Origin of the sequence: Halomonas sp. ISL-56 (assembly GCF_018612805.1) — a bacterium.
GTDB lineage: Bacteria > Pseudomonadota > Gammaproteobacteria > Pseudomonadales > Halomonadaceae > Vreelandella.
In genome coordinates this window covers 1-57671 of record NZ_JAGGRO010000002.1, presented here as the reverse complement: position 1 = coordinate 57671, position 57671 = coordinate 1, and the positions used below count along the sequence as shown (strand labels likewise).

Annotated in this window: 47 protein-coding genes, 2 tRNA genes and 1 pseudogene; 39 read left to right on the top strand and 11 right to left on the bottom strand. The window is 54.2% G+C overall.

Features of this window, described 5'->3' with window-relative positions; translation table 11 throughout:
* Window positions 1-91 precede the first annotated feature (91 nt).
* Both J7J49_RS00930 and J7J49_RS00925 read left to right on the top strand, forming a co-directional pair.
* Window positions 92-1213: a hypothetical protein gene (locus J7J49_RS00930; RefSeq protein WP_215089470.1), complete on the top strand. Its 1122-nt coding sequence runs from the start codon at window positions 92-94 to the stop codon at window positions 1211-1213.
* Between the two features lie 60 nt (window positions 1214-1273).
* On the top strand, window positions 1274-1750 hold the full coding sequence (locus tag J7J49_RS00925) for a hypothetical protein (RefSeq protein WP_215089468.1): 477 nt from the start codon (window positions 1274-1276) through the stop codon (window positions 1748-1750).
* Here J7J49_RS00925 and J7J49_RS00920 read toward each other — a convergent pair.
* The 4 genes from J7J49_RS00920 to J7J49_RS00905 all read right to left on the bottom strand — a co-directional run bounded on the left by J7J49_RS00920 (window position 1716) and on the right by J7J49_RS00905 (window position 3857).
* Window positions 1716-2084: a DUF4113 domain-containing protein gene (locus J7J49_RS00920; RefSeq protein ID WP_215089466.1), complete on the bottom strand. Its 369-nt coding sequence runs from the start codon at window positions 2082-2084 to the stop codon at window positions 1716-1718. The two genes, J7J49_RS00925 and J7J49_RS00920, sit on opposite strands and share 35 nt — an antisense overlap.
* 216 nt (window positions 2085-2300) lie before the next feature.
* Entirely contained in the window at window positions 2301-2468 is a 168-nt protein-coding gene (locus J7J49_RS00915; RefSeq protein ID WP_215089464.1) for a hypothetical protein, read from the bottom strand.
* Between the two features lie 107 nt (window positions 2469-2575).
* Entirely contained in the window at window positions 2576-2944 is a 369-nt protein-coding gene (locus tag J7J49_RS00910; RefSeq protein ID WP_215089462.1) for a hypothetical protein, read from the bottom strand.
* A 106-nt stretch (window positions 2945-3050) separates the two neighbouring features.
* A complete protein-coding gene (locus J7J49_RS00905) occupies window positions 3051-3857 on the bottom strand; it encodes a sulfite exporter TauE/SafE family protein (RefSeq protein WP_215089460.1) in 807 nt (268 codons plus the stop codon).
* Between the two features lie 145 nt (window positions 3858-4002).
* Between J7J49_RS00905 and J7J49_RS00900 the strand changes: the two genes are divergently transcribed.
* Window positions 4003-4599 carry a hypothetical protein gene (locus J7J49_RS00900; RefSeq protein WP_215089458.1) on the top strand — a complete coding sequence of 199 codons (597 nt, stop codon included), beginning with the start codon at window positions 4003-4005 and terminating at the stop codon, window positions 4597-4599.
* Between the two features lie 5 nt (window positions 4600-4604).
* On the opposite strand, the gene J7J49_RS00895 is transcribed toward J7J49_RS00900, so the two are convergent.
* Entirely contained in the window at window positions 4605-5129 is a 525-nt protein-coding gene (locus J7J49_RS00895) for a helix-turn-helix domain-containing protein (RefSeq protein ID WP_205634158.1), read from the bottom strand.
* 303 nt (window positions 5130-5432) lie between these two features.
* On the opposite strand from J7J49_RS00895, the gene gltX reads away from it, so the two are divergent.
* The 3 genes from gltX (at window position 5433) to J7J49_RS00880 (ending at window position 7292) form a co-directional block, all read left to right on the top strand.
* The gene (gene gltX / locus J7J49_RS00890; RefSeq protein ID WP_215089456.1) at window positions 5433-6917 is read left to right on the top strand and encodes a glutamate--tRNA ligase; all 1485 of its coding nucleotides are present in this window, start codon (window positions 5433-5435) and stop codon (window positions 6915-6917) included.
* 160 nt (window positions 6918-7077) lie between these two features.
* Window positions 7078-7153, top strand: a tRNA-Ala gene (locus J7J49_RS00885).
* Window positions 7154-7216: 63 nt separating this feature from the next.
* Window positions 7217-7292: transfer RNA gene (locus J7J49_RS00880), tRNA-Glu, on the top strand.
* A gap of 727 nt (window positions 7293-8019) precedes the next feature.
* Here J7J49_RS00880 and gltA read toward each other — a convergent pair.
* On the bottom strand, window positions 8020-9306 hold the full coding sequence (gene gltA / locus J7J49_RS00875; protein ID WP_215089454.1) for a citrate synthase: 1287 nt from the start codon (window positions 9304-9306) through the stop codon (window positions 8020-8022).
* 503 nt (window positions 9307-9809) lie between these two features.
* On the opposite strand from gltA, the gene sdhC reads away from it, so the two are divergent.
* From sdhC to sucD, 9 genes are all read left to right on the top strand, one after another.
* On the top strand, window positions 9810-10187 hold the full coding sequence (sdhC, locus tag J7J49_RS00870; RefSeq protein ID WP_205634159.1) for a succinate dehydrogenase, cytochrome b556 subunit: 378 nt from the start codon (window positions 9810-9812) through the stop codon (window positions 10185-10187).
* Complete coding sequence (sdhD, locus tag J7J49_RS00865) at window positions 10181-10528, top strand: succinate dehydrogenase, hydrophobic membrane anchor protein (RefSeq protein WP_064233842.1); 348 nt, start codon at window positions 10181-10183, stop codon at window positions 10526-10528. The genes sdhC and sdhD overlap by 7 nt, the downstream gene beginning before the upstream one ends.
* A 4-nt stretch (window positions 10529-10532) precedes the next feature.
* Window positions 10533-12305 (top strand): succinate dehydrogenase flavoprotein subunit, encoded by a 1773-nt coding sequence (sdhA, locus tag J7J49_RS00860; protein WP_064233844.1) that lies wholly within the window; start codon window positions 10533-10535, stop codon window positions 12303-12305.
* Between the two features lie 27 nt (window positions 12306-12332).
* Window positions 12333-13043 carry a succinate dehydrogenase iron-sulfur subunit gene (locus J7J49_RS00855; protein ID WP_009287296.1) on the top strand — a complete coding sequence of 237 codons (711 nt, stop codon included), beginning with the start codon at window positions 12333-12335 and terminating at the stop codon, window positions 13041-13043.
* A 408-nt stretch (window positions 13044-13451) separates the two neighbouring features.
* Window positions 13452-16286: a 2-oxoglutarate dehydrogenase E1 component gene (locus J7J49_RS00850; protein ID WP_064233959.1), complete on the top strand. Its 2835-nt coding sequence runs from the start codon at window positions 13452-13454 to the stop codon at window positions 16284-16286.
* Window positions 16287-16324: 38 nt separating this feature from the next.
* Window positions 16325-17878: a 2-oxoglutarate dehydrogenase complex dihydrolipoyllysine-residue succinyltransferase gene (gene odhB, locus J7J49_RS00845; protein WP_064233846.1), complete on the top strand. Its 1554-nt coding sequence runs from the start codon at window positions 16325-16327 to the stop codon at window positions 17876-17878.
* Window positions 17879-18014: 136 nt separating this feature from the next.
* Window positions 18015-19454 carry a dihydrolipoyl dehydrogenase gene (gene lpdA / locus J7J49_RS00840; RefSeq protein WP_064233848.1) on the top strand — a complete coding sequence of 480 codons (1440 nt, stop codon included), beginning with the start codon at window positions 18015-18017 and terminating at the stop codon, window positions 19452-19454.
* Between the two features lie 179 nt (window positions 19455-19633).
* Window positions 19634-20800, top strand: a complete 1167-nt coding sequence (gene sucC / locus J7J49_RS00835) for an ADP-forming succinate--CoA ligase subunit beta (protein WP_035577585.1) — start codon at window positions 19634-19636, stop codon at window positions 20798-20800.
* On the top strand, window positions 20800-21672 hold the full coding sequence (gene sucD, locus J7J49_RS00830) for a succinate--CoA ligase subunit alpha (RefSeq protein WP_064233850.1): 873 nt from the start codon (window positions 20800-20802) through the stop codon (window positions 21670-21672). The genes sucC and sucD overlap by 1 nt, the downstream gene beginning before the upstream one ends.
* 103 nt (window positions 21673-21775) lie before the next feature.
* Here sucD and gpgF read toward each other — a convergent pair whose 3' ends face one another.
* Together gpgF and gpgS are read right to left on the bottom strand one after the other, a co-directional pair.
* Window positions 21776-22801 (bottom strand): glucosaminyl phosphatidylglycerol flippase, encoded by a 1026-nt coding sequence (gene gpgF / locus J7J49_RS00825; RefSeq protein WP_215089452.1) that lies wholly within the window; start codon window positions 22799-22801, stop codon window positions 21776-21778.
* Complete coding sequence (gene gpgS, locus J7J49_RS00820; RefSeq protein WP_215089450.1) at window positions 22779-23897, bottom strand: N-acetylglucosaminyl phosphatidylglycerol synthase; 1119 nt, start codon at window positions 23895-23897, stop codon at window positions 22779-22781. The genes gpgF and gpgS overlap by 23 nt, the downstream gene beginning before the upstream one ends.
* Before the next feature lie 201 nt (window positions 23898-24098).
* Between gpgS and J7J49_RS00815 the strand changes: the two genes are divergently transcribed.
* The 7 genes from J7J49_RS00815 to rfbC all read left to right on the top strand — a co-directional run bounded on the left by J7J49_RS00815 (window position 24099) and on the right by rfbC (window position 31911).
* Window positions 24099-24515 (top strand): ribbon-helix-helix domain-containing protein, encoded by a 417-nt coding sequence (locus J7J49_RS00815; protein WP_215089449.1) that lies wholly within the window; start codon window positions 24099-24101, stop codon window positions 24513-24515.
* Between the two features lie 93 nt (window positions 24516-24608).
* On the top strand, window positions 24609-25763 hold the full coding sequence (locus J7J49_RS00810) for an extracellular catalytic domain type 1 short-chain-length polyhydroxyalkanoate depolymerase (RefSeq protein ID WP_215089447.1): 1155 nt from the start codon (window positions 24609-24611) through the stop codon (window positions 25761-25763).
* Between the two features lie 183 nt (window positions 25764-25946).
* On the top strand, window positions 25947-27569 hold the full coding sequence (locus J7J49_RS00805; RefSeq protein WP_215089445.1) for a methyl-accepting chemotaxis protein: 1623 nt from the start codon (window positions 25947-25949) through the stop codon (window positions 27567-27569).
* A gap of 556 nt (window positions 27570-28125) precedes the next feature.
* Window positions 28126-29226, top strand: coding sequence for an NAD-dependent epimerase/dehydratase family protein (locus tag J7J49_RS00800; protein WP_251048078.1), 1101 nt, complete (start codon window positions 28126-28128; stop codon window positions 29224-29226).
* 2 nt (window positions 29227-29228) lie between these two features.
* On the top strand, window positions 29229-30005 hold the full coding sequence (gene rfbF, locus J7J49_RS00795; RefSeq protein ID WP_215089443.1) for a glucose-1-phosphate cytidylyltransferase: 777 nt from the start codon (window positions 29229-29231) through the stop codon (window positions 30003-30005).
* A gap of 7 nt (window positions 30006-30012) precedes the next feature.
* Window positions 30013-31359 carry an NAD(P)H-dependent oxidoreductase gene (locus tag J7J49_RS00790; protein WP_215089441.1) on the top strand — a complete coding sequence of 449 codons (1347 nt, stop codon included), beginning with the start codon at window positions 30013-30015 and terminating at the stop codon, window positions 31357-31359.
* 3 nt (window positions 31360-31362) lie between these two features.
* Window positions 31363-31911 (top strand): dTDP-4-dehydrorhamnose 3,5-epimerase, encoded by a 549-nt coding sequence (rfbC, locus tag J7J49_RS00785; RefSeq protein WP_215089439.1) that lies wholly within the window; start codon window positions 31363-31365, stop codon window positions 31909-31911.
* A 91-nt stretch (window positions 31912-32002) separates the two neighbouring features.
* On the opposite strand, the gene J7J49_RS00780 is transcribed toward rfbC, so the two are convergent.
* Window positions 32003-33943: an exoribonuclease II gene (locus J7J49_RS00780; protein WP_215089437.1), complete on the bottom strand. Its 1941-nt coding sequence runs from the start codon at window positions 33941-33943 to the stop codon at window positions 32003-32005.
* Window positions 33944-34196: 253 nt separating this feature from the next.
* Between J7J49_RS00780 and J7J49_RS00775 the strand changes: the two genes are divergently transcribed.
* The 7 genes from J7J49_RS00775 to J7J49_RS00745 all read left to right on the top strand — a co-directional run bounded on the left by J7J49_RS00775 (window position 34197) and on the right by J7J49_RS00745 (window position 42652).
* Entirely contained in the window at window positions 34197-34931 is a 735-nt protein-coding gene (locus tag J7J49_RS00775) for a GntR family transcriptional regulator (protein WP_215089435.1), read from the top strand.
* 8 nt (window positions 34932-34939) lie between these two features.
* The gene (gene nagA, locus J7J49_RS00770; protein WP_215089433.1) at window positions 34940-36055 is read left to right on the top strand and encodes an N-acetylglucosamine-6-phosphate deacetylase; all 1116 of its coding nucleotides are present in this window, start codon (window positions 34940-34942) and stop codon (window positions 36053-36055) included.
* On the top strand, window positions 36055-37074 hold the full coding sequence (locus J7J49_RS00765) for an SIS domain-containing protein (RefSeq protein ID WP_215089431.1): 1020 nt from the start codon (window positions 36055-36057) through the stop codon (window positions 37072-37074). The genes nagA and J7J49_RS00765 overlap by 1 nt, the downstream gene beginning before the upstream one ends.
* 29 nt (window positions 37075-37103) lie before the next feature.
* Window positions 37104-39683, top strand: a complete 2580-nt coding sequence (gene ptsP / locus J7J49_RS00760) for a phosphoenolpyruvate--protein phosphotransferase (protein WP_215089429.1) — start codon at window positions 37104-37106, stop codon at window positions 39681-39683.
* 1 nt (window position 39684) lies between these two features.
* Window positions 39685-41394 (top strand): N-acetylglucosamine-specific PTS transporter subunit IIBC, encoded by a 1710-nt coding sequence (gene nagE, locus J7J49_RS00755; RefSeq protein ID WP_215089427.1) that lies wholly within the window; start codon window positions 39685-39687, stop codon window positions 41392-41394.
* A 131-nt stretch (window positions 41395-41525) separates the two neighbouring features.
* Window positions 41526-42323, top strand: coding sequence for an HAD family hydrolase (locus J7J49_RS00750; RefSeq protein ID WP_215089425.1), 798 nt, complete (start codon window positions 41526-41528; stop codon window positions 42321-42323).
* A gap of 98 nt (window positions 42324-42421) precedes the next feature.
* Window positions 42422-42652 (top strand): DUF4351 domain-containing protein, encoded by a 231-nt coding sequence (locus J7J49_RS00745; protein WP_215089423.1) that lies wholly within the window; start codon window positions 42422-42424, stop codon window positions 42650-42652.
* Window positions 42653-42661: 9 nt separating this feature from the next.
* Here the strand turns inward: J7J49_RS00745 and J7J49_RS00740 are convergent, their stop codons facing one another.
* Window positions 42662-43591, bottom strand: a complete 930-nt coding sequence (locus tag J7J49_RS00740; RefSeq protein WP_215089421.1) for a hypothetical protein — start codon at window positions 43589-43591, stop codon at window positions 42662-42664.
* 93 nt (window positions 43592-43684) lie between these two features.
* The gene (locus J7J49_RS00735; RefSeq protein ID WP_215089419.1) at window positions 43685-44467 is read right to left on the bottom strand and encodes a hypothetical protein; all 783 of its coding nucleotides are present in this window, start codon (window positions 44465-44467) and stop codon (window positions 43685-43687) included.
* A 270-nt stretch (window positions 44468-44737) separates the two neighbouring features.
* On the opposite strand from J7J49_RS00735, the gene J7J49_RS00730 reads away from it, so the two are divergent.
* The 10 genes and pseudogenes from J7J49_RS00730 to J7J49_RS00685 all read left to right on the top strand — a co-directional run.
* The gene (locus tag J7J49_RS00730) at window positions 44738-45463 is read left to right on the top strand and encodes a response regulator (protein ID WP_064233884.1); all 726 of its coding nucleotides are present in this window, start codon (window positions 44738-44740) and stop codon (window positions 45461-45463) included.
* A gap of 95 nt (window positions 45464-45558) precedes the next feature.
* Window positions 45559-46971 carry an ATP-binding protein gene (locus J7J49_RS00725; protein ID WP_251048079.1) on the top strand — a complete coding sequence of 471 codons (1413 nt, stop codon included), beginning with the start codon at window positions 45559-45561 and terminating at the stop codon, window positions 46969-46971.
* Window positions 46972-47082: 111 nt separating this feature from the next.
* On the top strand, window positions 47083-48342 hold the full coding sequence (locus J7J49_RS00720; RefSeq protein ID WP_215089415.1) for an ABC transporter substrate-binding protein: 1260 nt from the start codon (window positions 47083-47085) through the stop codon (window positions 48340-48342).
* Between the two features lie 115 nt (window positions 48343-48457).
* Window positions 48458-49384 (top strand): carbohydrate ABC transporter permease, encoded by a 927-nt coding sequence (locus J7J49_RS00715; RefSeq protein WP_215089413.1) that lies wholly within the window; start codon window positions 48458-48460, stop codon window positions 49382-49384.
* Window positions 49377-50255 (top strand): carbohydrate ABC transporter permease, encoded by an 879-nt coding sequence (locus J7J49_RS00710; RefSeq protein ID WP_215089411.1) that lies wholly within the window; start codon window positions 49377-49379, stop codon window positions 50253-50255. The genes J7J49_RS00715 and J7J49_RS00710 overlap by 8 nt, the downstream gene beginning before the upstream one ends.
* A 185-nt stretch (window positions 50256-50440) precedes the next feature.
* Window positions 50441-51562, top strand: a complete 1122-nt coding sequence (locus J7J49_RS00705; protein ID WP_215089409.1) for an ABC transporter ATP-binding protein — start codon at window positions 50441-50443, stop codon at window positions 51560-51562.
* 354 nt (window positions 51563-51916) lie between these two features.
* The gene (locus J7J49_RS00700) at window positions 51917-53881 is read left to right on the top strand and encodes a type VI secretion system Vgr family protein (RefSeq protein WP_215089407.1); all 1965 of its coding nucleotides are present in this window, start codon (window positions 51917-51919) and stop codon (window positions 53879-53881) included.
* Window positions 53882-53884: 3 nt separating this feature from the next.
* Window positions 53885-55243: a DUF4123 domain-containing protein gene (locus J7J49_RS00695; protein ID WP_215089405.1), complete on the top strand. Its 1359-nt coding sequence runs from the start codon at window positions 53885-53887 to the stop codon at window positions 55241-55243.
* Window positions 55240-57210 carry a hypothetical protein gene (locus J7J49_RS00690; protein WP_215089403.1) on the top strand — a complete coding sequence of 657 codons (1971 nt, stop codon included), beginning with the start codon at window positions 55240-55242 and terminating at the stop codon, window positions 57208-57210. The genes J7J49_RS00695 and J7J49_RS00690 overlap by 4 nt, the downstream gene beginning before the upstream one ends.
* 66 nt (window positions 57211-57276) lie before the next feature.
* Window positions 57277-57671: pseudogene (locus J7J49_RS00685) on the top strand (hypothetical protein); the annotation flags it as partial.

Genomic DNA, 57671 nt, shown 5'->3' with positions numbered 1-57671 from the left:
TGATATGCAGTTATGCACTAGCTCATATGTTTTACTGGGATTATAGCAGTCTTGCAGTTAATGGCGATATATAAATAAAAAGCGGGGAAATATGAAGGCTGACTCTAGAAGTAAGGCCATTCATTATAAACGCGTTCAGCTTACACATTGTAAACTTACACTGCAGGAGCTGCTCGAAGATGTATTTAAAACGGGCGGAACTGTGGCTAAAGCAAAATCCAGGCTTGAGTCTATAAGCCAAGATGATGAGGTTTTTAGGCTAGTCAATCACTATACGAAAAAAAATAAAATGTTTTTTGGACAGCTTGTTGTTTTTGAAAAGGGTAGAAGCCAAGCTTTTCTCACTATAGATGATAACTCGGAGTATTTCTCGATAGATGCCTCTAATCTAGGTGATAAAGATACGTCAAGTGATAGCTCTGGTGGGAAGTCAGAAGGATCAAGCAGTCTTGAAAGTAAGATTAATAGACGTAAAGAATTTATTGATTCGATGTTGTACTTTGGCGTAAAGAATAACCATCTTGTTCTGATACAGTCTGCAGCTTTGAAAGCAAGAGATCTTGAGGCTCATTTGAAATGGATTTTTGATGGTCACTCGGACAGCTTTAGTTCTAGTACAGCTCTTATTTTTCAGGATAAACCCTCTCCTGATGTTGTAAAAAGATTAGAAAGCAGCCCAGCTAAATCTATTTTTATTGGCGCTCCTATTGAAACTGGCGAAGGTAAACTTGTTGATGAAGCGAGTCATATACCTGCCGGTGAAAAAGGAATTGTTGTAAGCACTACCAATAAAGTTAGGTACGTACCTAAAGGTCTTGGTGCTGACTTGGTTAAATCTCTGATAGATCAATACTGGTTTAATAATCAAGACTTAAGCGAAGCTTTAGATGAGGCTAATTTAAAAGTTAGTTTAGAGATTACGTATTTAAGAAAAACGACAAAGCAAGGGCATAAACTACTTGATAATATGGCTACAGCGTTGCGACATCAGCACGAGGATGATGTTAAAATCTTGCTGGATGGTGGTGGCGAAATTACTGGAAAAGATCTAAAGTTATCCGGGAAGCTATCGGTAAAATTTTTTAATGGAATTATAGATGAAACTGATCTTTTTGAAAAAATGACGGTGTGGCTTAAAGAAAAAATTTCGTTAGAGGAAGTTGACAGTGACTTTATAGCAAAGCCGAAAGACAGCGGCGATGCTGAGGCTTGATTTATGAGAGCTCCAAACAATTTACAGCACGGGTGGACAGCAACAGGAGCACTAGTCCTTATGCTCTCTGCAGGTTTAGGAGCTTTTGCTTTTGGATGCATATTGTCACTATATCCTGAAGGAATGAAATATTCGCCCCCTTGGCTAATGATCTCAGTCTTTTTCTTTCCTATAGCTTTTTGTATTCAAGTTATTTTAAAGCTTAGAGGTGTAGAAGTCACGGAAGGTTTAACTATGATGGAAGAAAGGCGTTTGCTCCGCATAGTTAAGGAAAAAAGAAGACAAGTTTGGATTGGTGTAGGTTTTTATTTTTTTTCAGCAATGTTTACGGTTGCGGTGTTCATTTTGCCGGTAAGTCACGCCCTCTTTTTCGCGGGATATAATGTAATTGGTGGGTTGCTGGGTATTGGTATTTCTGTTTTGACTTATATTTGGAAAGAATTTGAGGCAACAAATGATTTTGTGAACGAAAGGAAGCGTAAAGCTAATAAGAAAAAAGCTATTAATAAAAGCTTAGATGAATTTCAGGAAGATTAATTGTTGAAAAACCTCGTTTTTTAGATTGGGTGAATTTACTTGATGCAGCTTTAGCTGCCCCCTCATCAGTATACACCTTCATCAACTCATCCCAATTCGTCGTATAGCGTGGGCTTCGGTTCGCGCAGCGTAGGTGCCAGGGGGCGTTCTTTTCCGGAAGGCCCAGGCGTACCGTTCCCTTTCCCATCTTCTCATTCAGCGCGTCCATGGTGGCCATTAGCTTTTGGCTGCGCTGGCGTTCTTCTTCTGTTTGCGGTGTGTCTATCTGATTGGGCTTCCGTTGTCGCCAATTGTTGGCCGAGGTAGTTAGGGCTGTTTTGCGACCGTGCAGCATTTTAAGGGGTCAGTCAGGCAGGCGAGGTGTTGGATGGTGCAGGTGAACGTTACATTGCGTAACGGGAAATAACTTGTTGGCAACTTAGCCAAACTTTGCCATATTGAAGGTGTCGCCTAAGAGCACGCGTTGCGGAAACGTTTCGCCAGAATAATGCGGCAATAAAGACCTCCGACCATGTGGAGTGGCCGGGGGTTTTTGTTTTGAAGCTAACAATTAGGACAGACGAAAAGCGGACTTCTGGGCGCGTTTCTGTGCTTCTTCAGCGCTCAGGCTGACTTTCACATTGCCTTGCCGTTTTGCAGCAAGATAGCGCTTACGTGCGGCCTCAATGGTTGCCGCCTTGCGCTGCTGTGTGATGTGTTCATTCGCGTATAAATGCATAGCATGTTCCTCTCTGGGAGGTATAGGGCGTTAGACCGCTAGCTAGGAAATAAGCTCTATAGCGTCTGTAAAGCCTTCTGTAATAGTGGCACAGCTGAGTATTGTCATCAACGGCACAGCCATAATAGCCCGAGCCATGCATATCTTGATCTAATGGACTCTAGCAAGCCCGAGCCGAGTAGATTCAACTCCGTGAAGGAGTAAGGGGCTAAACCTAGCTGATATCGAGTACGGTAGCCATTGGCTGGGTTGTCATCCAATAGGCTATCAAGCGTATCAAATTTGATCTCGTAGGCATCTTCTGGGATCTCAATGCCTAGTTCCTGTGACACTTTCAGAGCGGTGTTATCGTCCCATGCGGGACGGGGAATAAATAACGCGCCGTAGTTAGTACCCGCCAGCGAAAAATGCTGAACCTGTGCCCCTGGGAGAGTGGTTTCGTCAATAAATTCCCGATTACCAAAAATAATGCCCATGCCGCCTCCTAAAAACGGGCAGAACATTATGGCATGGAAATGCGCTGCTTTCCTTTTACCTGGCAACGCCTTACCGCGTCTCTATTCTAATATTGCAGGGGTAGCCTCACGCCGTAAACACCGCATACACCATCTGCAGTGCCAACCCCATCAGCATAAAAGCGAATACCCGTTTGAGGAGTTTGACGGGTAGCCTATGAGCTAACTTGGCCCCAATAGGGGCGGTAAGAATACTGAAGGGTGCCATTAGCAGTAGCGCAGGCAGGTAAACGTAGCCGAGCGCCGCACTGGGCAGCCCTTGGGTAGACCAGCCGTTGATGATGTAGCCGAGTGTTCCGGCAACGGCAATCGGTAGCCCCACGGCTGCAGAGGTACCAATCGCGCGGGGGAGTTTGACGTTGCACCAGGTTAGGAAAGGCACTGTGAGTGAGCCACCGCCAATGGCGACGAGCGCTGAGATACCGCCGATGCCCAGGCCGACACCGCTTATGCCGATAGGGCCGGGTAGGCCGCGGCTGGGTTTGGGCTTGATGTTTGCCAGCATCTGGAGTGACATTAACACCATAAAGCAGGCGAAAAAGATGGCTAGGCCAAGGGTGGGAATCAGCGCAGCGATAAAGGTCGCCAAAAAAGTGCCGATTAATATGCCAGGGGTAATAAAGCGCACGATGTCCCAGCGAACGGCTCCGTGCCGGTGGTGGGAGAACAAGCTAGCGGTAGAGGCTGGAATGATGGCCGCCATGGCGGTGCCTAAGGCCAAGTGGGCCAGGTGTTCGTGGGGCACGCCTTGGAGTACAAAAAGGGAGGTGAGAATCGGCACCATAATGCCGCCACCGCCAATTCCCAATAACCCCGCCATTAAGCCTACAAAACCGCCCAGTGCTACATAGGCCAACCACCAAATGATGTCCAAAGCCGCTGCTCCTAAAAAGTCTTGTTAGCATGATAAGCATATTGTACCGGAAGCGGTGCCAGTAGCGGTGCCAAAAACGAGTATTCCACTGTGGCGGCGGCAATGCAGTGGTAAGCTGCAGAACAAGTAATATTTCGGAGTTCGTATGCGCAATGTAATAAGCAGTGTTGGCGTGTTGATGGTATCCGCTGCGCTACTGACAGGCTGTGGTGAAACAGACGCACCGAATGAGACGGCGGTAACCGCAGAGCAAACCTCAGCCCCTGAACCGTCAGCCGCCGAGATAGAAGTGGCTGAAACGGAAGAAGTGACACCACTTGTCGTCGAGATAGTGGCGCATGTGTCCCTGCGTAGCGACCGGCGTTTAATGGTGGAAGGCGAAAGCAACTTGCCAGATGGCACACTGGTACAGGTTATTGTCGAGCGTGAGATTAGCAGCGTACGTTGGCGAGAGCGAACCCGTGTAGACGATGGCGTGTATGCTGCGGGGCCATTTGGCCCTGGCAGTGGCTTGCCCGATGGCGGCTATCTAGTGAGGGTTGAGGTTTCCGAAGGCAGCGTGCAGCCGGAAGCCGTTCAGGCGCGTATTGGCCACGAGGGCCAGCACCTGGCGGGAGAGCTGGTAAGCCAATCCCGCCATGGGCTGGGCCAAGTGGCCACCTACTCACGTCGCTTCTTGGTGGGGAGTGAGCCAAGACAAACGCGTGACCAGGTGGAGGTGCTAGAGAGTCCGGGGAGGTAGACGCTTTAGGCAGGATGCCAATGGGCTAACAGTACTGCATGAATCGATGTGTCGCTCGGGGCTTTGGCGAAGTGCTCAATGACGAAACGATCGTCGCGTTGCACTACATAGTGGCCCGCTTTGTGAAACACATGGGTCGGCCCAAGTAGCAGAAGGTCACCAGCGTTAACGGGTGCAAAATCTGTTCCTTGGGCAGGTGTTGCCATTACGCACGGTGCTTTCCAGTCGATGTTCAGCGGGAGGTGACTGGGCACCTTAATGGTAGTTGCCTGCACCTGTTCCCAGGGGAGGGGACCAGTGTGGGTCAACGTTAATAGCTCGGGTGCGCTGTCACCTTCCAATAGTGTTGCCAGGGAGCAGTCGAGTGCATCAGCGAGCGCGACAAGGCGTTCGTGACCGATCTGCTTGATCGCCCCAGATTCCCAATAAGAAATGGTGACATCTGACACGCCAACTTTGCGTGCGAGGGCAGCTTTGTTGAGCTTGGCCCTAAGCCGCAGTTGCTTGATACGTGAGCCTAGCGATTCCATTTCGTCTTCCTGATGATGAGCTAAAAAGCTCGTTGAATGTCTTCCACTATAATAATCTTTGCTAATATAGATAGTGGCTCTATAAACATACATTATTGGTCTGTCTTAAGCTTGGGGTATGCGCCCAAGATGTTGCAGCAGAACCATACTAAGCGATTGTGCTTTAGCGCGCATTAGTGGACAAATAACGTTGAGTTAATTTCTCTGACGCTTTCCTGCGCTAGTCGTTCCCTAGGCAACGCTGTTGGTTGCGCCTAAGGTGCGTATAATATCGCCATGCATTTTTGCCAATAGGACGTTTTCATGACCGTACGTACTCGCATCGCACCTTCTCCCACTGGCGACCCCCACGTTGGCACGGCCTACATTGCGCTTTTTAACCTCTGTTTTGCGCGTCAGCATGGTGGTCAATTTATTCTACGTATTGAAGACACTGATCGTGTGCGTTCTACGTCTGAGTCGGAGCAGATGATTCTCGATTCGCTGCGTTGGCTGGGGCTTGAGTGGGATGAAGGCCCAGACATTGGTGGCCCCCACGGCCCTTATCGGCAAAGCGAACGTGGCGATATTTACGCCCAATATGCCCAGCAGCTGCTGGATGCCGGGCATGCGTTTAAATGCTACCGCACTAGTGAAGAGCTGGATGAGCTGCGTGAAACCCGTAAAGCAGCGGGATTGCACTTGGCATTGAAGCCCGCTGATTTAGTGTTGGAAAGCCAAGAGCAAGCACGCCGTGAACGGGAAGGCTGGCCTTACGTGGTACGTATGAATGTCCCTGCTGAAGGCGTTTGCGTCGTCGATGACATGCTGCGCGGCACTATTGAAGTGGAGTGGGCGCAAGTGGATGCGCAAATTCTGCTTAAATCAGACGGCATGCCTACTTATCACCTAGCAAACGTTGTTGATGACCACCTCATGCAAATTACCCATGTGTTGCGTGGGGAAGAGTGGATTAACTCCGCACCAAAGCACCAATTGCTGTACGAGTATTTTGGTTGGAAAATGCCGCAACTTTGTCACATGCCACTGCTACGTAACCCGGATAAATCCAAACTCTCGAAGCGTAAGAACCCGACGTCCATCAATTACTACCGTCGGATGGGCTTTTTACCCCAGGCCGTTACCAACTATTTGGGGCGGATGGGGTGGTCCATGCCCGATGAACGCGAGAAATTCAGCTTGCAAGAGATGATGGATGAGTTCGACGTCCAGCGTGTCTCGTTAGGTGGCCCAGTGTTTGACCTGGAGAAGCTAACCTGGCTGAACGGTGTGTATATCCGCGAAGACCTGGACGACGATGCCTTGCTGAGCGCGCTGCGCGAGTGGGCCTTCAATGAAGCCTATGTTAAGCAGATACTGCCGCAGGTACGGCCACGGGTAGAGACGCTCTCCCAGGTAATGCCACTGGCAGGGCACTTCTTCTCAGGCCTTCCGCCGTTAACAAAGGAGTCGTTTGATAGCGTTAAGCTTGAGGAAGACGAGCTGGTCAAACTGCTCCAGTTCCTTGTCTGGCGATTCGAGGGCGTTTCAGCTTGGCACAAAGAGGCGCTGCTGAGCGAAGTGAAAATACTGGCCGAGCATTTTGATTTAAAAATGAAGGCCTTCCTGGCGCCAGTGTTTATTGCCATTACTGGTAGCGCGTCCAGTACCTCAGTGATGGATGCCATGGCGATTCTAGGCTCAGACGTTACACGGGCACGCCTGCGCAGTGCGATAGAGGTATTGGGCGGCGTCTCGAAAAAACAGGCGAAGCGCTTTGAAAAAGAATTTCGTGAAATTGCTTCGTGAAATAGTTCTGTGAAATAGCTCTGTAAAAGAGTTTCGTGAAATCGCCTAACCTCGGTTGTTAAAGCGTAAGCGCCAATTTCTTATTCTTATGAAATTGGCGCTTTTTCAGTTGACGAAGGGTAGCATAATCAGTATTATACGCTCCGTCTTCGCGACATGTGGGGCCTTAGCTCAGCTGGGAGAGCGCAACACTGGCAGTGTTGAGGTCAGCGGTTCGATCCCGCTAGGCTCCACCAATTAGTGATGGTTTTTAAGAAATAGCTTTTCATTAATAGTTTTTGCGAAGCGGCTCGATTTACGTCCCATTCGTCTAGTGGTCTAGGACACCGCCCTTTCACGGCGGTAACAGGGGTTCGAACCCCCTATGGGACGCCACTACTCAGATACTCTTCCTAATTGTTTTATCTCCCTAGCAATGAGCCCTCTCATTCGCTGGATTTTTGCATTCCTGTCGTTCACGGAAAAGCCACAAATCGTCAATTTTTGGACGATTTTGTGCTTGACTTGTCCACTTTTGCGATTCTGATTTAAGGGTTGTGCACAACCCCTTGTTGTTGACGCAAAAAATCTTTAACAGAACTTAAATTGTTTAAAAACAATCACTTATGTTAGGTTAAAAAATGACCAATTTAAGGCTGGCCCACTGCCCATGGCGATTTCGGGACGTTTTGAAGTGGTTGTGAACAGGGTTATCCACAGATAGTGTGGAAAACCCTGGCCCAGGTTCAGAAGATAAAAAGTCAAGCGATAATAGGGCTGCTTTAGCGCTTTTAATAGTAGCGATTTAGCCCAATGAGTGATTCAAAAGAGGTAAAGCAAAAGGCTAACAAGCGGAACCTATCGTCGATTCGCCTGACGATATCAACGGGCTATGTTGACCAGCTACCTTTACCAACGATGTGCCATGTGTGCAAACCATGCTCAACAAGGGTGCAGGGCGGCCTCTAAAGGGTGAGTTAACTCGATGCTTGATGGGAGGGCGGTTGAGCGTGAGCGCAGGTGATGGTGCGTTGCTGGCCTATGCGTCATAGCGTTAAACAGCCCATACGCAAAAGGCCACCCGAAGGTGGCCTTTGATCGTACTGTCAAAAGAGGGGATGCTTTATTTTTTTGGGTAGTCACGCTTGTCATGGCCAATATAGAGCTGACGCGGACGGCCAATTTTGTAGCTTTCACTGAGCATTTCGTGCCAATGGGAAATCCAACCAATGGTGCGTGATACAGCGAAAATCACGGTGAACATATTGGTCGGGATGCCCATCGCTTTCAAGATAATGCCCGAGTAGAAATCGACGTTCGGGTACAGCTTACGCTCAATGAAGTACTCATCTTCAAGGGCGATCTGCTCAAGGCGCTTAGCAATTTTGAGCTGCGGGTCGTCGGCCATGCCAAGCTCTGCGAGTACTTCGTCGCAGGTCTCCTTCATTACTTTGGCGCGCGGGTCAAAGTTACGATAAACGCGGTGACCGAAGCCCATTAGCTTGAACGGGTCGTCTTTGTCTTTGGCCTTATCAACAAAGCGCTGGATGTTATCTTCGGAGTCTTCGCCGATTTCGTCAAGCATGGCCAGAACGGCTTCGTTGGCGCCGCCGTGAGCGGGTCCCCATAGGGCCGCGATACCTGCGCTAATACAGGCGAATGGGTTGGCACCGGTGGAGCCTGCCAGGCGTACTGTTGAGGTGGAGGCGTTCTGCTCATGATCCGCATGCAACATAAAGATGCGATCCATGGCTTTCGCGTATACCGGGTTGATTTTGTACTCTTCGCACGGGTTGCTGAACATCATGTAGAGGAAGTTCTCTGCATAGGTCAGATCGTTGCGTGGGTAGTTAAAAGGCTGGCCGACATTATATTTGTGCGACATCGCCGCTAACGTAGGCATTTTAGCAATCAGGCGTATCGCACTGATAACACGGTCTTCTTCTTGAGTGATGTCCATATGGTCATGGTAGAAAGCCGCTAAGCCGCCTACTACACCGCACAGGATGGACATCGGGTGCGCGTCGCGGCGGAACCCTTTAAAAAAGTTATTGATTTGATCGTGAACCATGGTGTGGTTACGAATGCGCGATTCAAAATCCGCGTACTGCTCATCGTTGGGTAGCTCACCAAACAGCAGGGTGTAGCACACCTCTACGAAATTAGACTCTTTTGCCAGTTGGTCAATGGGGTAGCCGCGGTGAAGCAGCACGCCCTTACCACCATCAATATAAGTGATGGCAGACTGGCAGGAAGAGGTGGCCATAAAGCCGGGGTCGTAGGTGAACAGGCCTTCAGCGCCTAGGCCGCGGACGTCGATGACGTCGGGGCCAAGTGTGCCGGAATACATGGGTAGATCGATCGGTTTATCCAGACCGTCTACCGTCAATGTCGCTTTCCTGTCAGCCATGCTGGCCTCCTTTCGAATTCGGGTTGGGACGTAAAGTCATTGCTGCGCATACCGCGCCGGCGAAAAGGCTTGCCCACTATAGAAGTGTGCGACATTTTGTCAATTAGCCTAAGCGCTAGTCACGTGTTGTACAAACATTGTTGTTGTGAGTAATTTTTGTATATGATGAGAGGGCGTGCAGTGTAGCAAAACGCCAGAGATTTTTGCCTGTATTCTAACATAAGATGTTAACAGGCTTATCAAACTGCTAGTCTCTTGCCACTATAACCATGCTGCAGCGCAAAATCGACTCAGGATGAAGACAATTTTCTTGCACCATAGTCGAGTTAGGCCTGAGTTCGGTTTGTAAGCGAGGGCGAAGGTTCTTATAATCTACGGCGCGCGACCGGCAGGTAGGAGGTCGTGCCCAACTTGGCAACGGCCGAGCCCCTTCCCGAAACCACCGCCCGCTCGGGCTATGCCCGACCTGTCTCAGAGCGGACCAAGAGAGTGTGTACAAAGCCGTGAATAGTAAACGACCCGTAAACCTAGACCTTTCCACCATACATTTTCCGCTGCCTGCATTGACATCGATTACACACCGCATCACGGGTGTCATCCTGTTCGTTGGCCTGATTTTCGCTTTTTGGGCGCTGGGTAAGTCCTTGTCATCTCCGGCGGGTTTCGACGCCGTCAGCGATGCGCTGGCCAATAACTTCTTGGCTAAGTTGATCGCTTGGGGGCTGTTATCCGCATTGGCATTTCACTTTGTAGCGGGTATCAAGCACCTGCTGATGGATGCCGACATTGGAGTAACCCTCGAAGGCGGCGTTAAAAAAGCGCAGATCACCATAGTGGTTAGCGCTGTTCTGATTATTCTGGCAGGAGTTTGGGTATGGTAACTAACATTACAAGTTTTGGCCGTAGTGGGCTTTCCGACTGGCTGATGCAGCGCGTTTCTGCGGTTATTTTGGCCCTCTACACGGTCTTTATCGTTGCCTTCCTGCTGTTTAATCCGAACCTCGACTACTACGCGTGGAGCGGTCTATTCAGCCAGACGTGGATGCGGATTTTCTCGCTATTGGCCTTTATCGCCATAGCGGCACACGCCTGGATCGGTCTGTGGACCGTCACCACCGACTATCTCAAGTCCACTCGCCTGCGCGTGGGTGCCCAAGCTGTCATCATCCTGGGCATTTTCGTGTACTTGGTGTGGGGCATTCAAATTTTGTGGGGAGCTTGATTACATGTCTAATCTGCGTAGCCTGACGTTTGACGCCATTATCATTGGTGGCGGTGGCTCTGGCCTGCGAGCCGCTCTAGAACTGGCGAAGTCCGGTAAAAAGACGGCCGTGTTATCAAAAGTGTTCCCAACGCGCTCTCACACCGTTTCTGCCCAAGGTGGTATCACCTGTGCAATCGCGTCTGATGATCCAAATGACGATTGGCGCTGGCACATGTATGACACCGTTAAAGGCGGCGACTATATCGCTGACCAGGATGCGGCGGAGTATATGTGTTCTGAAGGCCCGAAAGCGGTATTTGAGCTTGAGCACATGGGCCTGCCGTTTTCTCGTTTAGACAATGGCCGCATCTATCAGCGCCCGTTTGGTGGCCAGTCGAAGAACTTTGGTGAAGGCGGCCAGGCAGCACGTACGTGTGCAGCGGCTGACCGTACCGGCCATGCGCTACTGCACACGCTTTATCAGAACAACCTGAAGAACAACACCGTGTTCCTAAACGAGTGGTACGCGGTTGATCTGGTTAAAAACGCCAGCGGTGACGTGGTTGGCTGTATCGCCATGTGTATCGAAACTGGCGAAGTAGTGCACGTTAAATCCAAGGCCACGGTACTGGCCACTGGTGGTGCCGGGCGTATTTACGCCTCTACGACCAATGCGTTGATCAACACCGGTGACGGCATTGGCATGGCGCTGCGTGCGGGTTTCCCGATGCAGGACATGGAAATGTGGCAGTTCCACCCAACCGGTATCTACGGTGCGGGCACGCTGGTCACAGAAGGTTGTCGCGGTGAGGGTGGCTACCTGATCAATAAAGACGGTGAGCGCTTTATGGAGCGTTATGCGCCCAACGCCAAAGATTTGGCGGGCCGTGACGTTGTCGCTCGTTCGATGGTCATGGAGATTCTGGAAGGCCGCGGCTGCGGCGAGAAGGGCGACCACGTCTTCCTGAAGCTCGACCACCTGGGTGAAGAAGTACTTGGCAAGCGCCTACCCGGTATCGTTGAGCTTTCTAAGACTTTTGCACATATCGATCCAGCGAAAGATCCGATCCCGGTTGTACCGACCTGTCACTACATGATGGGCGGTATTCCGACCAACATTCATGGCCAGGCGATTACCATGGATGAAAACGGTAACGATCATATCGTTAACGGTCTGTTTGCCTGTGGTGAAGCGGCGTGCGTGTCGGTTCACGGTGCCAACCGCTTGGGCGGTAACTCACTGCTGGATCTGGTGGTCTTTGGGCGTGCCGCTGGCATGTTTATCGAAGGCGCGCTGAACGAAGGTATTGAGTACCTGGATGCTTCCGAGTCTGACATTGAGACGGCCATGAAGCGCATTACGCGTTGGAATGAGTCTGAAGGCGGCGAAAGCATTCCTGAGTTGAAGGCTGAGCTTCAGGAAATCATGCAGACCTCCTTCGGCGTATTCCGCGAAGAGAAAAACATGCTGGAAGGCGTCGATAAGCTAGCACTGCTGCGTGAGCGCATTTCTAATGCTTATCTGCCTGACAAGTCCAATGCCTTCAATACTGCCCGTGTCGAAGCACTTGAGCTTGATAACTTGATGGAAGTGGCTGAAGCGACGGCGATCGCTGCCCTTGAGCGTAAAGAGAGCCGCGGCGCCCACTCGCGCTATGACTATCCAGACCGTGATGACGTTAACTGGCTGAAGCACTCGTTGTTCTTCCCAGCGACGAAAGAGCTGAAAAAACGCGACGTAAACTTCAAGCCGAAAACCATGGATACGTTCGAGCCTAAGGTTCGTACCTACTAAACGCCGCATAGACGAGAGGGAGTCACTATGTCCAATCTTCAGGTATCCGTATACCGCTACAATCCGGAAACCGACTCCGCACCTTACATGCAGGAGTTTCAGGTCGATACCAAAGGCCGCGATGTAATGGTGCTGGATGTTCTTCATATGATGAAGGAACAAGACAGCGGTTTGGCGTTTCGTCGCAGCTGCCGTGAAGGTGTCTGCGGTTCCGACGGCATGAACATGAACGGCAAAAACGGCCTAGCATGTATCACGCCGCTGTCAGATGTTGTCAAAAACAACAAGCTGACCCTGCGACCACTACCGGGCTTGCCAGTTATTCGCGATATGGTCGTGGATATGGGGCTGTTCTATAAGCAATACGAGCGTATTCAGCCGTACCTGCAGAACGACACCCCTGCGCCTGCTATTGAACGCCTGCAGTCGCCGGAAGAACGCGACAAGCTAGATGGCTTGTATGAGTGTATTCTATGCGCATGCTGTTCAACGTCGTGCCCGTCGTTCTGGTGGAACCCAGAGAAGTTCGTGGGGCCTGCTGGGCTGCTGCAATCTTACCGTTTCCTGGCCGATTCACGTGACACGGCCACCAGTGAGCGGTTGAGCAACCTGGAAGATCCGTTCTCGGTGTTCCGTTGCCGTGGCATCATGAACTGTGTAGCGGTGTGCCCAAAAGGCCTTAACCCTACTCGTGCGATTGGTAAAATTCGCGAAATGTTACTCGCTGACGCTACCTAAGCCTATGACATATGAGTAAAAAAGCGCCTGCCACTTAAGTTGGGTGATAATGCCACTTAAATCATGGCGCTTCGCTTGTTATCATAGGGTCTGTCACGCGGTGCGGCGTCACGTCGCACCGCTGATCAGACAAGTTTGAAAGCCGGTGCCTGAGGTACCGGCTTTCGAGCATGAACTGAAGACGAAACACCGTATGACCGCTAGAAACACCGTATGACCGTTAGAAACACTGAGTGATCGCTAGATGCGGCATGAAGTGTTAGATAATGAAGAGCTAGACGAACAGGGTTTCCGGCCGTTGGCCGGCGCCGCCGGCAAATGTCCCGCCCCGCCGGCAGGGCAATAGCGATGTCGCCGCACCTTTGCGACGATACCGATACCACCCCATCAGTGCAGGGTGACCGAGAGATGCAACAAGGCATAATGGAGTTGATGTGGCGTTCCTCTCACGTAAGTGGCGGTAATGTTCACTACGTGGAAGCGCTTTACGAGCAGTACCTCGCCGATCCTGAGTCTGTCCCTGACGAATGGCGCAGCTATTTTGACCAGTTGCCGCGTCCCGAGGGCAGTGCCTCCCACGATGTACCACTAAGCCCAGTCCGTGATCAGTTCTACCAGTTGGGGCGCGAAAGTCGTCCAGGCCGTGTAGTCGCCGCTGCCGATAGCGGTGAAAACAAAAAGCAGGTAAAAGTCCTGCAGCTGATTAACGCTTACCGCTTCCGTGGCCATCAAAAGGCCAATATTGACCCGCTAGGACTGCGTAATCCCACCCCCGTCCCTGATCTCGATCTGTCCTTTCATCAGCTCTCAAAAGCTGATCTGGACACCGAGTTCCAAACCGGTTCTTTCTTTTTAGGCATCGACAAAGCGCCATTGCGTGACATCGTGGACGCGTTGGAGCGTACATACTGCCGTTCCATCGGCTGCGAAATCATGCATATCGTCGATACCGAAGAGAAGCGCTGGTTGCAGCGGCGTTTTGAGTCGGTACGCAGTGCGCCTGATTTTAGCGCTGACGTGCGTAAGCACGTGCTGGAGCGTTTGACGGCCGCCGAAGGTTTGGAGAATTACCTGGCATCCAAGTATCCAGGTACCAAGCGTTTTGGTCTTGAAGGCGGCGAATCGTTTGTGCCGATGATGGATGAACTTATCCAGCGTGCCGGCGGTTATGGCACCAAGGAAGTGGTCATCGGTATGGCGCACCGTGGACGGCTCAATCTGTTGGTCAATATTTTGGGTAAAAACCCAGCTGACTTGATTGATGAGTTTGACGGTAAGAAAGTCATCGAGCGCGGCTCAGGCGATGTGAAGTATCACCAGGGTTTCAGTTCAAACGTCATGTCCCCGGGCGGCGAAGTCCATTTGGCGATGTCGTTTAACCCATCGCACCTGGAAATTGTCGCACCTGTCGTAGAGGGTTCGGTACGTGCCCGCCAGGATCGCCGTAACGACGAAGAGGGTAGCAAGGTGCTGCCGATCAACGTCCACGGCGATGCGGCGTTTGCCGGTCAAGGCGTGGTGATGGAGACATTCCAGATGTCCCAGACCCGTGCTTATAAAACCGGTGGCACCGTCCACATTGTGATCAACAACCAAGTGGGCTTCACCACCTCGCATCCGCTGGATGCGCGCTCTACCGAATACTGCACTGATATTGCCAAGATGGTTCAAGCGCCTATTTTTCATGTCAATGGCGATGACCCGGACGCAGTGCTGCACGCCACCCAAGTCGCTCTCGACTATCGCCAGCAGTTTAAAAAGGACGTGGTGATCGATCTCGTTTGCTACCGTCGTCGTGGCCACAACGAAGCTGACGAGCCGTCAGGCACGCAGCCGATGATGTATGCCAAGATCAAAGATCATCCCTCTGCGCGCTCGCTATATGCCAAGCGCCTGGTTGAGCAGGGCGTGCTCTCAGAAGAGTCCGCTAAAGCGATGGTCGAAACCTATCGTGATGATCTAGTGGCAGGTAACCACGTTGCCAATGCATTGGTGCAAGAGCCCAACGCTTCGCTGTTCGTTGATTGGGCACCTTACCTGGGCCACGAATGGTCTGGCGATGCCGACACGACGTTTGATATGAAGCGTCTGCAGCAGCTAGCGGCACGCATGTGCGAGGTGCCGGATGGCGTCGAAGTACAGCGCCAAGTGGCCAAGATTTATGAAGATCGCCGTAAAATGCAGGCCGGTGGTTTGGCACTTAACTGGGGCTTTGCGGAAACGCTGGCCTACGCCACGCTGCTAGAGCAGGGCCACCCGATCCGGATTACCGGGCAAGACGTGGGCCGCGGTACGTTCTCCCACCGTCATGCGGTGGTGCATAACCAGAAAGATGGCACCACCTATGTGCCGCTGCAGAACATGGCCGATGGCCAGCCGCGTTTCACCATCCATGACTCCTTCCTTTCGGAAGAAGCGGTGCTGGCGTTTGAGTATGGCTACTCAACCACCGCGCCAAATGACTTGGTGATCTGGGAAGCCCAGTTTGGTGACTTCTTTAACGGCGCCCAAGTGGTCGTGGATCAGTTCATCTCATCGGGTGAAACCAAGTGGGGCCGTGTGTGCGGTTTAACCATGCTGCTGCCTCACGGCTACGAAGGCCAGGGGCCCGAGCACTCTTCGGCGCGCTTGGAGCGCTTCCTGCAAATGTGTGCTGAGCACAATATGCAGGTGTGTGTCCCCACTACGCCAGCGCAGATTTATCATTTGCTGCGTCGTCAGGTGATTCGCCCTCTGCGTAAACCGCTGGTGGTAATGACACCTAAATCGCTGCTGCGTCATAAAGAAGCGACGTCGAGCCTTGAAGATCTCGCCCACGGCAAGTTCCACATGGTACTCGCCGACCAAGCGGATCTTGCGCCAGAAAAGGTCACCCGCGTTGTGCTATGTGCTGGCAAGGTCTACTACGACTTAGCCGCGTGGCGCGCCGAGAATGAGCGTCACGACACGGCAATCGTGCGTATTGAGCAGCTCTACCCCTTCCCGAAAGAAGAGCTTCTGGAAGCGCTGCAAGACTATATCAACGTAGAAGACATTGTGTGGTGCCAGGAAGAGCCGCTTAATCAGGGCGCTTGGTACTCCAGTCAGCACAATATGCGTGCGGTGGCCGATATGCTGAAAGATGGCCTCGGTCGCGAGTTGAAATTTGCCGGACGTCCCGCCTCTGCTGCTCCTGCAGCGGGCTATATGTCCGTCCACACTGAACAGCAGCGCCAGCTGGTGGAAGACGCTTTTAATTTATAAGCGACCACCGGATTTAGAGAACACATAAGGGAAACGACATGGCTACTGAGATCAAAGCGCCAACCTTTCCGGAATCCGTTGCCGAAGGCACAGTGGCGGCGTGGCATAAAAAGCCGGGTGACAGCGTTGAGCGTGACGAGCTGATTGTTGAGATCGAAACCGACAAAGTGGTGCTAGAAGTCGTCGCACCGGAAGCGGGTACCCTGACCGACGTGATGGCCGAAGAGGGCGATACCGTTGCGTCAGAGCAGGTGCTGGGCAAAATCGGTGAAGGCAGCGCGTCTAGCAGCAAAGAAGAGAGCTCTTCTGAAGCGCCGAAAGAAGAGAAGCAAGAAAAGCCTGCCAGCGGCGGTAACGGCGGTGGCAAGCAGCACGACGTAAAAGCCCCCAGCTTCCCTGAGTCTATCCAGGAAGGCACGGTAGCGACCTGGCACAAAAAGGTCGGCGAAGCGGTCAAGCGCGACGACGTGCTGGCCGACATCGAAACCGACAAAGTAGTGCTGGAAGTGGTTGCACCGGCAGACGGCGCCCTGGCTGAAATTAAAGCCGAAGAGGGTAGCCAGGTCGAATCCGAAGCGATTCTGGCCGTGTTTACCGAAGGCGCCGGTGGCGATAGTGGTAGCGAAAGCGACGGCGATTCAGCACCTGCTAAAGCAGGCAGCAGCGATGACGATGGCGCTGATGAGAAAGTCGGTGACAAAATCCTCGCCCCTGCAGCACGTAAAATGGTTGCCGAGCACGACCTAGACGTTGCCAAGATCGAGGGCACCGGCAAAGGTGGCCGCATCTTGAAAGAAGACGTTCAGAAAGCGGTCAAAGACGGCTCTGCCAAGAAGTCTGCAAAGTCTGCGGCCCCGGCTAAAGCCGCTGCTACGCCTGTTGCGGAAGGCGAACGTGTCGAGAAACGCGTACCGATGAGCCGCCTGCGTCAAACCATCGCCAAGCGTCTGGTGCAGGCGCAGCAAACCGCGGCGATGCTGACCACGTACAACGAAGTGGACATGACTGAAATCATGGCCCTGCGTGCGCAATACAAAGATACGTTCCTAAAAGCTCACGATATCAAACTGGGCTTCATGGGCTTCTTTGTTAAGGCGGCTTCTGAAGCGCTCAAGCGTTATCCGGATGTGAACGCCTCTATCGACGGCACCGACATCGTCTATCACGGTTACCAGGATATCGGCGTTGCCGTTTCCACCGACCGTGGTCTGGTCGTGCCGGTACTGCGTGACACCGACAGCATGAAAATTGCTGATGTCGAGCGCACGATTGTCGATTTCGGTAAGCGTGGTCGTGACGGCAAGCTGGGCATGGATGACATGATCGGCGGCACCTTTACCATCACCAATGGCGGCACCTTCGGTTCATTGATGTCGACCCCGATCATCAACCCGCCGCAAACCGCTATTCTGGGTATGCACAAAATCCAGGATCGTCCGATGGCCATTAACGGCAAGGTCGAGATTCGCCCAATGATGTATCTGGCGCTCTCCTACGACCACCGTATGATCGACGGCAAAGACGCCGTTCAATTCTTGGTCACGCTCAAAGAATTGCTGGAAGACCCGGCGCGTCTACTGCTGGATATCTAAGAAGCATAAGCGTCGTATTGATTGTAATAGTGATTGATTACGCTACTGCTTAACCAGGATATATCTGCAATTGCACACAGCCTCTCGCCCGGTTTGCGTTATCGCGGCGAGGGGCCAGCAAGCTAAAGGAGCCAACATGGCTGATAAGTTTGATGTGATCGTTATCGGTGCCGGCCCTGGTGGTTACGTCGCCGCCATTCGTGCTGCACAGATGGGCCTAAAAGCGGCCTGTATTGAAAAATGGATCGGTAAAGAAGGCAACGTTGTCCACGGCGGCACCTGCTTAAACGTGGGCTGTATCCCTTCTAAAGCACTGCTTGAAGCATCCCACAAGTTCGTTGAGGCCAAGCACGATTTCGACGATATGGGGATCCAGGCAGGCGACGTCTCCATGGACGTTACCAAAATGATGGCGCGTAAGGACAAGATCGTTAAGAACTTGACCGGCGGCATCTCTGGCCTGTTCAAGGCCAACGGCGTTACTGCTATCGAAGGTACCGGTAAAGTGGTATCGGGCAAGCAGGTTGAAGTTACCGACCGCGACGGCAATGCCACCACTTATGATGCCGACAACATCGTTATCGCCGCGGGCTCAGTGCCGGTGGAAATTCCACCGACCCCGTTAGTTGAAGGTTTGGTTGTTGACTCTACCGGTGCACTGGAATTTACTGAGACGCCGAAGCGTTTGGGCGTCATCGGTGCCGGTATTATCGGTCTTGAGTTGGGCAGCGTATGGAACCGTTTAGGTTCTGAAGTCACTGTACTTGAAGCCATGGACTCCTTCCTGCCGATGGTAGATACCACCGTTGCGAAAGAGACCCAGAAGCTTCTCAAGAAGCAGGGCCTGGACATCAAGCTGGGCGCTCGCGTTACCGGTTCTGAGGTCAATGGTGAAGAGGTGACTGTTAAGTACACCGATGCCAACGGCGAACAAGAGATGACTTTTGATAAGCTCATTGTTTGCGTTGGCCGCCGTCCTTACACCAAAGGCGTCATTGCCGACGGTGTTAGCGTTGAGCTGGATGAGCGTGGCTTTATTTTTGTTGACGACCAGTGCCGTACTAATGTGCCAGGCGTTTACGCCATCGGTGACTGTGTGCGTGGCCCGATGCTAGCGCACAAAGCCTCTGAAGAAGGCATTATGGTGGCCGATATCATCGCTGGCCATAAGGCCGAGATGAACTACGACACCATTCCTAGCGTTATCTACACCTACCCAGAAGTTGCATGGGTGGGTATGACCGAGCAAGACGCTAAAGCGAAAGGTATCGAAGTCAAAACCGGCACCTTCCCGTTCGCGGCAAGCGGCCGCGCGATGGCTAACAACGCCACCGAAGGCAGTGCCAAAATTATCGCCGATGCGGAAACTGACCGTATTCTCGGTATGCACATCGTGGGTCAGCACGCGGGCGAAATGATCGCCCAAGGCGTGATTGCCATGGAATTCGGTTCTAGCGCCGAAGACCTGGCCCTAACCTGCTACGCGCACCCGACCATGTCGGAAGCTGTTCACGAAGCAGCGCTTGCGGTTGAAGGCCACGCGATTCATATGGCCAACCGCAAGAAGCGTAAGTAATTCAGTCAGCAACAACGAAGCGCCACCTTTTAAGGGTGGCGCAAACTTTCGGCTTTGTGTTAATCCACAAAGATCGAAAGAACGGGGATGACCAGCTCTTTTAAGACCGTCCTTGTAAGACGGTTCTTAAAAGAAAACTGATCATCGTTCGAGTCACATGCAACCAATGGCATGAATCGATGAATCTTCACGAGTATCAAGGTAAACAGCTGTTTGCCGATTATGGTTTACCAGTGTCTAAAGGCTTTGCAGTCGACACTCCCGAAGAAGCCGAAGAGGCTTGCAAAAAAATCGGTGGTGACATGTGGGTGGTTAAAGCCCAGGTGCACGCCGGTGGCCGTGGAAAAGCGGGTGGCGTTAAGCTGATTAAAGACCCGGCTGAAGCCAAAGCCTTTGCTGAAAAGTGGTTAGGCAAGAACTTGGTCACCTTCCAGACTGACGAAAAAGGTCAGCCGGTTGCCAAGATTTTGGTTGAAACCTGCACTGACATCGCCGACGAGCTGTATCTCGGTGCCGTGGTCGACCGTACTACCCGTCGTGTGGTCTTTATGGCCTCTACCGAAGGTGGTGTTGAGATCGAGACGGTTGCAGAAGAAACGCCGGAAAAGATTCTTAAAGCCGAAATTGATCCGCTGGTCGGCGCACAGCCGTACCAAGCACGTGAACTAGCCTTTGCGCTGGGCCTGAAAGGCGACCAGATCAAGCAGTTCACCAAGATCTTCCTGGGTCTTTCCCAGTTGTTCCACGACAAAGACCTGGCGCTGTTAGAAATTAATCCGCTGGTAATTACTGACGAAGGTAACCTTCACTGCCTCGACGCCAAGCTGGGTCTAGACAGCAACGCGCTCTACCGTCACCCAGACCTGCAGGCCATGCGTGATCCTTCGCAAGAAGACCAGCGTGAAGCCGATGCGGCGAAGTGGGAACTTAACTATGTCGCGCTTGATGGCAACATCGGCTGCATGGTGAACGGCGCAGGTTTGGCGATGGGCACCATGGACATCGTTAACCTGAGCGGCGGCAAGCCGGCTAACTTCTTGGACGTTGGTGGCGGCGCCACCAAGGAGCGCGTAGCAGAAGCGTTCAAAATCATCCTGTCTGATGACAATGTTAAAGCCGTATTGGTTAACATTTTCGGCGGTATCGTACGTTGCGACATGATTGCTGAAGGCATTATCGGTGCCGTTGAGCAAGTGGGCGTCAATGTACCGGTTGTCGTACGTTTGGAAGGTAATAACGCCGAACTGGGTGCTGAAAAACTGGCATCTAGCGGTTTGAACATCATCGCGGCTACTAGTCTGACCGACGCGGCTCAGCAGGTCGTTAAAGCGGCGGAGGGCAAGTAATGAGCATCCTGATCGATAAGAACACCAAGGTCATCTGCCAGGGCTTTACCGGCGGCCAAGGTACGTTCCACTCCGAGCAGGCGATTGCCTACGGCACGAAGATGGTCGGTGGTGTTACGCCGGGCAAAGGCGGCCAAGAGCACCTCGGTCTGCCCGTTTTCAACACCGTGAAAGAAGCGGTAGCGAAAACCGGCGCGGAAGCCAGTGTTATCTACGTACCGGCACCGTTCTGTAAAGACTCAATCCTTGAAGCGGCTAACGCCGGTATCAAGTTGATTGTGTGCATCACCGAAGGCATCGCCACGTTAGACATGCTCGAAGCCAAAGTGAAGTGCGACGAGCTGGGCGTACGTCTGATCGGCCCGAACTGCCCCGGTGTTATCACCCCAGGCGAATGCAAAATCGGCATCATGCCAGGTCACATTCACCAGCCGGGCCGCGTAGGTATCGTGTCTCGCTCTGGTACCTTGACCTATGAAGCCGTTAAGCAGACGACTGATCACGGTTTTGGCCAGTCTACCTGTGTAGGCATCGGCGGCGACCCGATTCCGGGTTCCAACTTTATCGACATCCTTGAGATGTTCGAGAAGGATCCGAAAACCGAAGCCATCGTGATGATCGGTGAAATCGGTGGTACGGCGGAAGAAGAAGCCGCGGCTTACATCAAAGCCAACGTTTCCAAGCCAGTGGTTTCCTACATTGCCGGTGTGACTGCACCTCCTGGCAAGCGTATGGGCCACGCGGGCGCGATCATCTCTGGCGGTAAAGGCACCGCCGACGAGAAGTTTGCTGCTCTTGAAGACGCTGGTGTTAAAACCGTGCGCTCTTTGGCAGAAATCGGCGATGCGCTGAAAGAAGTCACTGGCTGGTAAGTCACTGACGTCAAGCTGCACGCGATAAGGGCGCCCCTAGGGGCGCCCTTATTTTTTTGCGCATTTAATGTTGCTATGGCTAATGTCGCTATGGCTAATCTTGCTATGGCGTCGGCGCGTGACGCAGCATTCGGTAGCTATACAGCATAAACAGCGGTGCACCTGCCGCCAAATAAAGATGGTAGCTCACCAGCCGCCATACCAGCACTGCTGCAGCGGCCTGATCGCGTTCCATCAACGGCAGTAACAGGCCACCCACGCCCACCTCCGCAGCTCCTGCGCCGCCGGGCAGAAAGCTGAACTGGCTGGCCGCCATGGCCAGCATTTGGGTGAGAAATGTCCACATCCAATCCGCATGACCGCCTACCCCCACTACTGCCAAATAGAGCAAGCTGTAGCGTATCAGCCAGTGGGCAGTGGTCAGCAACATCATAGCGAATAGCGTGGAGCGTGGTAGCTCAAGCGTCACCTTTAACGCATGCCGACAGCGTAATAGGCGCCGTGTCAGCCAGCGCCGCCGATAGCGGCTTGGCCATGGCATACCCGCTCTAGATGAACGCAGTAGGCTGGGTAAATAGCGCATTACCATAATCACCAATGTTGCTATAAGGGCTAAACCGACCAGCGCCCATTGCACCAGCGATTGATGCGGCCACTGGGTGTCGCTGAGCAGTGAAAACAGCACCAGGCCGCTCAGCATCGTCAGAAAGAACAGCAGGTCACAACCTTGGTCAATCAGAAACATCGCCGCGCCTTTGGCGGGCGGAAAGCCGCGTTGGGCAAGCAGCATCAGTAGGGTGACAGGGCCACCGCTGCCGCCTGGGGTGGCACATAGCGCAAACTTAGACGCCAGCTCAATACCAAGAGCGCCGCGTTGTCCTAGCCTGCCTGCGCGGCCGCCCAGCATCAAACGCAGCCTCGCCGCATTGAGATTCCAGCACGTAAAGGCCATTACCAGCATCAATAGCAACAATCCGAGCGGAAACTGTTTGACGCGCTGCAGTGCCTCAGCACCACCCAACCAGGCGGTGAGCACCAGCGGCGCCATCAGCGCCAAGGCAATCATTACGCCATGGATGGGTCGCCACTTGAGTCGCTGGCGACGATTAGTGGTGTTGGTTGAGTGCATGAGGTTGGCTGCCGTGGCAAAGGTGCTGGTAATGCTCAAGTAGTGAATGGATAACGCTATCCCAGTTGAAGTGGCGCTCCACATGGCGGCGCGCATAGCGCCCGCTGGTGGCCACGTCATTACTAAACAACGCCACACACGCCTCAGCCATGGCAGTTGGATCAAGCGGTTTGCATAAAATACCCGCCCCCAGCGGCACGTTTTCTGCCAGCGCGCCTGCATTTGCCGCTATTACCGGAAGGCCACTGGCCATCGCCTCTTGGGCAATTAAACCGAAGGTTTCGCGGGTGCCTGCGTGTAGCAGCGCATCGCTACTGGCCAGGGCTTTAGCCACCTCATGGGCGCCGCAGCAGCGATCCACAATGGTGACGTTGCTGGGAGCCTGATGCGGCATGCCAGGGCCCATTAGCAGCAAATGGTAATCGCTATCCAACTGGCGCATCGTCGCCATCAGCACATCAATATTTTTCTCGCGGGAGTTACGTCCCACAAAGATCAGCAGCTTCTTATCGTTGGGTATGCCCATGGCGTGGCGGAAAGCCGAGTCACGCTGCTGGGGATTAAATTGCGTCAAATCGACGCCCAACGGCTGAACGCGAACGTTATCGACGCCCCAATCCCGCAGCCGGTTCGCCATGGCGTTACAGGGAGCCAGCACGCTATCAAACTGGCTATAAAGCGCTGTGACATAGCGTATTAGGCGTCTTTCTACGTAGCGCCCAAAGCGGTCACCCATCAAGCGTGGCAAGTCGGAGTGATAGAAGCCCACCACCGGCACGCTAAGGCGTTGACCCGCGGCCAGCGCAGCCCATGCTGTTACGTACGGGTCACCGGCTTCAATAAGATCAGGTTTTAAATCAACCAAGGCATCGCGCCAGGGCGAACGACGTAGCGGAAAACGGTAGCCCTGGCCCAGGGGCAGGTGTAGTGCCGGTAAGGTGTGATGGTCGCCCAAACTATCGCGCTCCGCACCCGGCACCAGCAGGCTGGTACGCAGCTGAGGAATGCGCGAAAAAACGCGATGCTTGGCCTGCAAATAGGTACGCACGCCGCCACTGGCTGGGGCATGAAACATCGTCACATCGGCAATGTGCAAGCTAACCTCCAACCCTACAAAGTGTCATCGTTTCACCATAAAGGAGAAATAAGTCAGTTCGACGACACCTGAACCGGTGCGCAGGGCTAGTTCTGAAGCTAAGATAGTATAAATACCATCCATATGGATGGTGTATGGAGTATTTTTGAGTGTTATAGTGCCAATGAGATGTTCAATGACGAGCACAACGAGGCTTCACACATGAGCGTGCACGAACTGCGCCGCAAGGGCGGCGACTCCAGCGAGAAGATCACTATCAATCTGGGCGTGGTTGATCTGGGGCAGATCGATCTGCTGGTACAGGAAGGGTTCTACTCCAATCGAACCGATCTGATCCGAACAGCCATTCGCAATCAATTGGTGAAACATGCTGATGTCGTCAGAGAGACGGTCACTCGCAAGTCGTTTGTACTCGGGCTTGAGCACTACAGTCGCGCCGATCTAGAAGCCCTAAAGTCGGCCGGGGAGATGTTGCAGATTCAGGTGCTGGGTATGGCTAGCATTGCCGATGATGTAACGCCGGAGCTTGCCCTTGCCACTATCGAGTCGGTGGTGGTGTTGGGGGCTTTAAATGCCAGTAAAGCCGTTAAGGCCGCTCTGGCGGATCGCATTCACTGAGTGAGTTACCACTCTGTTTAGTACTGCTCAGTCATGCACAAGCAATCACGCACAAGCTATCACACATGTAATCATTGAATAAGGATATTGAAAATGATCGATGCCACTATGACGAAGCGAATGGAAGAAGCGACGCGGCTCACGCGCGCGGGAAAACTGCACGAGGCCATGGCCCTCCTCCAGGGCAGCGTGCCCGAAGCGAGAAGTACAGAAACTAGAAGTACAGAAACTAGAAGTACAGAAACTAGAAGTACAGAAACTAGACGTTCAGAATCGCCGTATAATGTTTACCAGGGCGGCAATACCTTCGATGGGATCTGGGAGGTTGTTGGTAAACAAGACACGGGAACGAAGCCTGCGTCGGAGGCACGATCTGCTACGGGCACCTTCACGGCGGGTAGTTTCAGCAATCGAGTAGGCACGCGTGATTATAAACTGTATGTGCCTAGCGGCTATCACGGGCAAGCGTTGCCACTGGTGGTTATGCTGCATGGCTGCACTCAGAATCCTGACGATTTCGCTGCTGGCACCGAAATGAACCGACTGGCCGAAGAGCAGCCGTGTTGCGTGCTTTATCCTGCTCAGCCGATGACCGCCAACCACTCTAAGTGCTGGAACTGGTTCAAAGCCGAAGACCAGCAGCGCGAGGGCGGTGAGCCGGCAATTTTGGCGGGCATGACTCGCCAGATCATCGACACCTATGGACTCGATGCTAGCCGTGTCTATGTGGCCGGGCTCTCGGCAGGTGCCGCCATGGCGACCACACTGGCAATGACCTACCCGGATCTCTTTGCCGCGGTGGGCGTGCACTCTGGCCTACCCCACGGCGTGGCCAAGAGCCTTCCCGATGCTTTAGGGGCGATGCAGGGCGGTACTGGGCCCCTGGGGGGCGGGAATAAAGCCAAAGAAGCGGGATGGGCGTCGGACGTTCCAGCGATTATTTTTCATGGCGACCGTGACACGACCGTGCATCCCAGTAACGCGGATCGCGTGGCTGCCCAGTACAGTACATCGCGTCAAGCAGGGGCGACGGTAGAGAAGGGAAAGGTCGCCAATGGCCACGGCTACACCTGTACCACCCACCGTGATGCTTCGGGTAAGCCATGCTTAGAGCAGTGGCGTGTCCATGGGGCGGGTCATGCTTGGTCAGGTGGCAGCAAAAAGGGCAGCTATACCGACCCTCAAGGCCCTGACGCTACCCGAGAAATGCTGCGGTTCTTCTGTCAGCATCGGCAGATAGTGTCATAGAACTGGCCGATATCCTCTCAGGTTATGTCGAGTCTGTCAGTAAGTTAGCGTAGGTGAGACGCGCTGGTACATTAGAGACACTTTGATTATGTATAAAAGTTGACAATAGTTTGCAAAGGTTGGGTTACAGTTTTCATCCTTGCTGCTTACAATCTTAGCTCACTTGCTCATTAGGATGTGGCTATGCTTTCCCGGTTCAAGATTGGCACTCGCCTAGCGTTAGCCTTTGGCTTAGTTTCGCTATTTCTTTTGGGCACCTTAGTGGCGGGGGTGGTAGGTATCACCGTCACTAAGTATACGGCTCAAAAAACCTTGGACACGGATGTGGCCTTAGCAAGCAATGCAGCGGAGATTCAGCGGTTAGCACTGCTTGCACGGCGCTTTGAAAAGGATGTATTTATCAAGGTCAACAGTCCCGAACGGGCAGAGGATCAACAAAGTTGGGCGGCAACCATAGAGGCAATTCGGGCTGTCTTTCAGGAAGGAGAAGAAATTTCGAGCCAAGACAGTTTAGATTCTCTCTATCTACAGGCAGAAAGCGCTCTTCAGGGGTATGAAGAGGGCTTCATGCAGGTGTATCGACAGATTGAGGGAGGCAGTCTTTCTGATGCCGCGCAAGCTAATCAGGTGTTTAGTGAACATAAAGAAAGCATCTATCGGTTGGCGGAATTGGCTGATGAAATCAGTCTGGTGGCGGACTCGAACGTTGAAATTGCTAATGAAGCGATAAACGCTGAGTACCGTTTAGCCCTTTGGCAGCTGTGTATCTTCGCGGGGGTGGCGTTGTTGATAGCAGTGGCACTGGCCATTGCCATTACGCGTAGTATTGTACTGCCTTTGCGGAGAGCTGTTGAGGTTGCCCAGCGCGTTGCAGAAGGAGATCTGCGACACGATATCGTAGCCACAGGTCGTGATGAAACGGCACAGTTATTAACTTCCATGGCTGAAATGAGTAAAGCGCTCACTACCCTGGTCGCATCGCTACGTGACTCTAGCGAGAGTGTTTTGAACGGAGCCAATGAGATTGCCCAAGGTGGGCAGGAGCTCGCCGCTCGTACTGAACAGCAAGCAGCTGCCTTGCAGGAAACGGCTTCAAGTATGGAGGAGATGACGGCAACGGTTCGCCAGAATAGTGATTCAACCAAAGAGGCTGATACGCTGGCTCATAATGCGTCGCAACAGATGCAAAGTGGTGGTCAAGAAGTCTCTCGTAGCGTGGAATTAATGCGCGAAGTGACCGCCGCATCGCTCAGCATGGATAAGATCGTTGAGGCCATCGATACCATTGCGTTTCAAACCAATATCCTGGCTTTAAACGCCTCCGTTGAAGCAGCGCGTGCTGGTGATAAAGGCCGTGGGTTTGCGGTAGTAGCGACAGAAGTTCGTGCGTTGGCAAGCCGTAGTGCTGCCTCAGCCGGTGAAATTCGCACTATGCTCGATGATACGCGTAGCAAAATAAAGCTATGTTCTGACCAAGCGGAGCGAGGAGCTGCCACTATTGGTGAGACGGAAGCGGTAATCCAGCGCCTTGCTATGTTAATGGTCGAAGTATCCTCTGCCACTCGGGAGCAGAGTAGTGGTATCGAGCAGATCAATACGGCTATTACTGAAATGGACTCTACTACTCAGCAAAACAGCACCCTGGTTCAGCAATCGACTAACGCCGCATTTTCCTTGGAAGATCAGGCTGGGCGTCTCCGCGAGCTGGTAGCTGCCTTTCAGATAGATGAAGCTATCGTGCAAAAAGCTTCAAAATACAAACCTGCAATGGCCTTGCCTTCGACGGCAAGACAAGCAGAGTTTTAATCCAGGATAAGTTGATAGTAGCAGCGCCTTAAGGGCGCTGCTGTCATTTGTCATGGTCTAGTAAAGTTTAATCACTAGCAGCTGGGCCATCAGCAAGCATCTCTTCCTAAGCTTAAACGCTCTTCATACTTGTTCTGGGTACAGTCAGGTTATAGGCAGGGTTTATATAAAAACCTACCGCTGTAAAAAGAAGGAGTGTCTGAAAAGCCACTCCTTTTGTCGTGTTGTCGGATGAAAAAAATAGTACTCCAGACTAGATTTTTAACCCGGCGCTACTCTTGACAGTAAAAGTGTCGTCTCTTATTTTGAATGTAAGTTTTAGTATTGTTTTTGTTTCAAAGTGTGAGCAGATGGTGCCGTGGTTTATTTTTGATAATGATAGGTAAATAGGTAAATAGGTAAATAGGTAAATAGTTGGTTAATTATAGTAGTAAATAGATATTAGATAGATCGCTGTTAAATGGGTGGTTATCAGTAGTGGCTGGGTTTTTAATATTTAATTCGGAGAAATGAAAAATCTTATAATAATGATATTAATCATTAATGAGGTGATGTTTTGAAAATCTTAATCGTGGGGAATATGGGCTATGTTGGCCCCGCTGTGGTACGAGAGTTAGCCTTGCGACACCCATCCGCCACGCTTCATGGGTATGACACTGCCTACTTCGCACACTGTTTGACGGGCGCCGAACTTCTTCCAGAACGTTATCTCGACCAACAGTTTATGGGGGATGTGCGAGATATCCCGACTGATTTTTTTGAGGGTTATACGGCGGTGGTTCAACTGGCGGCGATTTCCAATGACCCCATGGGAGATCGTTTCGCCGCAGTGACCGATGAAGTTAATCAGCAAGCGACGATTGATATGGCCAGGGCAGCGGCTCAGGCAGGGGTAGAGAACTTCGTGTTCGCCTCAAGTTGCAGCATTTATGGTGTCGCTTTAGGAGCTCCGCGTAGTGAAGCGGATCCCGTGGCCCCCGTGACTGCCTATGCCTGCTCGAAAATAGCCGCTGAAGAAGCGTTGGCAAGCATTGAGGGCGACATGGTGATTACCAGCTTGCGCTTTGCGACTGCCTGTGGAATGTCAGAACGTTTACGGCTTGATCTGGTACTTAATGACTTCGTTGCTGGTGCCCTGAGCCAGCAGCATATTAGCGTGCTTAGCGATGGGTCACCCTGGCGTCCTTTGATAGACGTCTCCGACATGGCCCGTGCTGTTGACTGGGCAGTACAGCGCAAGCCTGAAAACGGCGGGCGCATACTCAATATCAATACCGGCTCGAACGCACGCAATCATCAAGTGCGAGACTTAGCCACCGCAGTGGCCAAAGCGGTTCCCGGCACCACTCTGAGTATCAACACCCAAGCCCCGGCGGACAGTCGTTCCTATCAAGTAGATTTCAGCCTGTTTGCCAAATTAGCCCCCGAGCATCAACCGCAGATGACGCTTTTGGATTCGATCAGGGGGTTGATCAAAGGGCTTAGTAGTATGCAGTTTGCTGACACGCAATTCCGCGCCTCTCGCTATATGCGCCTGCATGCGTTACAGGCTCATATCACTGCGGGGCGCTTATCTGAAAGCCTGCGCTGGCAAATGTACGATGCTGTTATCCCAAGTGCTTTGCCTGCCACTACCCACGTTAACCTTGAGGCCTAACTATGAAAGTCGCAATTTTCGCGGGAGGGTTTGGAACGCGCTTAAGTGAAGAAACAACGATTCGCCCCAAGCCCATGGTGGAAGTAGGCGGTCGTCCGATCCTTTGGCATATCATGAAGATGTACGCTCATCATGGCTTAAAGGAATTTATCGTCTTGGGTGGCTATAAGGTGGAGTACATCCGCGACTATTTCCTTAATTATCGCGGCAATCGAATTGATTACACCATTGATCTGAAAACAGGCAACGTCGACTGGCTTCAGAGTGTCAATGATGATTGGAAAGTCACCGTGCTGGATACCGGCGCCGATGCCATGACCGGAGGGCGCCTTAAAAAGGCCATGTCTTACTTGGCAGATGAACCTTTTTGTTTGACCTATGGTGATGGGTTAAGTGATCTGAATATTAATGCGCTGATCGACTCACATCTGGCATCGAACAATTGGTGCACCCTGACAGCAGTAACGCAGCCTGGCCGCTATGGTGCGCTACGTTTGAAAGAGGGTAATAGCCAGGTAGAGGGCTTTCGTGAAAAGGGTGAAATAGACGGGGGGTTGATCAATGGCGGCTTCTTTGTCTGTCATCCGGAAGTGTTCGAGATGATCGACGATAGTCAGACCGTATGGGAAAACGAGCCCATGAACCGAATGATTGAACTGGGGAAATTGGGCTACTTCCATCATAACGGTTACTGGCAAAGCATGGATACGCTGAGAGACCGAATGGTGCTCGAAACCGCCTGGGCACAAGGCGCCCCCTGGAAGCTCTGGAAGGAATGAACCAACGATGATTATTGTTGATACCGCGCTTGCCAAACGCGAGGCGCAAGGTAATCCCATTCGAGTGGGGATGGTCGGGGCAGGGTTTCAAGCTAGCGGTATCGCTCTGCAGATTATGTCCGCGACACCCGGAATGCGCCTTTGTGCTATTGCCAACCGCCATCTCGATGCCGCGGTCAATGTCTTCCAGCAAACCGGGATTGAGCCAGCCGCCTGTGAGACTCAGCAGGAACTTGAAGCGGCAATTGCGGCTGGGCGACCAGCAGTCACCGAGGACGCGGTGGCACTGGCGCGCGCTGAAGGGCTGGATGCGATCATTGAAGTCACCGGCTCGTTGGAGTTCGCGGCGCATGCTGTCCTGGCGGCGTTGGAAAGCGGTAAAGACGTTATCCAAATGAATGCAGAACTCGACGGTACGATTGGCCCTATCTTAAAAGCGAAAGCCGATGCCGCAGGAGTTGTCTACAGCTTTGCCGATGGCGACCAGCCTGGTGTGCAGATGAATCTCTACCGGTTTGTTGCCGGGCTAGGTATAAAGCCTGTGCTGTGTGGCAACATTAAAGGTTTGCATGACCCCTATCGTAACCCCGCTACGCAGGAGAGTTTTGCCAAGCGCTGGGGGCAAAAACCGGCAATGGTGGCCTCTTTTGCGGATGGCACCAAAATATCGTTCGAGCAGGCGATCGTTGCCAATGGAACTGGGATGCAAGTGGCACAGCGGGGCATGCTGGGCCCAGATTTCTCAGCTGGCGTTGTCGGTGGCCCTTTAGTGCCCATAGAAGAGGCGGTGTCGGCGTTTGAGCCCTACCTGAACCCGATGGGGCCGGGGTTAGTTGATTACGTTGTTGGGGCGCGGCCGGGGCCGGGCGTCTTTGTGCTGGGAACGATTGACAACCCCCGGCAGCGCCACTATCTCGAACTCTACAAGTTGGGCGAGGGGCCGTATTACTGCTTCACAACGCCTTATCATCTGTGCCATTTCGAAGTGCCCACGTCCGTTGCCCGCGCCGTGCTGTTCCGTGATCCAGTGTTATCCCCTTTAGAAGGCCCAAGGGTGGGCGTCATCGCCATAGCCAAAAAAGCGTTGCAGGAGGGCGAAACAATAGAAGAACTCGGTGGCTTCGAAGTCTATGGAGTGGCGGAAAATATCGAGGTAATACGCAGGGATCGACTGTTACCAATCGGGCTAGCGCTGGGCTGTCGGGTAGTGGGCCATCTGGAAAAGGATGCGGCGCTGACCTTTGATGATGTGCGACTACCGCCAGGGCGCTTGATCGACCGTCTATATGCTGAACAGGAAGCCATGTTTGCCCTGAAATTGACGTCTGGTGTCGCTGCTACTTTCACGGAGTAAGACATGCATTTTCATCAAACGAACCTCAAGGATGCCCGCCTGATAGAGCTTGAACCACATGGTGATGAGCGCGGTTTTTTTGCCCGCACCATGTGCCGTGCGGAGTTTGAGCGCCATGGCTTGCTAAGTGACTTTGTCCAGCAGAACACCTCTTTCTCGGCTCAGCGAGGCACGCTAAGAGGGCTGCATTATCAGCGCCAGCCCCACGCCGAAGCTAAACTGGTACGCTGCATTCGAGGCGCGATTGTCGATGTCATCGTGGATATCCGTGAAGAGTCGGAAACTTACTTGCATCATCAATTGTTTGAATTATCTGATGCAAACCGGCACCAGCTGTATGTACCGCCAGGCTTTGCGCACTCCTTTCAGACGCTAACCGATAATGTTGAAGTTAGTTATCTTGTCTCGGCGGCTTATCACCCCAAGGCTGAAAGTGGCTTGCGTTACAACGATGAACGCCTCGCCATCGAGTGGCCGATTCCGCCGACGGTGGTATCTGAAAAAGACGCTAACTGGCCCTTAATCAGTGACCGAGACGAAGCGCTTTTTTAACTGTTAGCGACGCCAGTTGTATGCAAACGCACTAAAAAAGGGGCAGCGTGATCGCTGCCCCTTTCGGTAATGCATGGCTAGTGACGCCCCATCAATCAGCGGGCTTTGCCACCAGCGAACGGGTCTCTTCGCGTGCTTCAGTGAGCACTACGCGTAGCGGATCGCCAAGCTTGTAACGCTCTTCGCCTTCGATCTGGATACGCCCCTCTTTATCGTCAATGACCACTTTGCTGCGGTCACTGTGCATCAAGGGGGCAGGCACAAACGCCGTCGCGCCATTTTCCAGCAGACGAACGCGCATACCGCCACGGTTGATGGCCATGATTTCGGCCTCAAAGGTGTCCTGGTTCTGCGCGGAGGGCGTTAGGTAACGCACGTAGAGCCAATCTTTCACATCGCGCTCGGCCATACGGTTCAAGCGGCGACGCTCGGTCAGCTGTTCGGTCAGCTGCTGGGTGGCTTCAGCAGGTGCCTGCTCGCCTTTCAGCACGCGCTTGATCAAGCGGTGATTGACCATATCGCCATACTTACGAATCGGCGACGTCCAGGTGGCGTAGGCAGCCAGGCCAAGGCCAAAGTGCGGGCCGGGCTGGGCCGACATACTGGTGAAGCCCTGGAAACGGCGCAGGCGCGCATCCAGCCAAGCATCATCGCGGCTTTCCAGCGCACGCTTAAGCTCGGTGTAGCGGGCAAGCTCGGTCAACGCTTCACGCTCGACGACGATCTCTTGACCTGCCAGGAATTCTTGGGCGGCTTCGGCTTTTTCCGGCTCAAAGGCGCGGTGCACGTTAAAGATACCGTGGCCGATATGCTGGGCCAGGAAATCCGCGCAGCAGGCGTTGGCCACAATCATTGACTCTTCGATCATGCGGTTGGCAATGCGGCGCTCTTCGGTGCGCACCGCCAATACGTTACCGGCGGGATCAAGGTCAAACACGTAGTCGGGGCGGTCTTTAAACACCAGCGCGTGTTCGTTACGCCAGGCGGTGCGCGCCTCGGTCAAATCGCGCAGCGCGGTGAGCTGCTCGGCGATTTCATCCGCGGGTGCCCAGTCGCCTTGGCCTTCGATCCAGTCGGAGACGCTATCGTAGGCAAGTTTTGCGTGGGATTTTACGTTGGCGGCAAAAAATCGGTACTCGCCCATGCTGCCGTCGGCATTGATATCCAGCGTGCAGGCCAGCGCGGGGCGATCTTTGCCTTCCCACAACGAACAGAGATCATCTGCTAACTGCTCGGGCAGCATAGTAACGTTCTGGCCGGGTAGATAAACAGTAAAGGCGCGGGTGCGGGCTTCTAAATCAGCCGCATGGCCTTCGGCCACGTAAGCCGTGGGGTCAGCAATCGCCACGCTCAACCGCCAGCCACCTTCAGCGCGAGTAGCGACGTGCAGGGCGTCATCCATATCGCGGGTCTTCTCACCATCGATGGTGAAGAAGGGCGTGGCGGTTAAATCTTCCCGCGTCAGGCCTTCATCCATCAGCGGCCAGTCGGTGCCCGCATCGGGGCACTCTTGCTCCAGCGCATGACGTGCAAGTGTGACGCGCCATGGCACTGCCGGATCATCGCTTTTGGCGACCAACTCATCAATCTGGGCAAAGAACGCGCGGTCATCGGCTTTTAGCGGATGGCGCACCAGGCGAGCGACGACCCAATCGCCGTCAGCAATGCTGTCTTCATCAAGGCTGTTCTTAATCCGCGCCTTAATAACATTTTTAATCGATGGATGGTCAGGCACCACGGCCAGGCGGCCTTCGCGCTTCTGCACGCGGGCGACAAACCGATCAAGACCCGCTTCGATCAGCTTTTCCGGCTCAATGGATTTTTTGTCACCGTTCTCATGAATCACGCCTTCCACGCGATCACCGTGAATCACCTGCTTCATAGCGGGTGGCGGCACGAAATAGGACTCACCGTCGTCGGTTTCGAGAAAACCGAAACCTTTGTCGGTGGCTTTAATCACCCCTTCAGCACGGGGGGTGGTTTGACGAATCTGTTGCTTGAGCTGGGCAAGCATGGAGTTATTCTGAAGCATGAGCTCAATCAGTTGGCGAGAGTTAGGGTGCCACTATACGGATTCACAAGGGCTGCGCCAATTGTCGCCATGCGAAGTTCTCTTTGATCCCAATTTATCAATAACCTACATCCCCTCTGGCAGTCGTGTCATCTCCCCATTAAAAGAAAAAAATGTCCCTATCAGACTTGTCAGTGGATTATTGGTACTTGAATGGTATTAATTATTGACTATATTGGTATCTAATTGGTCTTTAAATCATCAGGTGAAGTCCATGGATTCACGTTTTACCCAGCTGCGCCTTGACCCTAAGGGCGCGACCCCTCTTTACCAACAGTTGGCCCGCCAGTTGGAGCATGCCATTGAGACTGGCACTTGGGAGAGCGGTGAGGCGCTGCCTTCAGAGCGCAACTTGGCCGATACCCTCAATGTCTCGCGTATTACTGCGCGTAAGGCTTTGGACTGTCTGGCTGAGCTGGGGCTTATTCGTCGTAGTCGCGGTTCCGGAACGTTCATTACGCCGCGTCTCAATCAGTCATTAACCCGGTTGGTGAGTTTCACCGAGCTGCTTACTCAGCGCGGTTTTACGCCAAGTTCTCAATGGTTAGAGCGCAGGCTGGCAAATCCCAATGCGGAAGAGAGCATGCGTCTTGGCTTGGGGGCTGATGCCCAGGTTTCGCGCCTGAAGCGCTTACGCTTGGCTGATGATGTGGTGATGGCGGTAGAGGATAGCTGTCTGCCTGTCTCGGTGCTGCCCGATCCTCAGTTAGTAGAAACGTCTCTCTATGCGGTGCTGGAGTCCAGCGGTAAATCAGTGACTCGAGCTCTGCAGCACGTCACAGCCATCAATGCAGACGCAGAGCTAGCGGCACTTGCAGAGGTTGCCGAGGGGCAGGCGCTGCTTAAGATCACTCGACTAGGTTACCTAGCCAATGGCACGCCAGCAGAGCTCACGGTTACTTACTGTCGCACAGATTATTACGACTTTATGGTCGAGCTGACCCGCTAGGAGATTTTATGCAGTTTGGCAATATCCTCACCTCAGATGGCTGGCGCCTGGGAGAGATACATTGGGAAGAAGGGCGTATTAGGCGCATTGATGGCGATCCGGTAGACCCCGTCACCAACGAGTATCCACGCATTGTTCCCGGCTTTATAGATTTGCATGTGCATGGGGGTGGTGGTGCCGACACCATGGAAGGTGGCAGAGCACTTGCCACGCTAGCGCGTACCCATGTGCGTTTTGGAACCACTCGGTTGCTTGCGACCACCATGACGGCGCCAAATGCCCAGATTCGTCAGGTATTAGGTGATGTCGCCAGCTACATGGAGGCGCAGGAGCCGGACGCAGCCAGGGTATTGGGCGTTCATTTGGAAGGCCCTTATATCAATCCCGGCAAGCTGGGTGCTCAACCTGCCCATGCCCGAAATGGCGTGATTGAGGAGGTGGACGAGCTGTGTGCTTTGGCCCCCATCCGCTTGCTGACACTTGCCCCTGAGTTAGCCGGTCACTATGCATTAATTCGTCATCTCAGCGAGCGGGGGGTGCGGGTTCAGCTAGGACATACGCTTGGCAGCTATGAAGAAGGCGTTGAGGCAATGGCTCATGGTGCCTGTGGTTTTACTCATCTGTTCAATGCCATGACCGGCCTGCATCACCGCAAACCTGGAATGGTTGGCGCAGCGCTTGCCCATGCGCAGTACGCCGAACTGATTCCAGACCTGCTGCATGTACACCCTGGTGCCATCCGAACCGCCTTACGCTGCATCCCTAATCTCTATGCCGTTACCGATTCCACCGCCGCAGCAGGCATGCCAGATGGTGATTACCGTCTAGGTGAGCAGACGGTCACTAAATGCCTGGGAGGTGTGCGTCTGGCTGACGGCACCCTGGCAGGCAGTACGCTGACCATGGATCAGGCGTTACGTAACTTCGTCAGTCTCGGTCTTACCCTGGCAGATGCCTCGGATCGCCTGTCACGTTTTCCCGCCGACTTCCTGGGAATCGACGACATCGGCCGCCTTCAAGAAGGTGCGTTAGCGGATCTGGTTATCCTTGATCCCCAACTTCAACTCCAAGCGGTCTATGTCGAGGGCCGCCATGTCTGTGGAAATGCCCAAGGAGCTTTTTAATGTCTCTTATGCTTGAAGAAACTCGCAACGCCCCTGAACGCATTCGCGGTCAGCTACAGCGTAATGCGTCGTTGCTAGCCGCGCTAGGCGAGCGCTTACGCCTTGCAGAGCCTACCGCAGCGGTTACCGTGGCGCGGGGCAGCTCCGACCATGCTGCTAGTTACTTCGCCTACCAATGCATGAAGCGTAAAGGTATTCCGGTAGCCTCGCTGCCTCCCTCACTGACCACCCTAGCTAAGGCGCCTTGGCGGCTAACGGGGCAGTTGGCCTTGGCGGTTTCCCAATCTGGGCAAAGCCCTGACCTAGTCGCTATGCAGCAGTCGCTCGCTATCGCTGGGGCTCGAACGATAGCGTTAGTCAATACGCCGCAGTCGCCCCTGGCCGCGGCGAGCGATAGTGAAATCCCTCTTTATGCAGGAGAGGAAAAGAGTGTGGCCGCCACCAAAAGCTACCTGGCCACGCTTTCTGCCATGGCGCAGCTCATCGGCTATTGGCAGGAAGATCGCCTGTTACTCACCGCTCTGGAACAGCTTCCAGAACGGCTAACTCAGGCTCTGGCAACGGATTGGTCTCCTGCCATAGAGGCGTTGCTACACGCCGACAAGATGATGGTGATCGGTCGTGGGGCGGGTCTTGCTGTCGCACAGGAAGCGGCGCTTAAGTTTAAAGAAACCTGTGCGATTCAAGCTGAATCCTTTAGCGGCGCCGAAGTTCGCCACGGCCCGATGGCGCTGATTGGCCCTGATTATCCTGTGCTGGTGTTCGCGCCACCAGGGCTCGAACAGGCTGGCTTGCTGGAGTTAACCGAGTGGCTCAAAAGTGTTGGCGCCCGAGTAGTCCTTGCTGCCGACAAGAGCGTAGTACAGCGCAATTTGACCTTGGTAGATGCTGGTCATGAGTCCCTTCAACCGCTGTCGGTGATTCAGAGTTTTTATCAAATGGTGGCTGGCCTTGCAGAGGCCCGGGGAAGCGATCCCGATCGTCCTCAGCACCTCAATAAAGTCACCCGTACCCTGTAACGTATAACAACAATCTTGGGAGTTTTCCCATGTCAGATTCTAGTCAATCATTAACACTGCAGGCCCCCGTGATGGGAGTTGTGGTACCCCTAACGGCGGTACCTGATCCGGTTTTCGCCAGCCTAACCCTGGGGGGGGGCATTGCTCTTGATCCGTTGGGCGAGTGCCTGCATGCGCCCTGTGATGGTGAAGTGGTGCAGTGCGCTCGTACCCATCATGCGTTCACCTTGAGAACTGAGGCTGGTGTTGAATTACTGCTTCACCTAGGCCTGGATACGGTTGAGTTAAAAGGGGAAGGTATCGAGCCTTTGGTCGCCGTAGGTGATCAAGTGCGCGCTGGCGACCCGCTGTGCCGCTTTGATGCCGATGCGCTAGCGCGGGGGGCAAGTGCGCTGATTACCCCACTGGTGATTACCGAGGCGGCTGGTTGGCAATTAATGCCGCCGCAGCACCGCGAGGGTGAGCAGGTTTCACTTGGTGAACCCTTACTGGTGCTAACCCGCACTGCCGTCGAGCTTGCCGATACACGTGCTGATGGGCCGTTAGCTGAGCGCCGGGTCACCCTAGCCTTAGCATCGGGGCTGCATGCGCGACCCGCTGCCCGGCTTCGCGCTATTGCCCGAAAGCATCGCGTTAACCTGACGGTGCAACTTGCGTGTTCAACTGACAATGCTGACAGTGCTAGCGCGGATAGTCTTAGTGCATTAATGAACTTGGGCCTGACAGAAGGCGCAGCGTTAAAACTGACTGCCCAGGGTGAGGCTGCTGAGGCAGCGCTGGATGCCGCCGAGCGGCTGTTGACCACTCCAGAGGCGGAGGAACATAACGCGCCTGCGTCATCTAGATTAACCGCAGTGACACTTAAAGAGGGCGAACTGGCTGGCTTAGTGGCTAGCCCTGGTTTAGCCATCGGCCCGCTTGTCTCTTATCAATTGCCGCTACCTGCCGTGCCCTTGATGGGCGAGAGCGAAGCCGTTGAGACGGCTCGCTTGAGAAAGGCGCTGTTACGAGTCGGCGAGGCGTTAGCCCAGGCTGAAGCGCAAGCGACGCGCCAGGGGCAGAGCGCTGAGGCGGAAATCTTTGCTGCTCATGGTGCCTGGCTAGAAGATCCCGATTTGGTGGCAGCAGCTGGGGAGCACATAGGTGAAGGGTGCAGTGCTGGCCAAGCCTGGCGAGAGGCGCTGGATACCGAAGCCGCACGGCTTGCGGCGAGCGGAAATACGCTGCTTGCCGCCAGGGTTACTGATCTGCGTGATTTGCAGCGCCATGTGATGGTGGAACTAAGCGACGACCAGCAAGCGGTACTTCCTGAGCTGCCTAAGGGTGCCATCGTCGTTGCTGAGGAACTGACACCTTCGGAGCTGGTAGCTATTGCTACCCAGCATCCTGCAGGGCTTTGTCTAGCGGGCGGCGGCACGACTTCCCATGTGGCTATTTTGGCACGCGCTCGAGGCATTCCGTGTTTAGTAGCCATGGGGGCGGGTTTGATCGACGCTGCTAATAGCGCCACGAACGAGAGCGCTATTCTAGATACGGAAAACGGACGTTTGGCGCTGACACCTAGCCCTGCTCAACGGGCGGAAGTGGCAGAGCGGATTGGCACCCGTTTCCATGAGACCAAGAGAGCGCAGGCGTTAGCGCATGAGCCAGCGATCACTCTGGACGGTCGAAAAATTGAGGTGTGCGCCAATATCGGTGGAGCCGAAGACGCGCGTCTGGCAGCGGAGTCGGGCGCTGATGGTGTGGGGCTACTGCGAAGCGAATTCCTTTTTCTGGAGCGAGATAGCGCCCCCAGCGAGACCTTTCAGCGTGACGAGTATCAGGCTGCTTTAGAAGCCTTAGGTGGCAAACCTGTGATTATTCGTACCCTGGATATCGGTGCAGACAAGCAGCTTCCTTACCTGCGGTTGCCGTCAGTGCCTAACCCAGCGCTGGGCGTGCGGGGTGCCCGTTTGTGGGCGAGTCACCCAGAACTGCTTGAGACCCAGCTTCGGGCGTTGCTCGGCGTCACACCGTTGGAAACGTTGCATATCATGCTGCCTATGGTCAGTGAGGTTGGCGAGCTACGCGTAGTGCGCCAGCGGCTAGATGCGTTGGCCAGTGAAATGGGGCTTAACGCACGGCCGCGCCTGGGTGCCATGATCGAGGTGCCTAGCGCCGCTCTATGCGCAAGAAGCCTCGCCGTTGAGGCAGATTTTCTCTCAATCGGTACCAACGATCTAACCCAGTACACCCTGGCGATGGATCGCGAGGATCCAACGCTTACCGCGCGAGCTGATGTGTTGCATCCCGCTGTATTACGGTTGATCCAGGCGACGCTAGACGGCGCGAAGGGACACTGTCCCGTAGGAGTGTGCGGTGCCGCTGCAGGCGATGAGCGGGCCGCACTCCTTCTCGTCGCGCTGGGTGTCGACGAACTTTCGGTAGAACCTGCACGTGTACCTGCCGTGAAAGCCGCCTTGCGTTGCCTTAACGCTGCCGCGCTGGCAAATGAACTTCCCACACTACTGGCTCTAGACGATGCTGCTGCTGTGCGCCAGCACTTAAGCGCATGGCTGACCCGGGCCAACCATACCGATATAACAACAACGACCCTTGAGAGGTACTGATATGTCTTCCACGACCTTCGGTTCTCGCCTGATGGGCGGGCTTCAGCGGCTTGGCCGCTCACTGATGCTACCTATCGCGGTGCTGCCTATCGCAGGCCTATTACTGCGCCTTGGTCAGCCTGACTTGCTGAATATCGCCTTCATTGCTGGCGCTGGTGAGGCTATTTTCGCCAATCTGGCACTGATTTTTGCCATCGGCTTAGCCGTAGGCTTCGCGGATGATAGCAACGGCGCTGCTGGCTTGGCTGGGGTGATCGGCTACTTGGTGCTGGATGCGGTGCTTACCGCTCTCAATCCCGAGATCGATATGGGCGTGCTGGCAGGGATTATTTCCGGCAGCGTTGCAGGCCTGCTTTATAATCGTTACAAGTCGATTCAACTTCCTGAATACTTGGCTTTTTTTGGTGGGCGACGCTTCGTACCTATTGCCACTGGCTTAGCTGCGGTGGCATTGGGCGTCGCTTTTGGGTTGGTCTGGCCACCTATCCAACATGGTATTGATTCCCTTGGTCAGTGGCTGATCAGTGCGGGCGAACTGGGGCTTTTCGTCTACGGAACAATCAATCGTTTGTTGATTGTGACTGGACTTCACCACGTGCTGAATAGCCTGGTGTGGTTTGTCTTTGGCAGCTTCGAAACAGCCTCTGGGGTAGTGGCCAACGGTGACCTAAATCGTTTCTTTGCTGGCGACCCTGCAGCAGGGCGCTTTATGACCGGTTTCTTCCCAGTAATGATGTTTGGCTTACCAGCAGCGGCGTTGGCTATGTACCATGCAGCACCAAAAGGGCGCCGTGCCCAGGTGGGCGGCTTGTTACTTTCGCTAGCGTTGACGGCTTTCCTGACCGGTGTCACTGAGCCTATCGAATTCACCTTTATGTTCCTGGCGCCGCTGCTTTATGGCATGCACGCGGTACTAACGGGTGTTTCCATGGCGCTGCTGCACTGGCTGAATGTGAAGCTTGGCTTCACCTTCTCCGCAGGGGCCTTCGACTTCGCGCTCTCGTATGGGCTTTCTACCAACGGTTGGCTGATGCTGCCGGTAGGGTTGGCCTACTTCGTTATTTACTACACGATTTTTCGCTGGGCGATTGTACGTTTCGACCTACCTACGCCGGGCCGTGAACCCGAGATAATCGCGCCCGTTGTGGCGGAAGCCGCTCCTAGTGAGCGAGGCCCAGCCTTTGTTGCGGCCCTAGGCGGGGCAACCAACCTACAAAGCGTTGGTGCGTGCACCACTCGGCTGCGCTTGGTGTTAGAGAATCCCGACGCTATCGACGAAGCTGCCCTTAAGGCACTGGGCTCGCGGGGGCTGCTGCGTCTGCAAGGTGGTGGTGTTCAGGTCATCGTAGGGCCGATTGCAGACGGCGTAGCTGATGAGATCCGCAATACACTTAGCGCTGAAGCACCAGAGCGACAGGCCGACCAAGAAAATTCTAGCGCCAAAGCAACTCCAGAAACTGATGTGGCACCTATCGATTCCCTGGATAGACTGGCCTGGCAGCAGGCCCTGGGGGGGGAACAGAATGTGCGCAGCGCGACGGCCGTTGCCTCCACTCGACTGCGCTTGGAGCTGGCCGATGCCGCTGCACTAGATGAGGCGGCCTTGACCAGACTGGGCGCTCACGGCGTGCAGCGTTTGGAGCGTGGGGTAATCCATGTGTTAATCGGTGCACGGGCAAACTCGGTGGCCTTGGGGCTATCATTGCCCTAATTTAGCGATCAGGCCGCCCCAGAGGAGTAAGGGCGGCCATGTACATTCTGTCTGGTTGTTTAATCTCGATCTGTCTAGGAGCGTCAAGGATGAATCGGTTAAGCTAAACTTTCATATTCATGGAGCGCGCTATGACACCTCGCCTGATTGTTTCTGACCTCGATGGCACCCTATTAGGAAGCGACCACTCTCTACACGAAAACACCGTCGAGGTGCTAAGGGCATTGGTGGAGCAGGGGCATCATGTCGCGCTTGCCTCGGGCCGTCACTACCACGATATGAAGGTGTTTCGTGATCAGTTGGCTATTCCGCTGCACTTGATCAGCACTAACGGCGCCTATGTTCATGATCCTGAAGATACCTTGCTGGCGGCGAATCACCTTGCGCCTGAGCATGCCAAGACGCTGATCGGTCTGCCGCGTCCGCCCCAGGTGCGGTTGAATCTCTACCGCGAGAGCGGCTGGCATATTGATGCAGAGGCTCCACACCTATTATTGCTACACGCCACTACCGGCTTTGGCTATCAAGTCGTGCCCCCCAATCAGATGGACACTAACGGCGTGGGCAAAGTACTTTATCTGGGCGATCCAAAGGCGCTAAAAAAGCTGGAAGGAGAGGCCCATGACGCCCACGGCGACGCGCTGCACATCACCTACTCCACGATTGATTCACTGGAAATTATGGCGGGCGGGGTCAATAAAGGCGTCGCGCTGTCATCACTGTTGGAACGGTTGGACTTAACGCCTGCAGAGTGTTTAGCGTTTGGTGACAATCTTAACGATACCGAAATGCTCGATTTGGCAGGGGAGGCCCAGGTAATGGCCAACGCCCACCCTGATCTGTTTGACCGTGTCTCCGGCGCTGAACGCATCGGCCACCACGGCGAAGCCGCTGTTGCCAAGTGGCTGAAAAAGCGCTTTGGGCTGTAGAGCCTCGTATTCTTTAGGTCTCTTTGCTTAATCACTTGCAGCGGCTTGGGGCTGAGGTCAATCTGAGCCAGCTCAACAGTTTGGTGGAGGATAAAGATATGTTGGCAGAGAACTTAGAGAACTTGGTAAAGAAAGAGCGTTTGGAAGGTCGTCAAGAAGGCCGACAGGAAGAAGCCCAGCGTATCCTGCGCAAGCAACTCGGCCTCAAATTTGACGAGCTGCCTGTTTGGGCGGAACAGCGCTTAGGGCAGGCAACGCCTGAGCAGTTGGAGGAGTGGTCGGCTGCTATCTTGACCGCCAACTCCCTTGATGAGCTGTTCAAAGACTAACGTTACGCTTTACTTATTCGCTGGCGGTTTTAACCAATCAAACAATTTCGTTAAAAAACCGCGCTCGGAAGGTTTTTCATCGTTCTTGCCAATAAAAGCTTCTAACAGGCTTAAGTTAAGCCGTTGAGGTAAGTCTTTGGCATCGGCCATGAGTGCTTCGCGTGAAGTGTCTTCGTCAGCGCTGGAAGTGTCTCGGGGGATATTGAGCGTTACCTCATCCGCCGTATGCATGATGTATTTGTTTTCGTTATAAGCAAAGGTGGAGAACTTCGGGTCGAGCGGGGTGGTATTGTTGCCATTGGTTGAAAATCTAGAAACCATCTGCTCAAGAAACTCAAAATTGCTGCTGCGACCAATACTGTGACCAGGGTCTAGGATATAACTCAGGAAACCTTTGTCTATCCGCGTGGAGCTAATAGCATCGCTATTCTGAATACGTTCAGCCGTAGTAGCGTCTGCATCGGTAAAGCTGACCGTGGTTAAACGTCCCTCACTATCGTATTGATGACCGTCATTAAAATTCCCCATCATACTGCCATTATCATGCTGTCGATATGAACCAAGATCCCCTGCTAGCATGCTGACGTACTTTAAATCTGCCCCTTGTTCCTGCGCTACCTCATACATATCTGCTAGCAGATTTCGATCCTCATGGGTCAAAAAGTGTTGAGGTGAAACCCCCAGATAATCCCCATTAGTGCGAACGCTTGGCAACACTGGCGGCTCTTTGGCACCAGAGCCAAACAGTTTAGCAATCATAAGAGCACGACCACTTATTGACACCGTGCTACTTGCTTGAGCTTGCTTATCGTTAATGACGTTAGTGTTTTTATTTTCAGTGAAGCTGGCTTTTTTGCCAGCTTCATATGTTTTAGGCGTTATTGTGGAATTGGTGAGATACCTACTCCCTACACTATTTCCTGAGCTATGGATTTCCATGTCCTCTCCAATCAGTAACTAAAATAAAAACGATGTATTATTTTCAGCAGGGAACTAGGTATTTAGGTGAATCCCAATGGCACTACCCATCCTTCAACTAACCGTTGAGTTAGCAAAGCGTTTGCCAAGGTTAGCGAAGTCTTCACTTGACATCAGTATGTCAAAAATATCTTCAGGTGCCCCTTTGCCTTCGGCGCGGTGGGTCATAAAGTTGAAGTCCATCTCGATCAGGTGCTCAAGGCGCGGGGCATAGAAGTCGGGGTATTGTGCCTGCATGATGGGGGGCAGATCGTTGTAATTCCCCAGTACTTCTTTGAAGAAGTTGGTCATCTTGCCGGTTTGGCTGTACTCCAATTTGCCACGGGCTACGACAGCTTGTCTCCATACTTGATCTTGAGCATATTCTTCTTTCCAAGCGGCTTTTCGCTCATTGGTAGTAAACGTGCCGCTATCGTCATAAATAATCAGTGCTAGTTGGTCTTGCGATAGGCCGCTAAAGGGGTTGCTGCCTTTGCCATTCACAAAGGAGGTGGCTTGTTTTGCTCGCTCCAATAGTTCGGGGTCGTCTGTATTGGGGACTTCAGCATCATATTTTGCACGGTGAAGATGAAAGTCCCGAGTTATTGGCTGAAGCAACGCATCGGCTTTTTGCCCTAACGCTTTACGATCCAGACTGGCATCACGCTCTTCAGCTCGTAGGGCGCTGTCGCTTAACTGCTGAGCCAACGTGGAAAGTTGGCTTGATGGTTTTTGTGAACCCGAAGAAGGCGCTGTATTGTCGCCTTGTGCAGTGCCTTTGGCTGATACGTCCTGGGTGCGGTTACCAGACGTCGTTTGTGACGCCGATGGAGTAGGTGAACCAATACCGATTGTCATTGCGATACCTCCTTGTGACTTTGCTTAACAGCGATTACTACGTTTGTAGAAGTCCTAGGTATTTCTTAATGATAATAGTTAATATCGGCAGCTTGCTCCAAAATGTTAAGTAAATATTGTATGTTTATGTAAGCATTCTTATTAATACGCAGAAATAGCGTAGCCACGGGTGATTTCGTCATTAGTCGAAGAGGGCTTGAGATGTACAGAACCCTCGACCATCATCAACGCCCAATAAAACGACAACAACGTAGGGCGACAACCGCTGCGATGACGACACCCCCTGCTACCTTGATTGTGGTCGATGATGATCCGGAAATTTGTGAACTGCTCGCGGACTACCTGGGGCGGCATGGCTACCGGGTATTTACCGCGGAGGGTGCTGAAGCGCTGCATGTTCTGCGCGCTGAACATGCCCCTGACTTGCTGATTGTCGATCTAATGCTGCCCGGTGACGACGGCTTTACCATCTGCCGCGACGTTAGAAAGCACAGCGATGTGCCGATTATTATGCTGACCGCCAGCGCCGATGAGACCGACCGTATTCTTGGCCTTGAGTTAGGCGCTGATGATTATCTAGGCAAGCCGTTTAACCCCCGTGAACTGCTGGCGCGTATTAAAGCGGTGCTGCGGCGTACCCGCAGTGCGCCGCCTGAACTGCCCGCCGGGCAGGCGCGTTGGGTCAGTTTTGGTAATTGGCAGCTCGACCGCATGACCCGCGAGCTGATTGACCTGCAGGGCGAGCGCGCCGCACTTTCGGGGGCTGACTTTCAGTTACTGCAGGTGTTTTTAGCGCACCCCGCCAAGGTGCTCACCCGGGACGATCTCTATGCACTTACCCGTGGGCGTGATGCGCCGCCGCTTGATCGCTCCATTGATGTTCACGTTTGTCGCCTGCGCCAACGGTTGGGTGAAGACGCCCAGCACTCGCAGCTGATTCGCACGGTGCGCGGGGCGGGCTACGTATTAACCGCTCAAGTAGACGCATTAACGTGAGTCGGGAGTGGTGGGCAAATAAGTGGTGGGCAAATACCCGGCGCCGCTTATCTCGCTGGCTACCGGCTTCGCTGCGCGGGCGCTTTGTGATCATCATGATCGCCGGTGTATTGGTCGCCCAAGGGGCCAGCTATGCGATCTGGACATCCCAGGTGCGCTCCAGCCATTTGGCCCAGCTGGATGAGCTGTCCACTAATATGGCGTTTAGCATCGCCTCCACCATGAAGTTTTTCCGCTCGCTGCCTGTGGACTACCGCCATATCGTGCTGGATCAACTGCGCAATATGGGCGGCACGCGTTTTTTTGTTAGCGTCAACGAACGCAGGCTCGCGATCGACGATATCGGCTCGGGGCCAGAAAAACAGGTAGTGGTCAATAATGTGCGCTCGGTACTCACCCAGCAGCTCAATATCGATGATGTGATTGTCGAGTTCTCCCGTCCGGAAAACCTGCGGGTGCTCAATAACGAAGTGCTGCTTTACGACTTGCCGCCGCGCTGGGGGCAGCACAGCCTGCTGATGGAACCGCTCTCGCCGCCGATATTAGTGGTTCAGCTAGAGCTTGCCCCAGACACCTGGCTGTATGTGGCCACGCTGCTGGGCGTCCCGGATATCTTCAGCGGTTATCGTTGGCTCTCTGAAGAGCGTTTGCTGGTCGGGCTGCTGGTGCTGCTAAGTGTGCTGGCGCTCTCGTTTTTGGGTATCTCCAGCGTCACCCGACCGCTGGCGCGGCTTTCACGGGCAGCGCATCAGTTGGGCGATGATTTGGATATGCCGCCACTACGGGAGAGCGGCCCCAAAGAAGTGGCCGCCACCGCCGCGGCGTTCAATCGTATGCAGCGGCGCATCCGCGAGCAGATTGAGGAGCGTGAGCGGCTGTTTTCGGCGATTTCCCATGACTTGAAAACGCCCTTAACCCGTATGCGGCTGCGCGCTGAAATGCTCGAGGACGACTATCAGCGGGAGCGCTTTTGCGCTTCGCTGGATGAATTAGACAGCCTGGTAAAGGGCGCCTTGGCCTCTGTGAAAGGCTTGGATCTGCACGAAGAGCCTGCTCCCGTCTCGCTGGCGTCACTGCTTGAAGAACTGGGGGAAGAACTAAGCCTGCAGGGCGGGCAAGTGACTATTGAGAAAAACAGCCCTCCATTAGCACCACTGATCGCCAAGCCGATGGCACTCAAACGCTGCCTGGCCAATTTGCTAGAAAACGCGGTGTTCTATGGCAAGCAGGCCGATGTAGCGCTAATTGACCGGGGGAGCGCGGTCACACTGCATATTCGTGATCATGGCCCCGGCATTCCCGAAGAGCAGCTAGGGCGGGTGTTTTCGCCCTTTGTCCGTCTAGAGCCCTCACGCAGCCGACACACCGGCGGTAGCGGCCTGGGGCTAGGTATCGCTCGGCATATTGCGCGTGCCCACGGCGGTGACATTACGCTCGCCAACCATGCTGATGGTGGGCTCGTGGTAACGCTGTCACTGCCCCGCCAGGAAACTATTACAGGTTTGTAATAAAACCCCAACACTATGCAGTACTCGGTAACTCACGTTGACGCTCGCCTTGGCGTAACCTCTTGGATGTCGCACGTCCGAGAGGACAATAACAATATAAGGAGTGACTCCATGTCGACGTTAAAGAAGACGACCCTCGCGCTTGCTCTGGCTGGCGCCACGCTCGCCACTACCGCTCAAGCTAATGAAGTCGAAGTGCTGCATTGGTGGACGTCCGGCGGCGAAGCTCGCGCTGCCAATGTGCTCAAAGAGTTAATGGAAGCCGAAGGCTACGGCTGGCAGGACTTCGCCGTGGCAGGGGGCGGTGGTGAAACCGCCATGACGGTGCTTAAATCCCGTGCCATGTCGGGCAATCCGCCCTCTGCAGCGCAAATTAAAGGCCCCGAAATTCAGGAGTGGGGTGAGCTGGGCCTGCTTGGTGACTTGAATAGCGTTGCCGATGCCGAAGGTTGGGATGAACTACTCCCTGAAGTCGTCGCCGACATTATGCGCCACGACGGCCAATACGTGGCGGTGCCTGTCAACGTGCACCGGGTAAACTGGCTGTGGGCCAACCCGGAAGTGCTGGAGGCAGCAGGGGTTGAGATGCCCACCACGCTGGACGAGCTTTTCGAAGCAGGCGAGGCCATCCGCGAAGCGGGTTTCGTGCCGCTGGCGCACGGTGGCCAGGCATGGCAGGACGCGACGGTATTTGAAAGCGTGCTGTTAGGCGGACAGGGTAGCGAGTTTTATCAGCAGGCGCTGGTAGAGCTAGACCCTGAAGCGCTGGGCGGCGAACAAATGATCGATGCCCTTGAAGACTTCAAGCGTACCCGAGAGTTGATGGATGAAGGCATGCCCGGACGCGACTGGAATGTCGCTACGGCCATGGTGATTCAAGGCGTTGCCGGGTTCCAGCTCATGGGCGATTGGGCCAAGGGCGAGTTTACCGCAGCTGGACTAACCGCCGGGGAAGATTATCTGTGTGCGGCAGCCCCGGGCACTGAAGATGCGTTCACTTTCAATATCGATAGCCTGGCCATGTTCCGGGTCACCGACGACGAAGAGCGCGAGGCCCAGCAGGCGCTAGCCCGTTTGGTGCTTGAACCCACCTTCCAAGAAGCGTTTAACCTTGCCAAAGGCTCGATACCCGCGCGCCCTGACCTGGACATGAGCGAATTCGATAGCTGTGCCCAGCAATCCCTAGCCGACTTTCAGCGCACCGCCGAAGAGGGTGGTTTAGTGCCCAGTATGGCCCACGGTATGGCCGTACGTGCTGATGTACAGGGTGCTATTTTTGATGTGGTAACCAACTACTTCAACGACGCCGATATGCCTGCTGAAGAAGCGGCGGAACGTATGGTGAGCGCCGCCGAAGCGGCCTCTTTCTAGGCTTTTCTAGCGTTAGCGTTCTTCAGGCGCTGCTGCAACGGCGGCGCCTAATCTGCTTAGCAAGAACACTGTGCTGCTTGGCAAGGATACTTCTTCAATGAGAGATTCCCTCCCCATGAAAAATACCTCTGCGACGCCTTTAGCACTTGGCGCTAAGCGGTCGACGCCCTCCGGCGGTTTGCAGGCGTGGTTACCTCGTTTGGTGTTAGCGCCATCCGTGGCGATATCACTGTTCTTTGTTTACGGCTTTATGCTGTGGACGTTCGTGCTGTCTCTCACCAGCTCACGCATGCTGCCTAGCTACGACTTTGTCGGCTTTGGTCAGTACGCTCGCTTAATGGCCAATGAGCGCTGGTGGGTCGCCTCCACCAACCTGATGATTTTTGGCGTTTTGTTTGTCGCGGTCTGCCTGGTGATTGGCGCGCTGCTGGCCATATTGCTTGATCAGAAAATTCGTCAGGAGGGCGCGCTGCGCACGATTTACCTCTACCCCATGGCGCTGTCGTTTATCGTCACCGGGGTGGTGTGGAAGTGGCTGCTTAACCCGCAGTTGGGTATCCAGGCGATGGTGCAAGGCTGGGGCTTTGAGTCGTTTCGTTTTGACTGGATTGTTGACCCGGACATGGCCATTTATACCCTGGTGATTGCCGCCGTGTGGCAAGCATCTGGTTTTGTAATGGCGCTGTTTTTAGCCGGGCTGCGGGGCATCGACGACAGCATTATCAAGGCAGCCCAGCTGGATGGCGCCAGTCTGCCGCGGATTTATCTGCGCGTGGTCATGCCGTGTCTGCGTCCGGTAGTGTTCAGCGCGGTGATGATCTTGGCCCATATCGCGATCAAGAGTTTTGACCTGGTCGTGGCGCTCACCGGCGGCGGGCCTGGCTACGCCACCGACTTACCCGCCACCTTTATGTACGCTCACGCTTTCACCCGGGCGCAAATTGGCTTGGGCTCGGCCAGCGCCATGCTGATGTTGGGCGGCGTGCTGGCGATTTTGATTCCTTATCTCTACTCCGAACTAAGGAGCCGCAAGCATGGCTAATGTGATTCGTCGGCAGACGCCCGCTGCGCGGCTGGGCCGTGTCCTGCTGTATAGCGTGCTGATACTCGCCGCGCTGTTCTATATCCTGCCGCTGGTGGTCATGCTGATGACCTCGGTGAAGCCGTTGAGCGAAATCAGCGCCGGTTCGCTGCTCTCATTGCCGCAAAACCCCACCCTGGCACCGTGGACAAAAGCCTGGGGTGAAGCCTGTACCGGTATGCGCTGCGATGGCGTTGGCGGCTACTTCTGGAACTCCTTTGCGATTGTGATTCCGGCGGTGCTGATCTCCACCACGATTGGCGCGCTGAACGGCTACGCGCTGACCAAATGGCGTTTTAAAGGCTCGGAACTGGTTTTCGCGTTGATGCTGTTTGGCTGCTTTATTCCCTTTCAGGTGGTGCTGCTGCCCATGGCGCAAACCCTCGGCTGGCTGGGTATCTCCAGCTCCCGCGCCGGGTTGATCCTGGTTCACGTGGTCTTTGGCATCGCCTTTACTACGCTGTTTTTCCGCAACTTCTACGTGGGTATCCCTAACGAGCTGGTGTCGGCGGCGAAGTTGGACGGCGCGGGCTTTTTCCGCATCTTCTGGCGCATTCTGCTGCCGGTTTCTGCACCGATTATCGTTGTCTCGGTGATTTGGCAGTTCACCCAAATCTGGAACGACTTCCTGTTTGGCGTGGCGTTTTCAGCCCACAACACCCAGCCCGTTACCGTGGCGCTAAACAACCTAGTGAATACTTCCACCGGCGTGCGTGAGTACAACGTCGATATGGCAGCGGCGATGATTGCCGCGCTGCCTACCCTGGTGGTGTACGTGTTGGCGGGAAAATACTTCGTGCGCGGTCTGACAGCGGGTTCCGTGAAAGGTTAATAACAATCAGATTGATGACAACTTTCTAAAGATTGCATTGGCAAGGTCAGAATCAACCCGTCGCGGGGGTCTTTCGCCATGGATGGCGAAAGTAGCGTCCAGGGAGGGATTTACAGCGCCCCCGCCAAGGGATGTTCTGACCGGGCTAACAGCTTTGTCAGCAGTCTTATAATAGGATTCTCATTATGGCAGCGTTAGAAATCCACAACGTGCGCAAAGAGTTTGGCAGCGAGCGGGTGCTTAAAGATGTCAGCATCTCGATTGATTCCGGCGAGTTTTTGATTCTGGTCGGCCCTTCGGGCTGCGGTAAGTCCACGCTGATGAATGCCATTGCCGGGCTAGAGCCGGTGACTTCCGGCAATATTTATATCGATGGTGAAGATGTCACCTGGCGCACCCCTGCGGATCGGGACATCGCCATGGTCTTTCAGTCCTACGCGCTTTACCCCAGCATGACCGTACGCCAGAACATCAGCTTCGGGCTAGAGATGCGCAAGGTACCCAAGCCAGAGCGGGAAGCCGCCGTGGAGCGGGTGGCCGATCTACTGCAGATTACTCACCTGCTGGAGCGCAAACCTGCACAGCTTTCCGGCGGGCAGCGTCAGCGGGTGGCCATGGGGCGAGCGCTGGCTCGGGAGCCAAAGGTCTACCTGTTTGACGAGCCGCTCTCCAACCTGGATGCCAAGCTGCGCGTGGATATGCGCACCGAGATTAAAAAGCTCCACCAACGCCTGGGCACCACCATTGTTTACGTCACCCACGACCAGGTCGAAGCCATGACCCTGGCCGACTGCATTGCGGTGATGCGCGATGGGCATATTCTGCAGTTGGGCTCGCCGGATGAGGTTTACAACAACCCGGTGGATATGTTTGTGGCTGGCTTTATGGGCTCGCCGTCGATGAACTTTATTCGCGCCACTCTGGAAGATAACAGCGGTGGTTATCAATTGCGGATTGCCACGCCGGGTGAGGATGAACTGGTGCTGCCCTGGCCGGAGGAGCGCATCGCTGCAGATATGGCCGAACGGCTTAACCAGCCGGTAATTCTTGGCTTACGCCCGGAGCACTTCAGCGAAGAGGATGAGCGGTTAACCTCCCAAGCCGAAGGCACGCTGCTAAGCGCCAGCGTGGCAGTGGTGGAGCCTACCGGGGCGGATATTCTGCTGCGCCTACCGCTGGGCGAACAGGAAGTGACCGCCCGCGTCGGGCCTAAATGTGCAGTAGCTGCCGGGGAGCGCTTAGCACTGCGCGTTGATATGGGGCGAGCGATTCTATTCGATGCCGAGACCGAGCAGCGTATTGCTTAAAGAGTCAGCCTCCCACAATGGAGTGTCGCTATGTATTGTGGGAGGTAACCTTAGTCTGGGGTTGAGAGCCCTAGTTAGGTTTTAAATGAGGCCGTTTTTAAAAATGGTGTAAGTATTTTTGTAAGCTATTTCGGAAAGTTTTGTAAGATATCTCTTACAAATATGGAAGTTCATATAAGTTTGTTTTTATCAACCAACTGATTTTATTTAATTATTTCTGGTTTTTCGGGTTCTGTCATTGCCGGGAAGTCCCTGAATTACCTCCACTTCGTATCTGCAAATGGTTGCACCTTCACGCTATCTCGCTACCCTGAGCGCTTCTTATTAGCAATGGTCGATCCAAGGAGGGAGGCGATGGCAAACGGCAACGGTCTGTCTTTTACGCTCACACTGCCCGGCGTAGACGATGTCGCCGTGGTGGATTTTACTCACCGTGAGGTCTTGTCCAATCCCTTTGAGCTTACGCTCAACTTTGCTAGCCGCAATGGCCAACTCAATGCCGCTGAACTATTGGATCGTGACGCCACGCTCACCGTTTGGCACAGCGGAGAAGCGCTGCGCCACATCCATGGCATTGTTAGCGCATTTTCCCAAGGCGATCGCGGTCATCGCCGCACTTTCTACTCACTTGTGCTACGCCCCGCCCTTTGGCGGCTGTCGCTGCGGCACAACTCGCGTATTTTCCAGAAAGTCACGCCCATCACGATTATCACCACCCTCTGCCAAGAGCGCGGCATTGGCGATGTCACCTTTGACGTGACCCGTGAACTGGCCGAGCGTGAGTACTGTGTGCAGTACCGCGAGAGCGACCTTGCCTTTATCGAGCGCCTTGCCGCTGAAGAAGGGCTGTTCTACTACCATACCTTCGAGGCAGGCGCCCACCGGCTGATCTTTAGCGACGATCCTAAAATGCTCAGCACTCTCGGTGAACGCACCTACCACAGCCGTGCCGGGGGAACGTCCCCCACCCGCCATGTGCGTAAATTGCGCCAGACAGCGCGGGTGGCCAGTTCCTCTGCCACACTGAAGGACTACACCTTCAAGAACCCTGGCTATGCACAGTTGCATGAGCACCAGGGCCGCGACGTTGAGCAGCACGGCCAACGTGCCGACTATGAACACTACGACTACCCAGGACGTTATAAGCGGGACGCTTCCGGCAAGCCGTTTACCCGCACGCGGCTTGAATACCTGCGCCGAGAGGCAATCACCGCTCACGCCGAGAGTGACCTACCCGAGCTCGCCCCAGGGGCGCGCTTTACCCTCACCGATCACGACGCCGACGCCCTTAACCGCGACTGGCAGCTTATCGAGGTCACCCACTACGGCGAACAACCTCAAGCGCTGGAAGAAGATAGTATTTCCAGTAGCGATACGGGCGGGATGACCCGCTACCACAACACCTTGGTGCTGGGGCCTGGCGACACAGCCTGGCGGGCAACACCCAACCCCAAGCCACGCGTGGATGGCCCGCAGGTGGCGTTTGTGGTGGGGCCGCCAGGGGAAGAAATTCACTGTGACGAGTATGGCCGGGTCAAGGTGCAGTTTCCTTGGGATCGCTACGCGGAGCCTAATGAAAAGGCCAGCTGCTGGGTACGGGTGTCGCAAGGCTGGGCGGGGGCGGGTTACGGCAGTATCGCCATACCGCGGATCGGGCATGAGGTCACGATTTCTTTCCTTGAAGGCGATCCGGACCAGCCGTTGATCACTGGGCGCACTTACCATGCCGCTAATACAGCGCCGTACCTACTCCCTGAGCACAAAACCCGCACCACGATCAAAACCCAGACCCACCAAGGCGAAGGCTTTAACGAGCTGTGCTTTGAAGACAAGGCCGGGGAAGAGTTTATCTACATGCATGCCCAGAAAAACCTGGAGCTGCATGTCCTCAACTCGCGCCAGAAGCGGGTCGAGTTCGACGACACCGCCACCATTGGCAATAACTCCCACCTGGCGGTCGCCAAGGATCGTGTTGAAACCATCGACGGCAATCGTGATATCACCGTGCACACTCACCACACCGAACAGGTGGACGGTGACCGGGGGCTAACGGTGGGTGGTAGCTACCAGACCCACGCCAATGGCGATATCACCTTTAAAGCCGATGGCGAGCTTATCCTTGATGCCAGCAAAATCACCCTGGTTGCCGGTGGCGCCGCGCTGGTGGTAGGCGGCGGCAGTGTGGATGTTACCCCGGTACTCAATGTTGGCTCGGCATCGCCCAGCGCGGCGGCACTGCCCAGCATCCCCGCTGTGTTGGAAGCCGCCGCAGGGGAAGGCAGCCCGTTTGTCTCCCACTGCCCGCTCGAAGGGGAATAACCCATGGCAACGCCCGACTACTGGTTGGCCCGCTGCCATGTGATGGCCTATTCCCCCAGTGCCAGGCGCTGGGAGGAAGAGGCCGACGAAGCCGTCACCGTGGCCGCGGTGCTGGCCGAAGACGAAGCCCAGGTAAGAGCACTGTTGCAGCAGCAGTGTCACGATGACGGCCTAGGACTGATCCGCCTTGATGCCATTGAAACCCTGCTTCAGCGCTGCCGCCGCGAAGGTATCGCCCACGGGTTGGTGGAGCTAGCCCACACCACCTCGTCGCAACACCCGGTGGCGTATGGCGAGATGCTGCCCCTCTTACCAGAGAAAGTGCCGGAGCCCCCACCGGCGGCGATCCTGCCACCGGTGAACTACCAAGAGACCACTTGGCAAGCGCTGTTTGCCCCTCATCAGCCACCGCTATGGGCGGTCATCGATGGGGTTAACTGCCGAGACGCCATGGCCCGCCTTAGTCAGGCCGAGGCACAAAGCGCCTGCCTGTATGCCTCAACGGATAGCGCCACCCAGGCCAATGCCCCCTGGCTGGTGCGCCTTGAAGCAGACAGCGACTTACGCCAATGGCTGGAAAGCCTGCCCCAGGATCAGCACTGGGGAATACTGCTGCACTCCCACGCCACCCTCAAGCAACTGCGCAGCCACCTGCGCAAGTTCACCATGCTATGGACACCCGCCAACGATCAAGCGCCGGTCTACTTCCGTTTCTACGACCCCCGGGTAGCGCTGGACATGAGCCAAGCCTTAGAGCCCTGGAAGCTGGCCGCTTTAATGGCCCCCTTGGATGCCCTGATCGTTCCCGCTTCTCCGTTGATGACGTTGCCGCCGGAATTTGAGTTCACCCCCGCGATGGAGCTGGACACAGATGCCCGCGAGGTGCAAGGACGCCTAGTGCGCATTGGCCTTAGCGACGATGCCCGCGCCGCCAACGGCCAGGGGCGGCAGTTTGCGATAGGGCAGGCGGAGTATCAGCACTTTGGTGAGCTTGCCCAGTCACGGGCGAGCCAAGCCCTCGCGCGGTCACTTAGAGAGCGCTACCCCCAGGTATCCGAAGGTGAGCGGATGCGTGCGGTGATCGATGCCACACAGCTAGGGCAGCGCTATGGGCTTGCCTCTAAGAAACAGATCCAAACACTGACTATTTGTGTGCTGGAGGTGGGTGCCGATTTTGCCCAGCAGCATCCCGATGCAAAGCGGATCCTCGGCAACGCGAAACTAGCTGGCTGGCGCAAGTGCCAGTTACTGGAAGCGTGGCTACCCCGAGGGCGACTACGGCATGCGCTATTGGCCCCCTATCAACAAACCGGTCAGCATGAAGACAACTATCGGCCCATCGCTGACGAGGAACGTCCATGAGCTATCAACCCAGTATTGAAGACATTGCGTATTTAGCGCAAAACCAACCGGAGCACTTCTCCAGCCCCGAGACCACGCTAAGGTCGATCCAAAATGCTATGCAGGCAGACGACGTTCAGCGTGCATCACTGGAGGCGATAACTGCCCAAAACCACTACAACGACTTCTTGGCAAATGATGGGGAAGCACTCACGGAAAGCCCGATTCCCCCTATGCCGCTACCCGTACTTGAAGGGAGACCCCAAGCTCAAGATCCCGAGTTCGGTGCCGTTTGTACCGTATGTGCATCACAAACCCCCTGTATCGAGAAAGTTGAGGTGGTATGTCACACCCACGCCAAGAGTAATCAGCGTGTGATTCTGCAAGGTGAAAACGAGTTAGTTGATACCGAGTGCAAAATTTATTTTGTCGCTGATAAGTTCGTAACGGGGGAAGGAACCCTTGAAGACTTTTTTGCGGGCACACAGCTTAAAGATGAAGGGAATGTAGCGATAACGCTGGCCGATGACTGCTCGCACGGGCAGCACACGCTATATTGGATCGACGAACTTAACGGCACTGAGCTTCCCCCAGGAGCGACCACGACTCTCGATTTTACGGTGATGACCCGGCCAGTGTCGCCTATTACAATACCCAGTGTACTAATGGGCCTTGTGCCGACGGATGCTGAGCTTGCGCTTAAAGTGGCTGTCATGCTGCTGAATATGATGATGAACCGCGCGGCCATGGTAAATGAGCAGACCTTCCGTATCACCTATGATGGCACTAATGACTTTACCTTTACGGCAGTGACGCTACCGCAACTAAAGTTCGATGGCTTGATAACGGTGGCACCGCCCAGTGTTGACACGCGCTCGGTAGAAAACAAAGAAGGTCACGAGTTGGCCCGTCAACAGAAGATGGGGTCGCGCGTAAGGAAAATCACAGAACGCCAAGGCTGGGGCTTCCACGCTGACTTAACCTTTGTTTGTGGCAGTCACAACGACACAATAACATTGGGTACTAGCCCAAGTGACACCATAACCTACGACTCCGGCCCCTCGCTGCGGCGGGCAGAGAAGCAACGCCGACAGCAAAACACAGTTGAGCGCTTTATCGGTACTCTGACCAATGCGTCGCAACGTATTGCCAGCAGTCTCAGTGGCACAGGGGATGATGGCAGTAAGCCGTTCAGTTTATATTTCCATGGGCCTGAATTGATGCTAGGCGCCACTACTGAACAGGTCGAGGAGAAGGGAGCCCCCGGGGCAACCTGGAAAATCACCCCCGGACTTTCAATCGCCTACGAGTGCGGTATCAACATTGATATCTATCAAGCCCTCAAAAAAGCAATAGAGGTTGTGGGAGGTTCTTGGCGGGGCTGGGTGACACCTACGGGGATAGCCGCTCGTTCCCTTCTTGCTTTCCTAAACGACGCCGAAAAAGGCAGAGAGACATGGGCTCTCAGCTATCAATTTGCGCCCTATTTGTATATGGAGGTTGGCTTGGGAATTGGCCCTCAGCCCACGGAAGAAACGCTCGGCAATCATATGCTCCGCGCTGACTTTAACTACAAGAAGGGCAGGCTTGAAAATCCTAAAGGGCAAATTAGTATCACCCTGAAAGCCCTCGTTGCTGGAGGAATGATGGGCTACTACGACCACTTATGGACCGAAAGAACTGTCTTTAATTACGGGGTCGAGGTGTCGACCAGCGGCAGTATCACGATTGCCATCGAAAACGACCAGTGGGGCTACCAGCTTTCCCACACCGGTGCGGTGGTACGTGTGCAGGGCTATAAAAAAGGGGATGCAACTGAGCGAGATAACCAACCAGGTGCAAATGGCCGAAGCCGACAAACCCAGAGCAGTGCCAAGACGGTCGAGACCGAGGATGGTGCCAGCTGGGTAGCAGATGGTACCACCCGCGCCTACCGCCTGGCAGACAGTTGGACGGGGGCTTTTCATGCATTCAACAACGGAGATTAACATCGTCAAATGAAACCACTTATCGCACTTATTTTATCGGCATTACTCAGTATGGAGACTCAGGCAATGGCACAGGAAACCGAGTATCAGTTTGGCGTTCGCTGGAGCGTTAATGGGTTAGCATCTTCGATTGACGTACAAGACATCATGCTTAATTTTTCTGGTACACCGAGCAATCTCGATACACGGTTGCCTATCTCCCAATACATAAAGAATGGCAAGAATACCGTCAAGTTATATACATGGCCGCTTGAGTATGAGGCTGATCATGAGCTGCGCGTATCACTGCTGTATTGGGAGCCCGGTCAAAATCCTAACACTGAAGCCAGCACCGCCTTTGAAGTCGTTATGATGCCTGGCGTGGAAGACGCCAAGCCCGAGATAGTGTCAACAGACCCTGATGCTCCTTTGCAGCCACTACAAAATGACATTCGCTTTAATCGCTATGAAGACAACGATAC

Bases quoted from the DNA above. Each gene is read 5' to 3' on its own strand.
- sucD (WP_064233850.1), top strand. From the start codon at position 20,800: ATGAGCATCCTGATCGATAAGAACACCAAGGTCATCTGCCAGGGCTTT.
- sdhA (WP_064233844.1), top strand. From the start codon at position 10,533: ATGTCTAATCTGCGTAGCCTGACGTTTGACGCCATTATCATTGGTGGC.
- J7J49_RS00910 (WP_215089462.1), bottom strand. From the start codon at position 2,944: ATGGGCATTATTTTTGGTAATCGGGAATTTATTGACGAAACCACTCTC.
- J7J49_RS00850 (WP_064233959.1), top strand. From the start codon at position 13,452: ATGCAACAAGGCATAATGGAGTTGATGTGGCGTTCCTCTCACGTAAGT.
- gpgF (WP_215089452.1), bottom strand. From the start codon at position 22,801: ATGCACTCAACCAACACCACTAATCGTCGCCAGCGACTCAAGTGGCGA.
- J7J49_RS00690 (WP_215089403.1), top strand. From the start codon at position 55,240: ATGAGCTATCAACCCAGTATTGAAGACATTGCGTATTTAGCGCAAAAC.
- J7J49_RS00775 (WP_215089435.1), top strand. From the start codon at position 34,197: ATGGATTCACGTTTTACCCAGCTGCGCCTTGACCCTAAGGGCGCGACC.
- nagE (WP_215089427.1), top strand. From the start codon at position 39,685: ATGTCTTCCACGACCTTCGGTTCTCGCCTGATGGGCGGGCTTCAGCGG.
- sdhD (WP_064233842.1), top strand. From the start codon at position 10,181: ATGGTAACTAACATTACAAGTTTTGGCCGTAGTGGGCTTTCCGACTGG.
- sucC (WP_035577585.1), top strand. From the start codon at position 19,634: ATGAATCTTCACGAGTATCAAGGTAAACAGCTGTTTGCCGATTATGGT.
- J7J49_RS00705 (WP_215089409.1), top strand. From the start codon at position 50,441: ATGGCAGCGTTAGAAATCCACAACGTGCGCAAAGAGTTTGGCAGCGAG.
- J7J49_RS00745 (WP_215089423.1), top strand. From the start codon at position 42,422: ATGTTGGCAGAGAACTTAGAGAACTTGGTAAAGAAAGAGCGTTTGGAA.
- gltX (WP_215089456.1), top strand. From the start codon at position 5,433: ATGACCGTACGTACTCGCATCGCACCTTCTCCCACTGGCGACCCCCAC.
- J7J49_RS00930 (WP_215089470.1), top strand. From the start codon at position 92: ATGAAGGCTGACTCTAGAAGTAAGGCCATTCATTATAAACGCGTTCAG.
- J7J49_RS00715 (WP_215089413.1), top strand. From the start codon at position 48,458: ATGAAAAATACCTCTGCGACGCCTTTAGCACTTGGCGCTAAGCGGTCG.
- J7J49_RS00750 (WP_215089425.1), top strand. From the start codon at position 41,526: ATGACACCTCGCCTGATTGTTTCTGACCTCGATGGCACCCTATTAGGA.
- J7J49_RS00920 (WP_215089466.1), bottom strand. From the start codon at position 2,084: ATGCTGCACGGTCGCAAAACAGCCCTAACTACCTCGGCCAACAATTGG.
- J7J49_RS00735 (WP_215089419.1), bottom strand. From the start codon at position 44,467: ATGACAATCGGTATTGGTTCACCTACTCCATCGGCGTCACAAACGACG.
- J7J49_RS00720 (WP_215089415.1), top strand. From the start codon at position 47,083: ATGTCGACGTTAAAGAAGACGACCCTCGCGCTTGCTCTGGCTGGCGCC.
- J7J49_RS00700 (WP_215089407.1), top strand. From the start codon at position 51,917: ATGGCAAACGGCAACGGTCTGTCTTTTACGCTCACACTGCCCGGCGTA.
- rfbF (WP_215089443.1), top strand. From the start codon at position 29,229: ATGAAAGTCGCAATTTTCGCGGGAGGGTTTGGAACGCGCTTAAGTGAA.
- lpdA (WP_064233848.1), top strand. From the start codon at position 18,015: ATGGCTGATAAGTTTGATGTGATCGTTATCGGTGCCGGCCCTGGTGGT.
- J7J49_RS00730 (WP_064233884.1), top strand. From the start codon at position 44,738: ATGACGACACCCCCTGCTACCTTGATTGTGGTCGATGATGATCCGGAA.
- nagA (WP_215089433.1), top strand. From the start codon at position 34,940: ATGCAGTTTGGCAATATCCTCACCTCAGATGGCTGGCGCCTGGGAGAG.
- J7J49_RS00710 (WP_215089411.1), top strand. From the start codon at position 49,377: ATGGCTAATGTGATTCGTCGGCAGACGCCCGCTGCGCGGCTGGGCCGT.
- J7J49_RS00805 (WP_215089445.1), top strand. From the start codon at position 25,947: ATGCTTTCCCGGTTCAAGATTGGCACTCGCCTAGCGTTAGCCTTTGGC.
- J7J49_RS00925 (WP_215089468.1), top strand. From the start codon at position 1,274: ATGCTCTCTGCAGGTTTAGGAGCTTTTGCTTTTGGATGCATATTGTCA.
- rfbC (WP_215089439.1), top strand. From the start codon at position 31,363: ATGCATTTTCATCAAACGAACCTCAAGGATGCCCGCCTGATAGAGCTT.
- J7J49_RS00900 (WP_215089458.1), top strand. From the start codon at position 4,003: ATGCGCAATGTAATAAGCAGTGTTGGCGTGTTGATGGTATCCGCTGCG.
- J7J49_RS00895 (WP_205634158.1), bottom strand. From the start codon at position 5,129: ATGGAATCGCTAGGCTCACGTATCAAGCAACTGCGGCTTAGGGCCAAG.
- J7J49_RS00740 (WP_215089421.1), bottom strand. From the start codon at position 43,591: ATGGAAATCCATAGCTCAGGAAATAGTGTAGGGAGTAGGTATCTCACC.
- J7J49_RS00915 (WP_215089464.1), bottom strand. From the start codon at position 2,468: ATGCATTTATACGCGAATGAACACATCACACAGCAGCGCAAGGCGGCA.
- odhB (WP_064233846.1), top strand. From the start codon at position 16,325: ATGGCTACTGAGATCAAAGCGCCAACCTTTCCGGAATCCGTTGCCGAA.
- J7J49_RS00780 (WP_215089437.1), bottom strand. From the start codon at position 33,943: ATGCTTCAGAATAACTCCATGCTTGCCCAGCTCAAGCAACAGATTCGT.
- J7J49_RS00725 (WP_251048079.1), top strand. From the start codon at position 45,559: ATGATCGCCGGTGTATTGGTCGCCCAAGGGGCCAGCTATGCGATCTGG.
- gltA (WP_215089454.1), bottom strand. From the start codon at position 9,306: ATGGCTGACAGGAAAGCGACATTGACGGTAGACGGTCTGGATAAACCG.
- J7J49_RS00855 (WP_009287296.1), top strand. From the start codon at position 12,333: ATGTCCAATCTTCAGGTATCCGTATACCGCTACAATCCGGAAACCGAC.
- ptsP (WP_215089429.1), top strand. From the start codon at position 37,104: ATGTCAGATTCTAGTCAATCATTAACACTGCAGGCCCCCGTGATGGGA.
- J7J49_RS00765 (WP_215089431.1), top strand. From the start codon at position 36,055: ATGTCTCTTATGCTTGAAGAAACTCGCAACGCCCCTGAACGCATTCGC.
- J7J49_RS00815 (WP_215089449.1), top strand. From the start codon at position 24,099: ATGAGCGTGCACGAACTGCGCCGCAAGGGCGGCGACTCCAGCGAGAAG.
- J7J49_RS00790 (WP_215089441.1), top strand. From the start codon at position 30,013: ATGATTATTGTTGATACCGCGCTTGCCAAACGCGAGGCGCAAGGTAAT.
- J7J49_RS00810 (WP_215089447.1), top strand. From the start codon at position 24,609: ATGATCGATGCCACTATGACGAAGCGAATGGAAGAAGCGACGCGGCTC.
- J7J49_RS00695 (WP_215089405.1), top strand. From the start codon at position 53,885: ATGGCAACGCCCGACTACTGGTTGGCCCGCTGCCATGTGATGGCCTAT.